The sequence below is a fragment of the Saccharopolyspora phatthalungensis genome, assembly GCF_014203395.1.
GTDB lineage: Bacteria > Actinomycetota > Actinomycetes > Mycobacteriales > Pseudonocardiaceae > Saccharopolyspora > Saccharopolyspora phatthalungensis.
This window is the reverse complement of record NZ_JACHIW010000001.1, coordinates 3,012,843-3,068,899: the sequence shown is the minus strand read 5'-3', so window position 1 is coordinate 3,068,899 and position 56,057 is coordinate 3,012,843. Positions and strand designations below refer to the sequence as shown.

General features: G+C 68.4%; 56 protein-coding genes, 1 tRNA gene and 3 pseudogenes (1 of these 60 only partly in view). 16 read left to right on the top strand and 44 right to left on the bottom strand.

Going from position 1 to position 56,057, the window contains the following annotated elements:
• Positions 1-24 precede the first annotated feature (24 nt).
• The 3 genes from BJ970_RS39450 (at position 25) to BJ970_RS14165 (ending at position 3,115) form a co-directional block, all read left to right on the top strand.
• Positions 25-1,887, top strand: a complete 1,863-nt coding sequence (locus tag BJ970_RS39450) for a M protein (RefSeq protein WP_184726697.1) — start codon at positions 25-27, stop codon at positions 1,885-1,887.
• A gap of 106 nt (positions 1,888-1,993) precedes the next feature.
• Entirely contained in the window at positions 1,994-2,815 is an 822-nt protein-coding gene (locus BJ970_RS14170) for a MerR family transcriptional regulator (RefSeq protein ID WP_184726696.1), read from the top strand.
• A 114-nt stretch (positions 2,816-2,929) separates the two neighbouring features.
• Positions 2,930-3,115, top strand: a complete 186-nt coding sequence (locus tag BJ970_RS14165; protein WP_184726695.1) for a hypothetical protein — start codon at positions 2,930-2,932, stop codon at positions 3,113-3,115.
• 203 nt (positions 3,116-3,318) lie between these two features.
• Here the strand turns inward: BJ970_RS14165 and BJ970_RS14160 are convergent, their stop codons facing one another.
• The 12 genes and pseudogenes from BJ970_RS14160 to BJ970_RS14110 form a co-directional block, all read right to left on the bottom strand.
• The gene (locus tag BJ970_RS14160; protein WP_184726694.1) at positions 3,319-4,134 is read right to left on the bottom strand and encodes an alpha/beta fold hydrolase; all 816 of its coding nucleotides are present in this window, start codon (positions 4,132-4,134) and stop codon (positions 3,319-3,321) included.
• Positions 4,135-4,292: 158 nt separating this feature from the next.
• Positions 4,293-4,391 (bottom strand): annotated as a pseudogene (locus tag BJ970_RS37810) (3-hydroxybutyrate dehydrogenase); the annotation flags it as partial.
• A 204-nt stretch (positions 4,392-4,595) separates the two neighbouring features.
• A complete protein-coding gene (locus tag BJ970_RS14155; protein WP_184726693.1) occupies positions 4,596-5,345 on the bottom strand; it encodes an alpha/beta hydrolase in 750 nt (249 codons plus the stop codon).
• Positions 5,346-5,391: 46 nt separating this feature from the next.
• Positions 5,392-5,706 (bottom strand): Rv1322 family protein, encoded by a 315-nt coding sequence (locus BJ970_RS14150; protein ID WP_376775035.1) that lies wholly within the window; start codon positions 5,704-5,706, stop codon positions 5,392-5,394.
• 22 nt (positions 5,707-5,728) lie between these two features.
• Positions 5,729-6,718, bottom strand: coding sequence for a DUF3558 domain-containing protein (locus tag BJ970_RS14145; RefSeq protein WP_184726691.1), 990 nt, complete (start codon positions 6,716-6,718; stop codon positions 5,729-5,731).
• Positions 6,719-6,773: 55 nt separating this feature from the next.
• Positions 6,774-7,451 (bottom strand): dihydroxyacetone kinase phosphoryl donor subunit DhaM, encoded by a 678-nt coding sequence (gene dhaM / locus BJ970_RS14140; protein ID WP_184726690.1) that lies wholly within the window; start codon positions 7,449-7,451, stop codon positions 6,774-6,776.
• Positions 7,448-8,086, bottom strand: coding sequence for a dihydroxyacetone kinase subunit DhaL (dhaL, locus tag BJ970_RS14135; RefSeq protein WP_184726689.1), 639 nt, complete (start codon positions 8,084-8,086; stop codon positions 7,448-7,450). Before dhaL ends, dhaM begins: the two co-directional genes overlap by 4 nt.
• 13 nt (positions 8,087-8,099) lie before the next feature.
• Positions 8,100-9,095 (bottom strand): dihydroxyacetone kinase subunit DhaK, encoded by a 996-nt coding sequence (gene dhaK / locus BJ970_RS14130; RefSeq protein ID WP_184726688.1) that lies wholly within the window; start codon positions 9,093-9,095, stop codon positions 8,100-8,102.
• A 183-nt stretch (positions 9,096-9,278) separates the two neighbouring features.
• Positions 9,279-10,793 carry an aldehyde dehydrogenase family protein gene (locus tag BJ970_RS14125; protein WP_184726687.1) on the bottom strand — a complete coding sequence of 505 codons (1,515 nt, stop codon included), beginning with the start codon at positions 10,791-10,793 and terminating at the stop codon, positions 9,279-9,281.
• A 72-nt stretch (positions 10,794-10,865) separates the two neighbouring features.
• Positions 10,866-11,840, bottom strand: coding sequence for a hypothetical protein (locus BJ970_RS14120; RefSeq protein ID WP_184726686.1), 975 nt, complete (start codon positions 11,838-11,840; stop codon positions 10,866-10,868).
• A gap of 117 nt (positions 11,841-11,957) precedes the next feature.
• The gene (locus tag BJ970_RS14115; RefSeq protein ID WP_184726685.1) at positions 11,958-12,221 is read right to left on the bottom strand and encodes a hypothetical protein; all 264 of its coding nucleotides are present in this window, start codon (positions 12,219-12,221) and stop codon (positions 11,958-11,960) included.
• A gap of 21 nt (positions 12,222-12,242) precedes the next feature.
• Entirely contained in the window at positions 12,243-13,916 is a 1,674-nt protein-coding gene (locus tag BJ970_RS14110) for a sodium:solute symporter family protein (protein ID WP_184729091.1), read from the bottom strand.
• Between the two features lie 306 nt (positions 13,917-14,222).
• Here BJ970_RS14110 and BJ970_RS14105 point away from each other — a divergent pair, with 306 nt between their 5' ends.
• Positions 14,223-14,468, top strand: a complete 246-nt coding sequence (locus BJ970_RS14105) for a hypothetical protein (RefSeq protein ID WP_184726684.1) — start codon at positions 14,223-14,225, stop codon at positions 14,466-14,468.
• A gap of 135 nt (positions 14,469-14,603) precedes the next feature.
• Here BJ970_RS14105 and nucS read toward each other — a convergent pair whose 3' ends face one another.
• A complete protein-coding gene (gene nucS / locus BJ970_RS14100; RefSeq protein WP_184726683.1) occupies positions 14,604-15,263 on the bottom strand; it encodes an endonuclease NucS in 660 nt (219 codons plus the stop codon).
• Between the two features lie 137 nt (positions 15,264-15,400).
• Between nucS and BJ970_RS14095 the strand changes: the two genes are divergently transcribed.
• Positions 15,401-16,813 carry an amino acid permease gene (locus BJ970_RS14095; protein WP_184726682.1) on the top strand — a complete coding sequence of 471 codons (1,413 nt, stop codon included), beginning with the start codon at positions 15,401-15,403 and terminating at the stop codon, positions 16,811-16,813.
• A gap of 86 nt (positions 16,814-16,899) precedes the next feature.
• Here the strand turns inward: BJ970_RS14095 and BJ970_RS14090 are convergent, their stop codons facing one another.
• Entirely contained in the window at positions 16,900-18,531 is a 1,632-nt protein-coding gene (locus tag BJ970_RS14090) for a glycoside hydrolase family 13 protein (RefSeq protein WP_184726681.1), read from the bottom strand.
• A gap of 191 nt (positions 18,532-18,722) precedes the next feature.
• On the opposite strand from BJ970_RS14090, the gene BJ970_RS14085 reads away from it, so the two are divergent.
• Positions 18,723-19,262, top strand: a complete 540-nt coding sequence (locus tag BJ970_RS14085) for an NUDIX domain-containing protein (RefSeq protein ID WP_184726680.1) — start codon at positions 18,723-18,725, stop codon at positions 19,260-19,262.
• Positions 19,263-19,283: 21 nt separating this feature from the next.
• On the opposite strand, the gene BJ970_RS14080 is transcribed toward BJ970_RS14085, so the two are convergent.
• The 6 genes from BJ970_RS14080 to murA form a co-directional block, all read right to left on the bottom strand.
• A complete protein-coding gene (locus BJ970_RS14080) occupies positions 19,284-19,601 on the bottom strand; it encodes a putative quinol monooxygenase (protein WP_221467149.1) in 318 nt (105 codons plus the stop codon).
• Between the two features lie 64 nt (positions 19,602-19,665).
• On the bottom strand, positions 19,666-20,430 hold the full coding sequence (ehuA, locus tag BJ970_RS14075) for an ectoine/hydroxyectoine ABC transporter ATP-binding protein EhuA (protein ID WP_184729090.1): 765 nt from the start codon (positions 20,428-20,430) through the stop codon (positions 19,666-19,668).
• 13 nt (positions 20,431-20,443) lie between these two features.
• Positions 20,444-21,094: an ectoine/hydroxyectoine ABC transporter permease subunit EhuD gene (gene ehuD / locus BJ970_RS14070; protein WP_184726678.1), complete on the bottom strand. Its 651-nt coding sequence runs from the start codon at positions 21,092-21,094 to the stop codon at positions 20,444-20,446.
• Positions 21,095-21,808 carry an ectoine/hydroxyectoine ABC transporter permease subunit EhuC gene (gene ehuC, locus BJ970_RS14065; protein WP_184726677.1) on the bottom strand — a complete coding sequence of 238 codons (714 nt, stop codon included), beginning with the start codon at positions 21,806-21,808 and terminating at the stop codon, positions 21,095-21,097.
• 20 nt (positions 21,809-21,828) lie between these two features.
• Positions 21,829-22,737: an ectoine/hydroxyectoine ABC transporter substrate-binding protein EhuB gene (gene ehuB / locus BJ970_RS14060; protein WP_184726676.1), complete on the bottom strand. Its 909-nt coding sequence runs from the start codon at positions 22,735-22,737 to the stop codon at positions 21,829-21,831.
• 90 nt (positions 22,738-22,827) lie between these two features.
• Complete coding sequence (gene murA, locus BJ970_RS14055; RefSeq protein ID WP_184726675.1) at positions 22,828-24,084, bottom strand: UDP-N-acetylglucosamine 1-carboxyvinyltransferase; 1,257 nt, start codon at positions 24,082-24,084, stop codon at positions 22,828-22,830.
• A gap of 368 nt (positions 24,085-24,452) precedes the next feature.
• Between murA and BJ970_RS14050 the strand changes: the two genes are divergently transcribed.
• A complete protein-coding gene (locus BJ970_RS14050) occupies positions 24,453-25,025 on the top strand; it encodes a cob(I)yrinic acid a,c-diamide adenosyltransferase (protein WP_184726674.1) in 573 nt (190 codons plus the stop codon).
• A gap of 244 nt (positions 25,026-25,269) precedes the next feature.
• Here BJ970_RS14050 and BJ970_RS14045 read toward each other — a convergent pair whose 3' ends face one another.
• Positions 25,270-25,437: a GNAT family N-acetyltransferase gene (locus BJ970_RS14045; RefSeq protein ID WP_184729406.1), complete on the bottom strand. Its 168-nt coding sequence runs from the start codon at positions 25,435-25,437 to the stop codon at positions 25,270-25,272.
• Here BJ970_RS14045 and BJ970_RS37805 point away from each other — a divergent pair.
• Both BJ970_RS37805 and BJ970_RS37800 read left to right on the top strand, forming a co-directional pair.
• A pseudogene (locus BJ970_RS37805) lies at positions 25,385-25,750 on the top strand (LysR family transcriptional regulator); the annotation flags it as partial. The gene BJ970_RS14045 and the pseudogene BJ970_RS37805 overlap by 53 nt on opposite strands.
• A 137-nt stretch (positions 25,751-25,887) precedes the next feature.
• Positions 25,888-26,133: a LysR substrate-binding domain-containing protein gene (locus BJ970_RS37800; protein WP_246470847.1), complete on the top strand. Its 246-nt coding sequence runs from the start codon at positions 25,888-25,890 to the stop codon at positions 26,131-26,133.
• Positions 26,134-26,228: 95 nt separating this feature from the next.
• Here BJ970_RS37800 and BJ970_RS14035 read toward each other — a convergent pair whose 3' ends face one another.
• The 12 genes from BJ970_RS14035 to BJ970_RS13980 all read right to left on the bottom strand — a co-directional run bounded on the left by BJ970_RS14035 (position 26,229) and on the right by BJ970_RS13980 (position 36,547).
• Positions 26,229-26,666, bottom strand: a complete 438-nt coding sequence (locus BJ970_RS14035) for a DUF2550 domain-containing protein (RefSeq protein ID WP_184726673.1) — start codon at positions 26,664-26,666, stop codon at positions 26,229-26,231.
• 12 nt (positions 26,667-26,678) lie between these two features.
• Positions 26,679-27,044, bottom strand: coding sequence for a F0F1 ATP synthase subunit epsilon (locus BJ970_RS14030; protein ID WP_184726672.1), 366 nt, complete (start codon positions 27,042-27,044; stop codon positions 26,679-26,681).
• 161 nt (positions 27,045-27,205) lie between these two features.
• The gene (gene atpD, locus BJ970_RS14025; RefSeq protein WP_184726671.1) at positions 27,206-28,639 is read right to left on the bottom strand and encodes a F0F1 ATP synthase subunit beta; all 1,434 of its coding nucleotides are present in this window, start codon (positions 28,637-28,639) and stop codon (positions 27,206-27,208) included.
• Between the two features lies 1 nt (position 28,640).
• Complete coding sequence (locus BJ970_RS14020) at positions 28,641-29,567, bottom strand: F0F1 ATP synthase subunit gamma (RefSeq protein ID WP_184726670.1); 927 nt, start codon at positions 29,565-29,567, stop codon at positions 28,641-28,643.
• Between the two features lie 10 nt (positions 29,568-29,577).
• Positions 29,578-31,227, bottom strand: a complete 1,650-nt coding sequence (atpA, locus tag BJ970_RS14015) for a F0F1 ATP synthase subunit alpha (protein WP_184726669.1) — start codon at positions 31,225-31,227, stop codon at positions 29,578-29,580.
• Positions 31,228-31,282: 55 nt separating this feature from the next.
• Positions 31,283-32,113 carry a F0F1 ATP synthase subunit delta gene (locus tag BJ970_RS14010; RefSeq protein WP_184726668.1) on the bottom strand — a complete coding sequence of 277 codons (831 nt, stop codon included), beginning with the start codon at positions 32,111-32,113 and terminating at the stop codon, positions 31,283-31,285.
• A 21-nt stretch (positions 32,114-32,134) separates the two neighbouring features.
• On the bottom strand, positions 32,135-32,698 hold the full coding sequence (locus BJ970_RS14005) for a F0F1 ATP synthase subunit B (RefSeq protein ID WP_184729089.1): 564 nt from the start codon (positions 32,696-32,698) through the stop codon (positions 32,135-32,137).
• A gap of 30 nt (positions 32,699-32,728) precedes the next feature.
• The gene (locus BJ970_RS14000; RefSeq protein ID WP_029534827.1) at positions 32,729-32,986 is read right to left on the bottom strand and encodes an ATP synthase subunit C-like protein; all 258 of its coding nucleotides are present in this window, start codon (positions 32,984-32,986) and stop codon (positions 32,729-32,731) included.
• Positions 32,987-33,044: 58 nt separating this feature from the next.
• Positions 33,045-33,824: a F0F1 ATP synthase subunit A gene (gene atpB / locus BJ970_RS13995; RefSeq protein WP_184726667.1), complete on the bottom strand. Its 780-nt coding sequence runs from the start codon at positions 33,822-33,824 to the stop codon at positions 33,045-33,047.
• Between the two features lie 272 nt (positions 33,825-34,096).
• A complete protein-coding gene (locus BJ970_RS13990) occupies positions 34,097-34,585 on the bottom strand; it encodes a Cg1360 family ATP-synthase-associated protein (protein ID WP_184726666.1) in 489 nt (162 codons plus the stop codon).
• Positions 34,582-35,751 carry an MraY family glycosyltransferase gene (locus BJ970_RS13985; RefSeq protein WP_184726665.1) on the bottom strand — a complete coding sequence of 390 codons (1,170 nt, stop codon included), beginning with the start codon at positions 35,749-35,751 and terminating at the stop codon, positions 34,582-34,584. The genes BJ970_RS13990 and BJ970_RS13985 overlap by 4 nt, the downstream gene beginning before the upstream one ends.
• Before the next feature lie 145 nt (positions 35,752-35,896).
• Complete coding sequence (locus BJ970_RS13980) at positions 35,897-36,547, bottom strand: L-threonylcarbamoyladenylate synthase (protein ID WP_184726664.1); 651 nt, start codon at positions 36,545-36,547, stop codon at positions 35,897-35,899.
• A 197-nt stretch (positions 36,548-36,744) separates the two neighbouring features.
• On the opposite strand from BJ970_RS13980, the gene BJ970_RS13975 reads away from it, so the two are divergent.
• A complete protein-coding gene (locus tag BJ970_RS13975; protein WP_184726663.1) occupies positions 36,745-37,614 on the top strand; it encodes an alpha/beta fold hydrolase in 870 nt (289 codons plus the stop codon).
• A 116-nt stretch (positions 37,615-37,730) separates the two neighbouring features.
• Here the strand turns inward: BJ970_RS13975 and prmC are convergent, their stop codons facing one another.
• The 3 genes from prmC to rpmE all read right to left on the bottom strand — a co-directional run bounded on the left by prmC (position 37,731) and on the right by rpmE (position 39,999).
• Entirely contained in the window at positions 37,731-38,603 is an 873-nt protein-coding gene (gene prmC, locus BJ970_RS13970) for a peptide chain release factor N(5)-glutamine methyltransferase (protein WP_184726662.1), read from the bottom strand.
• A 9-nt stretch (positions 38,604-38,612) separates the two neighbouring features.
• Positions 38,613-39,680: a peptide chain release factor 1 gene (prfA, locus tag BJ970_RS13965; RefSeq protein WP_184726661.1), complete on the bottom strand. Its 1,068-nt coding sequence runs from the start codon at positions 39,678-39,680 to the stop codon at positions 38,613-38,615.
• Between the two features lie 97 nt (positions 39,681-39,777).
• Positions 39,778-39,999 (bottom strand): 50S ribosomal protein L31, encoded by a 222-nt coding sequence (rpmE, locus tag BJ970_RS13960; protein ID WP_184726660.1) that lies wholly within the window; start codon positions 39,997-39,999, stop codon positions 39,778-39,780.
• 209 nt (positions 40,000-40,208) lie between these two features.
• Between rpmE and BJ970_RS13955 the strand changes: the two genes are divergently transcribed.
• Entirely contained in the window at positions 40,209-40,649 is a 441-nt protein-coding gene (locus tag BJ970_RS13955) for a hypothetical protein (protein WP_221467147.1), read from the top strand.
• A 158-nt stretch (positions 40,650-40,807) separates the two neighbouring features.
• Here BJ970_RS13955 and rho read toward each other — a convergent pair whose 3' ends face one another.
• The 6 genes from rho to argS form a co-directional block, all read right to left on the bottom strand.
• Entirely contained in the window at positions 40,808-42,667 is a 1,860-nt protein-coding gene (gene rho, locus BJ970_RS13950) for a transcription termination factor Rho (RefSeq protein ID WP_184726659.1), read from the bottom strand.
• 773 nt (positions 42,668-43,440) lie between these two features.
• Positions 43,441-44,370 carry a homoserine kinase gene (gene thrB, locus BJ970_RS13945; protein ID WP_221467146.1) on the bottom strand — a complete coding sequence of 310 codons (930 nt, stop codon included), beginning with the start codon at positions 44,368-44,370 and terminating at the stop codon, positions 43,441-43,443.
• Complete coding sequence (gene thrC, locus BJ970_RS13940; RefSeq protein WP_184729086.1) at positions 44,367-45,431, bottom strand: threonine synthase; 1,065 nt, start codon at positions 45,429-45,431, stop codon at positions 44,367-44,369. The genes thrB and thrC overlap by 4 nt, the downstream gene beginning before the upstream one ends.
• A gap of 20 nt (positions 45,432-45,451) precedes the next feature.
• Positions 45,452-46,756, bottom strand: a complete 1,305-nt coding sequence (locus BJ970_RS13935) for a homoserine dehydrogenase (RefSeq protein ID WP_184726658.1) — start codon at positions 46,754-46,756, stop codon at positions 45,452-45,454.
• The gene (gene lysA / locus BJ970_RS13930) at positions 46,757-48,175 is read right to left on the bottom strand and encodes a diaminopimelate decarboxylase (protein WP_184726657.1); all 1,419 of its coding nucleotides are present in this window, start codon (positions 48,173-48,175) and stop codon (positions 46,757-46,759) included.
• Positions 48,176-48,241: 66 nt separating this feature from the next.
• Positions 48,242-49,903: an arginine--tRNA ligase gene (gene argS / locus BJ970_RS13925; protein WP_184726656.1), complete on the bottom strand. Its 1,662-nt coding sequence runs from the start codon at positions 49,901-49,903 to the stop codon at positions 48,242-48,244.
• A gap of 212 nt (positions 49,904-50,115) precedes the next feature.
• On the opposite strand from argS, the gene BJ970_RS13920 reads away from it, so the two are divergent.
• Complete coding sequence (locus BJ970_RS13920; protein WP_184726655.1) at positions 50,116-50,901, top strand: thioredoxin-like domain-containing protein; 786 nt, start codon at positions 50,116-50,118, stop codon at positions 50,899-50,901.
• A gap of 3 nt (positions 50,902-50,904) precedes the next feature.
• Positions 50,905-51,573: a DUF305 domain-containing protein gene (locus BJ970_RS13915; RefSeq protein ID WP_184726654.1), complete on the top strand. Its 669-nt coding sequence runs from the start codon at positions 50,905-50,907 to the stop codon at positions 51,571-51,573.
• 40 nt (positions 51,574-51,613) lie between these two features.
• On the opposite strand, the gene BJ970_RS13910 is transcribed toward BJ970_RS13915, so the two are convergent.
• Positions 51,614-52,531, bottom strand: coding sequence for a cation diffusion facilitator family transporter (locus tag BJ970_RS13910; RefSeq protein ID WP_184726653.1), 918 nt, complete (start codon positions 52,529-52,531; stop codon positions 51,614-51,616).
• A 235-nt stretch (positions 52,532-52,766) separates the two neighbouring features.
• Between BJ970_RS13910 and BJ970_RS13905 the strand changes: the two genes are divergently transcribed.
• The 3 genes and pseudogenes from BJ970_RS13905 to kynU all read left to right on the top strand — a co-directional run bounded on the left by BJ970_RS13905 (position 52,767) and on the right by kynU (position 55,591).
• Positions 52,767-52,839: transfer RNA gene (locus BJ970_RS13905), tRNA-Arg, on the top strand.
• Positions 52,840-53,059: 220 nt separating this feature from the next.
• Positions 53,060-54,034, top strand: a complete 975-nt coding sequence (locus BJ970_RS13900) for a methyltransferase (protein WP_184729085.1) — start codon at positions 53,060-53,062, stop codon at positions 54,032-54,034.
• A gap of 307 nt (positions 54,035-54,341) precedes the next feature.
• Positions 54,342-55,591, top strand: a pseudogene (gene kynU, locus BJ970_RS13895) (kynureninase).
• A gap of 125 nt (positions 55,592-55,716) precedes the next feature.
• Here the strand turns inward: kynU and BJ970_RS13890 are convergent.
• A protein-coding gene (locus BJ970_RS13890; RefSeq protein WP_184726652.1) for a FadR/GntR family transcriptional regulator crosses the window boundary here: on the bottom strand, positions 55,717-56,057 show its 3' portion. 235 nt of this gene lie beyond the right edge of the window; only the last 341 of its 576 coding nucleotides appear in the window; its start codon lies beyond the right edge, outside the window; the stop codon is at positions 55,717-55,719.

The following is a 56,057-nucleotide window of genomic DNA, read 5'->3' as shown; positions in this document are numbered from 1 at the left end:
CGTCTTCCAGGTAACTTGGTTGCCATGGGCCTTGCCGACGACCGCGATTTGCTGCCACTGGGATCGGGATTCGACCTCGCTCGTAAGAACGGCTACGACCGCGCCCAGGTCGATGAGCACCTAGAGCGACTCGACGCCGACATCCGTATCCTCAGCGCGGATCGGGATGCGGCGGTCTCCCAGGCAGGTGACCTGTCCAAGCAGTTGGAGTCGGCCCGTTCCGAGATCGAGAGCCTGCGCGGTCAGGTCGAACGGCTCGCCAAGCCGCCGACCACGTTGGAAGGACTCAGCGAGCGCCTGCAGCGGATGCTGCGACTCGCCCAGGACGAGGCCAACGACATTCGGGGACGTGCCGAGAAAGACGCGGGCCAGATCCGCGCGCGCTCCGAAGCCGAGGCGACCAACCTGCGGACCCGCTACGAGCGGTTGATCTCCGAGGCCGACACCCGGCGCAGCGAGATGGAGACCGAACACCGCTCGCTGATGGACAAGGCCAGGGGCGAAGCCGAGCGGATCGGCCGCGAGGCAGAGGCGAACCGCAGGCGCGCCGACCAGGAGTCCGAGGCCCGCCGGGCCCAGGTGGAAGAGGACTTCGAGATCGCGATGGCCGCGCGCCGCAGCGAAGCCATGCGCACCCTCGCCGAGCAGGAGGCGACCAGCAAGGCCGAGGCCGAGCGTCGGGTCCGGGAGGCGACCGAAGAGGCCAACCGGCGGCTGCGGGAAGGCACCAACGAGGCGCACCGCCGCGTCCGCGAAGCCACCGACCAGGCGAACCGGCTGGTCAACGACGCGACCGCGAAAGCCGAGCAGCTCACCCGGGAATCCACTGAAGCCGCCGACAAGCGGGAACGGGAAAGCATCGCGGCAGCGCAAAAGCGCGAGCGGGAAAGCACCGAGGCCGCCGACAATCGGGAGCGGGAAAGCATCGCAGCAGCGCAGAAGCGCGAGCGCGAGAGCACCGAGGCCGCGGAACTGCGGATCCGGGAAAGCAAGGCGGAAGCCGAGCGGCTCGTCCGCGAAGCGACCCAGAAATCCGAGCAAATGGTCCGCGAAGCGACCGAAAAATCCGAGCGGCTGGTCCACGAAGCGACCGAGAAGTCCGAGCGGATGGTCCGCGAAGCGGCGGAGAAGTCCGAGCGGATGGTCCGCGAGTGCACCGAAGAGGCCACCCGCCTCATCGACGACGCCACCCGCGAGAGCAAGCGCCTGGTCGCGACGGCCCGCGAGGACGCCCAGCGCCGCCTCAGCACGACCACCGAGGAGGTGCAGCGCCGCCTCGCCAAGGCCGACGAGCACGTCCACTCGCTGACCGAACTACGCGACTCGGTGGCCAAGAAGCTCCGCGACGCCGCCGAGATGCTCGGCCAGACCACGCCCCTTCTGGAACGCCTCGACCAGGAAGACACCGAAGAGGAGAAACTTCGCGAGGCGGCGGCGGAAGCCCGCGAGCAAGTACGCAAGGACACTCAAGCCGCGCTCGCCCGGGACGGCCGAGAGGACGAGCGGGCTCCGGCGAAGCCGACGAAGTCCGCTCAGCAAGCAAAACCAGCCGCCGAGGCACCGAAGTCGGCGCAGGCCGGAGCCGCGAAGCCCGAAGCTGTGGCGAAGCCGGGCGGAGCGAGACCTGTGCAGCAGACCACGCGGGAGGCCGCGAAGGCGGAGGGCCCGAAGACCGAGCCAGCGAAGCCGAACGGGAGAAGCGGCAAGCCGTCGGGCGGCGGCGGAGAAGCCGACGACGGGCCGACGGAGCAGATCCACCGGGAAACGGTCCGCGGGCACGACGAGCCAACCCGCCGTATCCAGCTACCGGTCCCGGACAACAGCAGTGGCCAGCAGCGCTCCTACAGCGCCACCCGGATCGACGCCGCCAACAAACAGCGGCGCTGACCTGCTCTCCCGCACCGGACTTCGGTCGTCCTCCCCAACGCCGATTCGCTCTAGCCCTCCTGCAACTTGCATCTGACACGGTGTCAGGTCGTAGACCGGGAGTGTCATGTTCAGCATCGGAGACTTCGCCAGGCACGGGCGGGTGTCGGTCCGGATGTTGCGTCATTACGACGCGATCGGACTGCTCCGGCCCGCCCACGTCAACCCGTCGACCGGCCATCGGACCTATGCCGCAGCCCAGTTGGCGCGGCTCAACCGGGTCGTCGCGTTGAAGGAACTGGGCTTCAGCCTGCAGCAGGTGCAGCAGATCCTCGACGAGGAGTTCACCGCTGAACAACTGCGCGGCATGCTGCGGCTGCGGCAGGCCGAGCTCGAAACCCAGATCTCGGCCGACACGGCTCGATTGGCGCACGTCCAGGCGCGGCTCCGAATGATCGAAACCGAGGGAATCATGTCCAGCGACGAAGTGACGATCAAGTCGATCCCGGCGCTGCGGGTGGCCGAGTTGTCCGGCACCGCCAAGACGATGGATCCGCAGTCGATCGGCCCGGTGATCCGCGGTCTCTACGACCAGCTCTGCGCCGCGTTGGAGCACGCCGGGGTGACGCCGGTCGGCCCGGCCACCGCGTACTACGAGGACGGTGGCGACGGCGAAAGCGTGATCGTGCACGCCGGGTTGCCGGTCAACGTCAAGCCGAACGCCTCCCTCGACTTCGCGGTGGTGGACCTGCCCGCGGTCGAGAAGGCGGCCACGATCGTGCATCGGGGATCGATGGACGATTGCGTGCCCGCCTACCAGGCGCTGGCACGCTGGATCGAGGCCAGCGGGTATCACACGCTGGGGACCAACCGGGAGGTGACCCTCGCCTGTCCGGAAGATCCGGCCGGTATGGTCACCGAGATCCAGGAGCCGATAGCCACGGGCTGACGTTGAGCCTGGTCAGTTCGGGTGAGCGTCATAGTGGAGGACTTTCCGTGTCCCTGGGGGCGCGGAGGGTGGTAGGCATTTCCCGCCTGCACCAACGGAAAGGACCAGGTCAAAATGGCGGACCAGGAGTTCCCGAGCGGTGATGACGACAGGGCGCACGGCAAGCGCAGGACGGGCAGCTACTTCATGTTGCCCAGCGAACAGGCCGAGCAGTTCAAGCGGACCGAAGCGGAGCTGAAGAAGTCGCCGGACCGAGCCATCGACCGGGACGCGCGCCGAACCAACGGGAACAAGGACTGACCCGGCTGCCGCCGGACGGGCTCGCCTGTGCGCGCGGCCGGGCCCGTCCGGCGGAACCGAAGTTCTCCCGCTGAATTCGGTGAAATCGCGCTGGTCGTGTGCGATCGGCTGGTACTCGGCCACAACCCGAGCCGGGGCATGCCGATGGGACCGGGTCGTTTCCTCTGTGCGCACGGATTTCGACGACGGCGGTCACGCGTCGTTCAGCTGATTCGGGAAAGCCACGGGCGCACGGCTTCGACGAACATGTCCGGGTCCTCGATCGACGGCAAATGCCCGACGCCAGCCAAGGTCACGAGCTCGCCCTCGGGCAGCGCCGCTGCGAGCTCGCGCGCGTTCTCCGGCGGCGTGATGGTGTCCTCCTCACCGACGACCACGAGCGCCGGTCCGAGGTAGGACAGCAGGGTCTCGGTGCTGTCGGGGCGTCCCGCCATTGCCCGCTGCGCCCATGCGACACCAACCGCCGGCTGCGCGTCGATCAGCTCGCGGACACCGGCAACCACCTCGGGGCGTTGTTCGTGCGATGTGCGGCCGAGCAGATTCGGCAGCATGTTCTCGGCCAGCCAGTCGTTCGTGCCTTCGCGTTCTGCTCGATCAGCGACGTTGAGGCGATTGGTGCGCTGCTCGTCGTTGTCCCCGGCGGCCTTGGTGTCGACGAGCAGCAGACCCGCCACCCGCTCCGGCGCCGCGCGCAACACGGCCATCGCGACATAGCCACCCATCGAGCAGCCGCCCAGCACGACCTGCGGCAATTCCAGCTGGTCTAGCAGGTCGAGGATGTCGGCGGCCGCGAGGTCGATGCTCGGTCGTTCGGTCACCGACCGATCTCCGCTCGGCGCCCCGACGTTCCGCGCCGACAAGCCGTCCAGCGCGCTCTCGCCGAGTCCCCGCTGGTCCGGGGTGATCACCCGCAGCTGATCTTCCAGCCGGATCCGCAGCGGGTTCCACATGCGCGCGTCCACCGGGAACGCGTGCAGCAGCACCAGCGGTGTTCCGGCTCCCGATTCGATGTAGTGCACAGTCCCATCCTGCCGGAACGCCCCGTCGAACGCGCCCCAACAGGCCGGGGCGACCGGCCCCGCGGCACATCGCGCGGCGCGACACCGGCCTAGCCATGCAGGCGCAGTGCGAGCTGGATCTCCAACGTCGGGGGTCTGCCAGTTCGCGCCGAGCAATCGACATACCCGGGATTGACGCAGTTGCTCGTCACGCAGTGCTCGACACCCTCCGGGGAGACCACTTTGGACAGCCCTTCGAGCGCATGCTTCGCGGCCACACAGTGGTCTCGGCTCCGGCAGCGCCGCACCTTGCCCCGGGCAACGCGAGCATGGGAACCTTCCTGTCACCCACCCGCCGCCCGAGGTGAGCATGGGAACCTTCCTGTCACCCACCCGCCGCCCGAGGTGAGCATGGGAACCTTCCTTTCGCCCACCGCGCGTGTGGGCGGAAGGTTCGGCGGCGGCCGGCGAGGCGGGACCGATCAGGACTCGACGATGGTGACCGGTCGGTTCTCCGACGGGCCGTCCCAGGTGCGCGGCAGCGGCGTGGGCACGTCCGGCGCCACCACCCGCACGATCGCGTCCAACGCGGCCTCCGCCTTGCCGACCCAGAGGTGCTTGGTGTCCGCGAAGCCGGTCACCTCGGCCTGCGGGATCGCCGCGAACCGCCGACGCGCCTCGTCCGGGCGCAGGTAGTCGTCGAATTCCGGGATCAGCGCGTGCACCGGCTTGCCCGAATCGGCCCATGCCTTCAGGTGCTCCTCGGTGCTCCAGCGCAGCGGCGGGGAGATCAGCACCGCGCCCTCGACCAGCGGGTCCAGGCCGTGCACCAGCGTCAGATCGGTGCCGAACGACCAGCCGACCAGCCACACGTTCGGCAGGTCCTGAAACTCGGCGAATTCCAGCGCCGCGGCCACGTCGAACCGCTCGCTGCTGCCGCCGTCGAAGCTGCCCTCGCTGCGGCCCGCCTCGCTGACCGTGCCGCGCGTGTTGAACCGCAGCACCGCGATGTCGGCGAGCGCGGGCAGCCGGAACGCCGCCTTGCGGTAGATGTGCGAATCCATCATGCCGCCGTGGGTGGGCAGCGGGTGCAGGCAGATCAACGTCGCCCGCGGCGGCCGGGACTCCGGCAGCGCCAGCTCACCGATCAGTTTCAGCCCGTCGGCCGTGTGCAGGGTGATCGGCTCGCGGTGGGCCGGCAGCATGGTGTTGGCGCGGATCTCGGTGCTCATCACCTCAGATCCTGCCACGAACGAGTTGCCCGACAGGTGTGACGTGCTACGACCAGCGCCGCGTCGGCCCGCGCCGACCGCGCGCGTTCCAGCAGCCGGTGTGCCAGTGCCGACGGTCCGCGACGCCGCCGTGCTCCGCTTCCGGCCAGGCCACCACGTGCGCGATGCCCTGCCGGATCTCGTGATCGCAGCCCGGGCACCGGTAGACTTTCGTCGCCTGCGCCGCCGGAACGGTGCGCACTATCCAGTCGCCGTCTGCCCCATGCTCAACACGGGACATGCCAAAGGTCGTACCCATCGCGCGGTGGCTGATGTCCTGGGTCAGACGCTTTGGGCGTTGCGGTTGGTTACGTCGGGGCACGCCGCCAACGGTAACGGTCCGGCTACGGGCCGGACCCCGGCAGGTGCGGCCACGCCTGCCCGGCCAGGCCGCGGGCGAATTCGCACGCATCGGTTCCGGTCATGCCGGGGACCGCCACCACCAGCATCGCCACCTCGACCTGACCGGCGGCGGGATCACCGAACGGGATGTGCCCGGTTTCCGCGGAGCACAGCGGAACCCGCGGATCACCGCCGACGACGCTGAGGACGGTGCGCCGGCCGGCGATGGATTCCTCGACGGCTGCGCCGTGCAGCACCTTCGGCGGTTCGCCGGCGGTGTGCATGAACTGCACCCGCGGCGAGTCGGCCGACTGCGCACCCCACATGCACCGGTGCCCGGCTGGGTTCGACTGGGGTTTGGCCTCCTCCAGACCCGGAATCTGCCGTACCGCAGCCGAATCCAGCAGCGTGCACGGGTCCACCAGGGCAAGCGAGTTCGCCGGGTACCTCCGGTGACCGACTCGATGCTGTTCAAGCGCGCTGGCTGCCGCCTCGGCCCCGGCTTGGGCGATTGCGCACAGCCCGGCCGCCGGGTCGCCGACCAGCAGATCGGCGCTGACCTGCATCGCGACGTTGTCGGCGAACATGATCTGTCTGGTGCAGTGTCCTGGCAGCGGCGCGTTCTGCACGACCCGCAGCGGCCCACGTTGGGCGACCGGATCGCCCTGCTGGTCCGAATCGCCGGCGGCCAGTTCCCCGATCGCGAGCTGGACCAGCGAACCGTTGTTCTGCTTCACGTGCAGCAGGCAGTAATCCAGCGACACCGTGCCGGCGTTCTCGGTCGGGCCGAACCGTTGTAGCGCGGCCGGATCGGCCAACGTGCAGGGGTCCACTGTGCGCAGATCACCGAGCATCGACGGGGCCGTTCCCGCATCGCTCTGCCGCCCGCCGAGCTGGCCGGGCGGCGCGGCCCCAGGTGCGCACCCCGCCACCAACAACAGCACCCAAAGAATCAGCAGCGGCATGCCTCGGTGGCGGAGACGTGTCGACACCAACTCAGCCTAACCTCACCGACACCTCCGAGCGGCCAACGACACCGCCCGGGGATCATTCGTCGAAGTTGCGCTTGGCCAAGTCCAGGATGCGTTCGACCGCTTGGCGCGCGTCGGGCCCGTTGGCGTGCAGGACGATTCGGTCGCCTTTGCGCGCCCCCAAGCCCATGACACCGAGCACGCTGGCCGCGTCGGCTTCCTTGCCTCCCAACGAAATCGTGACATTGGCCTGCAATCCGGTCAGGCTGCGGGCCAGCAGCGCCGCCGGCCGGGCGTGCAGACCGACTTCGTTGGCCAGTTCCAACTCCTGGCTGACTTCGTCTTGCGGCTTCGGCCCGCCCGGCTCGACGAGTTCGCCGCCCTCCGCCGCGGACTCGGCGGCACGGGCGACTGCCCGCATGCCGTCGCCGCCCTGCGCCGCAACGGCCGCGGCGACCGCGCCCTCCACCAGCGGCGCATCGACGACGATCGCGGTGCTCGGATCACCGAGCGACTCCACGGCGAGTTCGGCGAGCATCTGCGCGCTGCCGAGGTCGTAGAGCACCACCGCACCGGCCCCGGTGTCGGCGTCCGACAAGGCGGCTGAGACCTTTTCGAAATCCGTGCCGATGTTGCCGTCCGGCAATCCCCCGGCGGCGACGACCCGCACTTCGGGGGCCATCTGCCGGGCGAGTTCGACGACTCCTTCGGCGAGCCGGGCGCTGTGCGAAACGATGACCAGTCCGACGTTCATGAGCGGGACCTCGCGGCTTCGGCGAATGCGGACAACAGCAGCGCGGTCGAACGAGCGCCCGGATCGATATGCCCGGCGCTGCGCTCACCGAGGTAGGAGGCGCGGCCCTTGCGGGCCACCAGCGGTTCGGTCGCCTGTACGCCCTGATGCGCGGCTTCGGCCGCGACGGCCAGCACTTTTGCCCCGCCTTCACCGGAATCCGCAGCGCTCTTGGCGGCTTCTACCGCCGGCGACAGCGCGTCGACCATCGTCTTGTCGCCGACGGCGGCGCGGCCCCGGGCGACAACGCCTTCCATCCCGGCCCGCAGCGCCTTGGCGACCACCGGGCCGTCGAGTTCGTCGGCGTCGCCGACGGCGGCCGCCGCGCGCAGGAACGCGGTACCGTACAGCGGTCCGGACGCGCCGCCGACAGTGGAGATCAGGACTGTGGCGGCCAGCTTCAAAGCCGCGCCCGGCGTCTCCGGCGCTGCGATGTCCACTTTGGATACCACGGCGCGGAAGCCGCGATCCATGTTCTCTCCGTGGTCGGCATCGCCGATCGCCCGGTCCAGCTGGATCAGCTCGTCGCGGTGCTCGGCGACGGTGGCCGCGCCCGCCCGCAGCGCGGCGATCACATCTTGTGCAGTGCAACCCATCTGGGGCTCTCCCTCACCAGTTCAGCGCCGCGGTCTGCACCGGCGCGTCCCAGAGCTCGGTGAGCTCGTCGTCCAGCTTCAACAGCGTCAGGCTCATGCCCTGCATCTCCAGGCTCGTGACGTACGGGCCGACCAGCCGGCGCTGGACGCGGATACCGCGCTCGGCGAGCAGCCGCTCGGCGATGCCGTGCGCCAGGTACAGCTCCAGCAGCGGAGTGCCGCCCATCGAGTTGGTGAACAGCAGGACGTCGTCGCCGGCCGCGAACGGCAGGTCCTCGACGATCGGATCCAGCAGCCGCTGAACGATCTCGTCCGCCGAGGTCAGCGGCACCCGTGCCCGGCCGGGCTCGCCGTGGATGCCGATGCCGATCTCCATCTCGTCCCCGGCGAGGTCGAAGCTCGGCTGCCCGACGTGCGGCACGGTCGGCGCGGTCAGCGCCATGCCCATCGACCGGACCCGGGACACCACCCGCTTGGCCAGCTCTTCGCACCTGTCCAGGTCCGCACCGCGGTCGGCGGCCGCGCCGACGATCTTCTCCACCATGACCGTGCCGCCCACGCCGCGCCGACCCGCAGTGTGCGTGGAGTCCTTCACGGCCACGTCGTCGTCGACGATCACGGTGCGCACGTCGACGCCGTCCATCCCCGCCAGCTCCGCCGCGGTCTCGAAGTTGAGCACGTCGCCGGTGTAGTTCTTGACGACCAGCAGCACACCCGCGCCGCCGTTGGTTTCGTCGATCGCCGCCTGCACCGCGTCCGGGGTGGGCGAGGTGAACACCGCGCCGGGCACCGCCGCCGAAAGCATGCCGGCCCCGACGAACCCGCCGTGCAGCGGCTCGTGCCCGGAGCCGCCGCCGGAAACCACCGCTACCTTGCCGGACACGGGCGCGTCGGAACGCACGATCACCGCGGGGTCGGTGCGGACCCGAAGCAGCTCGGGATGCGCCGCGGCCATGCCCCGCAGCGACTCGGCGACCACGTCCGACGGATCGTTGATGATCTTCTTCACCCGCTGGCCTCCTTGTCTGCCGCGTCTGCCGCACAGACGTCCGGGCGTCGACCGATGGACGGCTCCGCGATCAAACGCGCCCGCGAAGCCCCCTGCTCGCACCTCCGCGCCCGGTCGGGGGTGCGAGAGCAAGGGAACCTTCCTGTCACCCACCGCGCAAGCCCAGCGGAAACGCCGAGTGGATCAACGGCCGCGTACCAGGCGGGTCAGGCGCACCAGGCGTCGCACGGTGCCCTTGGACCGGCCGAAGCTCATCGGGTTGAGCAGCATCCGGTACCGGGTCCGGGTCACCGACTGCGGTCGGGTGAATTCGCGCAACCCGTCCGCACCGTGGATCCGGCCGAATCCGGAGTCTCCGACGCCGCCGAACGGCAACGACGGCACCCCGGCAAAGGCGTTGACGGAATTCACCGAAACCATGCCGACGCGCAGCTGCCGCGCCAGCTCCAGGCCCCTGGCCCGTGAGAACACCGCCGCGCCCAGGCCATAACGGGAGTCGTTGGCGCGGGCCACGCCCTCGTCGGCGTCGCGGACCCGCTGCACCACGATGGTCGGCCCGAAGGTTTCCTCGGTAAGGGCGGTCGACTCTTCCGGTACGTCGGTGAGCACCACGGGTTCGACGAACGGGGGGCGCACCGAATGCTCGCCGCCGACCAACGCCCGCCCGCCCCGGTGCAGCGCATCGTCGATGTGGCCGCGGATCACGTCGACCTGCGACAGCATCGTGATCGGGCCGAGGTCAGCGCCGGGCTCGCCGCCCGGCCGTAGCTTCCCGGCCCGCTCTGTGATCATCTCAAGGAGCCGGTCCGCGACGGCGTCGACCACGTAGACCCGTTCCACTCCGATGCAGGTCTGCCCGGCGTTGGACATCGCACCCCACACCGCCGCGTCCGCGGCGGCCCCCAGGTCGGCGTCGACGTCGACGATCAAGGCGTCCTTGCCGCCGCATTCCACCACCACCGGGACCAGGTTCTCCGCGCAGGCGGCCATCACCCGCTTGCCGGTGGCGGTCGAACCGGTGAAGGCGACCTTGTTCACCCCGGCCGCGCACAGCGCCGCACCCGTTTCACCGAAGCCGGTCACCAACTGGAAGACCGGGTGCTCGGGCACGGCCTCGGCAAAGCTGTCCACCAGCCACTGCCCGACGCCCGGTGTGAGCTCGCTTGGCTTGAACACCACGGCGTTGCCCGCGGCCAGCGCATAGGTGATCGAGCCCATCGGTGTGAACGCCGGGAAGTTCCACGGCCCGATGACCCCGACCACCCCGTGCGGCAGGTACTCGACGGTGGCGGCCTGGCTGGCCATCAGCACCCCGGTCGCGACTTTCCGCCGGCGCAGCACCTTTTCCGCGTTGCCGGCCGCCCAGTGCAGATGGTTGATCACCAGGACCAGTTCCAGCCGGGCGTCGTCGAGCGGCTTGCCGGTCTCCGCGCAGATCACGCCCGCCAGTTCGTCGACGCGCTTGGCCAGCAGCTTCCGCCACGCGTCGAGCCATTGCTTGCGCCCCGCGAACCCGAGCTCGGCCCACGCCGACTGGGCTTCGCGCGCCGCCGCCACCCGCCCACCGACCTCGGCCGCGTCATGCATCGGATGGCGGCCCACGACCTCGCCGGTGCGGGGGTCGATCGATTCGAACGTCGGGGACTGCTCGGTGGTCGCGTTGGACGTCTCGACGCTGCCACGGGCGGTCTGGGTCATCGCCGGCCTCCCACCTTTACGTCGGTCGTTGTCATCGTGCAGCCTACGGAATCCGGTGTCCGACCGGGTCCGTCACGCGGTCGGCAGCTTCGCCCGCACCTGCCGTGCCAGGTTGGTGGCGTTGGCGCAGGTGTCCATCGGGATGTTGTTCATGTTCATCACCTCGACGTGCACGTACTCGCTCTCGCCCGCCGCGTTGGCCTTCTTGCGGTGCTCCCACTCGATCTCGCAGGTCGGGGGGTCGTTGGTGGGCACCACGACAGCCCGCACCCCGCCGAGGTCCAGGGGCGGCAGGGCGGTGCTCTGCGGGTCGCCGACCTCGAAGCTCAGCTCCACCGAGACGCCGTTGCCCGCGAACCACTCGCACTTGTAGAGACCTTCCCCGCCCGTCGAATCCGGCGTGGCGCCCATTGACGCGTCGCGAACCGCGGCCTGGTCGAGGATCCCGCATGGGTCGAACCCGGCCAGCCCACCGGACACGCGCGGACTGACCGGGGGTTTCGTCCGAATGATTTCGACAACGTCGGCCAAGATCTGCACGGCCGGGGAGCAGACGTCCGCCTGGTCGCTGCGCAGCTGGATCTCCAGCCCGCGCGGCGCGGCGAGCAGCCTGGTCTCGGCTCCGGTGTATGCCGCTCGCGTGAAGCAGGTGTCCGAACCGTTGTCGGTGATCTCGGCGGGCAGCCCGCCGATGCGGTGCGTACTGGGTTGGCCGGTCTCGGCATCGAAGTACAGGGTGACGTCGAAATCCTTGCCGTAGCGGTCCTTCATGTAGTTCGCGCAAGTCCCGAGGCCGTTCGGGGTGAATTGCGGCGCTGGTGTGCCGTATTTGCTCAGGTCGACCGCCTGCAGCGTGGCGCACACGTCGACGCCGCGCAGCCGGTCCGGCGCGAAGGCCGGGTCGAGCAGCCCGGGCTTGTTGGTTTCGAACTTCGGCACCTCGACGGTCCGCCGGGACGACACCGACTTGGCCCCCGCCGAGGCACAACCGGACACGGCGGTGAACACGGCGAGCAGCACGGCGATCAAGGTCACGGGGCGGGGCACGTCGATCACACTATCGAGCCGATCGCCCGCCGGGGGCCGGAACCTGCGGATCCGCCGGGAAGCCGACGGCGCCCGCACCGGAGGGTGGGGGCGCCGTCACATGGGGTGTTCGCGGCTTTACGGCTCGGGGGTTGGCGTCCTGGCTTCGTCGGGCACCACGATGGGTCGCAGCCTGGCCCAGCCCACTAGCACCACCGCGAACACGATCATGCCGATGCCGGCCCAGAGGTTGATGTTCAACCCGGCGGCCTTGTCAACGGCGGATTGCGGCTGCGTCGCTCCCACGACCACGAGCACCACGCCGTAGACGGCGAACAGCAGCGCGATCACCGTTCGGATGTCGAAGGCACCCGCGGTGTGCCCCGAACCCTGACCCGTCATGGGGAGACCTCCTTGTCAGCGTCAGCCGAAGATGATGTTGAGGGCGATGATGAGGACCAGGGCGATCCCGGCCAGCAGGCCCGGACGCCGGTACCAGCCGGCGTCCTCCCCGGTGGTGGCCGCCCGCAGGCTCGCCCGCGGCGTCAGCGCGTAGACCAGCCCCACCAACTCGGTCTCGGCCTTGGGCCGCGTCGCCAGCGACACCAGCACACTGACCACGATATCGACCACGAACGCCACACCCGCGCCCACGAAACTGGCCCCCTGCCCCGGCAGGTCCAGCACCCCGGTCTCCGACATCGCGAACACCACCACCGCCGAGACCGTGCCCAGCACCAGCCCCGACCAGCCCGCATGCGCCGTCATCCGCTTCCAGAACATCCCCAGGATGAACGTCGCGAACAACGGCGCGTTGAAAAACGAGAACAACTGCTGCAGGTAATCCATCAGGTTCGAATACCCCGCCGCGATGAACGCCGTGCCCACCGCCGCCAGCGTCGACCCCACCGTCACCCAACGACCCATGTTCAAGTAATAGTGATCCGCCCGGTCACGCACCACATAGGACTGCCAGATGTCATAGGTGAACACCGTGTTGAACGACGAGAGGTTCGCCGCCATCCCCGCCATGAACGAGGCCAGCAACCCCGCCAACGCGATGCCCAGAATCCCGTTGGGCAACAGATCCCGCATCAGCAACAAGATCGCGTCGTTGTAATCCACACTGCCCGACCCCGTCTGCTTGAACGCCGCCAACTCCGGGATCAGCACCGCCGCGATCATCCCCGGGATCACCACGATGAACGGGATGAACATCTTCGGAAACGCCCCGATGATCGGCGTGCGCTGCGCCGCCGACATGCTCTTGGAGGCCATCGCCCGCTGCACCTCGACGAAATTCGTCGTCCAGTACCCGAACGAAAGCACGAACCCCAGCCCGAACACCAGCCCCACCACGCTCAGCACACTGTTGCTGAACCCGGTCAACTGAGTGCCCGGCCACGCCGAAAGCTGCTCGGCACCACCCGGACCCGCACTGACCTTGGCCACCAGGCCCTGCACCCCGCCGACCTTGACCAGCCCCACGATCGTCAACGGCAACAACGCCGCCACGATCACGAAGAACTGCAACACCTCGTTGTAAATCGCCGCCGACAACCCGCCCAGCGCCGTGTAGGACAACACGATCGCCGCCGCCAGCAACACCGACAACCACAACGGCCACCCCAGCAACGCGTTGACGATGCTGGCCAGCAAATACAGGTTCACCCCCGCGATCAGGATCTGCGCCACCGCGAAACTGATCCCGTTGACCAGATGCGCCGCCTTGCCGAAACGACGCAACATGAACTCCGGAACGCTGCGCACCTTCGAACCGTAGTAGAACGGCATCATCACCACGCCCAGAAACAGCATGGCCGGCACCGCACCGATCCAGAAGTAGTGCATCGTCGGCATCCCGTACTGGGCGCCGTTGGCCGACATACCGATGATCTCGATCGCACCCAGGTTCGCCGAGATGAACGCCAACCCCGTCACCCACGCCGGCAACGCCCGCCCCGACAGGAAAAAATCGAGACTGGTGGACACCGCACGCCGCGCCAGATACCCGATACCCAGCACAAAAACGAAATACAACGCCAACAACGCAAAATCGACAGCGTTGGCATCGAGAAGCCGACCCTGGGCTAGCACCACCGCCACCCCACCTCCAGATCCAACAAATTCGAACGACAACCACCACACGTACAACCGCAGCCGGACAGTACCGCACAGTGGGGCAGATCACACCGGGTCGATATCATTTCGTTGGATCTCGACACTAAATCGATCAGGCGGTTGCCGCTGACTGAAGCGTCCCGCCGGGTGCCCGGGCAGCGCGCGACACCTCCCACAGCGCAGCAGGGCCATGTGAGTGATATGTGGAAAACCGCTCCCCCGCAACGGAATGTGACCGGTAGCGTCACCGTTGGCAAACGCGGCAGCGACTGGGGAGATGCTGTGAACGCCCGGATCGACCTGGCGATCATCGCCGGACTCTCGGAAAACCCGAACGACCGGACCATCGACGACCAGACGACGAGCGACACCGAATCCGCTCACAGCCGACCGGACCGGTTCCCTCGGCACCTCGCCCGACTGCTGGCTCAGGCCCCGTGGGCCGCTGTGCGGGCGCGGAGTTCCGGCCGACTGCGGCCGTGCGGCTGCCACGGCAAACCCGACCACAGCCGACGCGGATTCCGTTAAACGCCAACGCCTTTCAGCAGGTTGTCCACCGACGGCCTGATCGACTGCAATGTGATCAAAACAACCTGACAGATAGGAGCGGACACCTCGCCACCCCAGGGCCGACCCGGCCCCCCGGTGACGGGACGGCGTCAGTCAGAAGAGCCGGTACTCGTCCGGCTCGATGCCGCGCAGCGTGTCGTAGTCCAAGACCACGCAGCGGATGCCGCGATCCTCGGCCAGCGTACGCGCCTGCGGTTTGATCTGCTGCGCCGCGAACACCCCGGTGACCGGCGCCAGCAGCGGATCCCGGTTAAGCAGCTCCAGATAGCGGGTCAGCTGCTCGACACCGTCGATCTCGCCGCGCCGCTTGATCTCGACCGCGACGCTGGCGCCCGCGGAATCCCGGCACATCAGGTCCACCGGTCCGATCGCGGTCGGGTACTCGCGCCGCACCAGCGACCAACCGTCACCGAGGGTCGTGACGTGCTCGGCGAGCAACTCCTGAAGGTGGGCCTCCACACCGTCCTTGACCAGGCCCGGCTCGACGCCCAGCTCATGCTTGGAGTCGTGCAGCACCTCTTCGATGGTGATCACCAGCTTCTCGCCGGCCTTGTTCTGCACCGTCCACACGCCGGGGTCCTCGATCAGCCAGCACGGCGGGCTCATCCAGTTCAACGGCTTGTAGGCGCGGTCGTCGGAATGCACCGACACCGAACCGTCGGCCTTGACCAGCAGCAGTCGCTGCGCCATGGGCAGGTGCGCGGTGAGCCGGCCGACGTAGTCCACCTGGCAACGGGCAATGACAAGTCGCACCCGCCACAGAGTACGGACGTCGATCGAGAAGTCGAGCACCCCCGGGGCACACCGCCCATGATCACCGGTTCGGAAAGGCTGTACCTCGATATACGCACCAAGCGGTATACGCACTGAGCAAGATAACGTTACTCCTCGTGTCCTTTGCCCGAGCGCTGCTCCGCGTCAAGCCCGCCGAGCAACTCGCCGACGATGGCTCGCACACCCGGCTGCGCCGAACCTTGGGGCTGGTGCCACTGGTGGCGCTGTCGGTCGGCGCGACCCTCGGCACCGGGATCTTCGTGGTGCTCGCGAAAGCCGCGCCCGCCGCTGGCCCCGCCGTGGTCGTCTCGTTCGTGCTGGCCGGGGTCGCCGCGCTCTGCTCGGCGTTGTCCTACGCCGAGCTAGCGGGCAGCGTGCCGGTGTCCGGATCCGCCTACTCCTACGCCTACGCCACGCTCGGCGAACTGGTCGCCTGGATCTGCGGCTGGTGCCTGCTGCTGGAGTATGGGGTGTCGGTCGCTGCGGTCGCGGTCGGCTGGGGCGGCTACCTGAACGAGTTCCTGCAGGGCACCGTCGGCGTCACCATCCCGGATGCCTTCGCCGCGCCGCCGGGCGACGGCGGTGTGTTCAACTTCCCGGCCGCACTGATCGTGCTGCTCGCCGTGGGCGTGCTGCTGCTGGGCGTGCGGGAAAGCGCGCGAGCCACCACGATCACCACGCTGATCAAGATCGCGGTGCTGGTGTTCTTCTTCGCCGTGGCGATCACGGCCTTCCGCCCCGAGAACATGACCCCGTTCGCTCCGGCCGGATTCACGGGCATCTCGATGGGCGCCTCGGCGGTCTTCTTCTCCTTCATCGGCTTTGACGCCGCCTCCACGGCCGGCGAGGAAGCGCGCAACCCGTCCCGTGACCTGCCCCGCGCGATCATCCTGTCGCTGGCGATCGTCACCGCCATCTATGTGCTGGTCGCCTTCGCCGCGGTCGGCGCGGTCGGTGCCGGGGTTCTCGGCGGGTCCGATGCCTCGCTGGCGACTGCGCTGCGCATCGTGACCGGCCAGGGCTGGTCCTCGGTGGTGCTCGCATTCGGCGCGGTGGTCGCCATTTCCTCGGTGGTGCTGACCGTCCTGTACGGGCAGACCCGGATTCTGGTGTCGATGTCCCGCGACGGACTGATGCCGGGAATGCTGTCCAAGGTGAACCGGCGGGCGGTGCCGGCTCACAACACCGTGGTGGTCGGCACCGTGGTCGCGACGCTCGCGGCGGTGGTTCCGCTCAACCAGCTCGCCGAAGCGACCAGCATCGGCACCCTGGTCGCGTTCGGTCTGGTCAACATCGGTGTCCTGGTGCTGCGCCGCACCCGGCCCGAGCTACCGCGCAGCTTCCGCACCCCGCTGATGCCAGTGGTGCCACTGCTCGGCCTCGCCCTATGCGGGTACCTGATCTTCGGCCTCGACGCGATCACCTGGCTCACCTTCGCGATCTGGACCGCGGTCGGCCTCGTCGTGTACTTCGGCTACGGCCGCCGCCGGTCCAAGCTCAACCACCCGCTCACCGCGTCGTCCAAGTAGAAGTAAGGGAACTTTCCTGTCATCCGGAAGCCGTCCCCCCGTCTCCGGCGCGCCGCGAAGTGACAGGAAAGTTCCCATGCTGTTAATCAGGAGTGGCGTAGCCAGGCTGTGGCGTCGGCGGGGAGAAAGCCCGCTTCGGGTGGGGCGCTCGACAGGACGAGCTCGCCGGGCGGGAGCGGGATGGCTGTGGCACCGGTATTGACCAAGATCAGGATGTTGCCCGCGCGCCGGAAAGCCAGCACGTCTCCGATGTTGTGCCGGTCGTCCCAGCTGAACGTTTCGTCGTCGCTGAACGACCGGCGCAGTCGCAGCGCGGCGCGGTAGAGCGCCAGCATCGAATCCGGGTCGCCCCGCTGAGCCTGCACCGAATAGGTGCCCCAGCCGGCGGGTTGCGGCAACCACGAACGCGCGCTGCTGAACCCGAAAGACACCCCGTCGCGGGTCCATGGCAGCGGCACCCGGCAGCCGTCGCGGCCCTTTTCCTTGTGCTGGGAACGCACCCACTTCGGGTCGCGCAGGACCTCTGCCGGCAGATCCGCGACCTCCGGGAGCCCGAGTTCCTCGCCCTGGTAAAGGTATGCGGAGCCGGGCAACGCCAACACGAACAAGATCGCCGCGCGCGCCCGCCGGGTGCCCAGTGCGAGGTCCGTCGGCGGGTCGGTGCCGTTGGAGGCCAACCAGACCCGCAGGTCGACATCCCCGGGCAACCCCAACGCCGACACCTGCCGCACCACGTCGTGGTTGTCCAGCGCCCAGGTCGCCGTGGCGCCCACCGAGCACGCGGCGGCGATCGACTCCGTCACGATCCGCCGGTACTCCGCGGCCTGCCAACGCACCCGCAGGAATTCGAAGTTGAACGCCTGCTGCAGTTCGCCGGGCCGGATGTACTGGATTCGCCGATCGCCGCGCACCCACGCCTCGGCGACCCCGACCAGCGGCGGATCGAACTCGTGAAACACCCTGTTCCACTCGCGATACACGTCGTGCACCCCGGGCCGGTCCAGGAAGGGGTGGTCGGGATTGGCCGCGAAGTCGTCCAGCCCGCTGCTGCCCTCCCCGCCGACCACCTCGCGCAGCGGCTCGCGCAGGTCCTTGACCAAGGCCGCGGCCACGTCCACCCGGAAGCCGTCGACGCCACGGCGGCCCCAGAACCGCAGGATGTCCAGGAACTCGGCGCGCACATCGGGGTTTTCCCAGTTCAGGTCCGGCTGCTCCGGGGCGAACAGGTGGAGGTACCACTGGCCGTCCGCCACCCTGCTCCAGGCACGACCGCCGAAGCGGGACTCCCAATTGCTCGGCGGGCTCCCCCCGTTCGGCCCCTTGCCGTCGCGGAAGACATAGCGGTCACGCGCTGGGGAGCCGGGCCCGGCGGACAGGGCCTGCCGGAACCATTGGTGCCGGTTCGAGGTGTGGTTCGGGACGATGTCCATCAGCACCCGGATCCCGCGCTCGTGCGCGGCGGCCACCATCCGGTCGAAGTCCCGAAGCGAGCCCAAGGCAGGGTCGATGTCTCGGTGGTCGGTGATGTCGTAGCCGCCGTCGCACCACGGGGACGGGTAGCAGGGCGTCAACCAGATCGCGTCCACGCCCAGCCACGCCAAGTAGTCCAACTTGGATGTCAGCCCCGCGAGGTCCCCGACACCGTCGGCGTTCGAGTCGGCGAAGCTGCGGGGGTAGATCTGGTAGGTGACCGCATTTCGCCACCAGTGGTGTGGCATTCGGGCCCCTCCGCGAATGGTGATTGGTGTGCGCCTTCGAGGTTCCCAGTCCGTGTTGATTTACGCGCTTTCGGCGGTCACCGGCATTTAGTCCGCACCCAAGCAGAGCCTCAGGCGATCGCGCGCATATGCGAACACACCACGGTCTGACCGGGTGACGCGCCGTGCCCGCCGTCCGGCACGATGGCCGCATGCGACAGACGAGCAGCCGTGAGGTGTACGCCAACCCGTGGATGACCGTTCGCGAGGACGGCGTGGTCCGGGCCGACGGTTCCGAGGGGATCTACGGCGTGGTCGACAAGCCGGACTATGCGCTGGTGATCCCGCTCGACGGCGACCGGCTCCACCTCGTGGAGCAGTTCCGCTACCCGCTGGACACGCGACGTTGGGAGTTTCCGCAGGGCACCGCGCCGGACAGGGCCGACGTCGGGGCCACCGAACTGGCCGCGCGGGAGCTGCGCGAGGAAACCGGCCTGCGGGCCGCGAATCTCGTCGAGATCGGCGTTCTGGACGTCGCCGCGGGCATGTCCAGCCAGCGCGGGCGGGTGTTCCTGGCCACCGGACTCACCCAGGGCGAACACGATCGCGAACCGGAGGAGCAGGACATGCGCGCCGCGTGGTTCTCCCGGACCGAGTTCGAGAAAATGATCTGCGCGTCGGAGATCACCGATGCCCAGTCGATCGCCGCCTACGCCCTGCTTCTCCTGCACGAACGCCGGAACTCGGCCTGAACCGCCGCCGGGCTCCCCCGATCACAGCCCCACGCCGCCCAGCGTGGTCAGGTCGACGCGCTCCGGGGGCTTCGCCAGCATGCCCAGCACGCTTTCGATGCTCACGTCCCCGGCGAAATTCGCGGCCGCCGCAAGCGCGGCGTCGGCGCTGGCCTCGTCCGCCCACGCCTCGACCACCCGCACCGTGTCCGGGTCGCCGGAATCCTGACTGATGATGTAGAGCTCGCACCCCGGCACCTCCCGGAGGCCCTCAGCGACCTGCAGCATCGCGGCCGCGAGGTCGCCGCCCCTGCCGGGTTTCGCGGTGAAGGCCATCAAGCGACCGACCTTCGTGGTCATCGGCATCCTCCCGGCGGTTTCGAACCCTTCGGGGACCCTAGCCGCCGACGCCGACAGCCACCGGTCAAGCCTCCTCCAGCACCGAACGCAGGAACTTCCGCGTCCGCTCCTGCTCCGGCTTCTCGAACAACTCGGCGGGCGGCTTGTCCTCGATGATCTTGCCCCGGTCGAACATCAGCACCCGGTGCGAGACGTCGCGGGCGAACTTCATCGCGTGCGTCACGCACAGCATCGTGATGTCGCTGGTGCGCGCCAGGTCTCGCAGCACATCGAGCACCTCGGCTGCCAGTTCCGGGTCCAGGGCCGAGGTGATCTCGTCGAGCAGCAGCACATCCGGGCTCATTGCGAGCGCTCGGGCGATCGCCACGCGCTGCTGCTGGCCGCCGGACAGCTGCGTCGGATAGGCGTCGATCTTGTCCGCCAGTCCCACCATCTCCAGCAGCTCCCGCGCTCGCCGCTCGGCGTCCTCTGTGGACTGTCCGAGCACGTGGACCGGTGCTTCGGTGACGTTGCGCAGCACCCGCATGTTCGGGAACAGGTTGAACTGCTGAAACACCATCCCGATCCGCTTGCGCACCCTTCGCAGGTGCTTCTCGTCGGCGGGCACCAGGCGTTCGCCGCGCCGCACGTGGGTCAAGCACTCCTCGCCGACGTGGATGGTGCCGCCGTCGGCCCGCTCCAGGGTCATCAACAGGCGCAGGATCGTCGTCTTGCCCGATCCGCTGGGCCCGATCAGGGTGACCCGCTCGCCCGGCCGGACCGAGAAGTCCAGTTCGTCCAGGACCACGTTGTCGCCGAACCGCTTGACCACGCGGTCGAACCGGATCATGTCGTGGCCCGCTTCAGATCCCAACACGGCGTTCCAACCTCCGCACCAGCAGCGACGACGGATAGCTGAGCAGCAGGAAGCAGATACCGGCCAGGGTCAGCGGCTCGACGTACCGGTAGGCCTCCGACCCGGCCTCCTGCGCCGCTCCTACCAAGTCGAGTACCCCGATCGCCAGCAGCAGCGGCGTTTCCTTGAACATCGAGATCGTGTAGTTGCCCAGCGCGGGCAGCACCCGCGGGATCGCCTGCGGCAGGATCACGCCCGTCCACACCCGGTGGACGGGCAAGCTCAGCGCCGTCGCGGCTTCCCACTGGCCGCGTGGTACTCCCTCGATCCCTGCGCGGTAGACCTCCGAGGTATAGCAGGCGTAGTGCACGCCGAGCCCGATCACGCCCGTGGTCAGCGACGAGAACCGCACGCCGATATCCGGCAGCACGTTGAACAGGAAGTACAGCTGCACCAGCAGCGGCGTGCTCCGAACGAACTCGACGAACACCCAGACCGCCCCGCTGACCAGCCGGATCCGGGACCGGCGCAGCAGGGCCAGCACCAGGCCCAGCGCGAAGGCCACGATCGAACCGAGCACCGTGGCTTCGAAGGTCACTACTAGGCCGCGGAGGATGTCCGGGATGATCCGCCCGGTGAACTCCCAGTCCCAAATCAACTAGATCGCCCCGCCCTCGACCCGGCCGAGCACCTTGGCCGGCTCGACGGGTTTGCGGCCGACCGCCGCTGCCGCACGCCGTTCCAGCACCCGCATCACCGCCGTGATCAACACCGACAACACCAGGTACAGCGCCAGCATCAGCAGGTAGATCAGCGCGATCTGGCCGGTGAAGTTCGGTTCGAGGACGTCCCGGCCCTGGTAGGTGATCTCGTGCACGAAGATCAGCGACAGCAGCGCGCTGCTCTTCAGCAACTGGATGAACAGGTTGTTGAACGGCGGGATCATCTCCACCACCGCCTGCGGCAAAATCACCCGCCACATTCGCTGCACTGGGCTGAAGCTCAGCGCGACCGCGCATTCGTGCTGTTCCTTCGGTACCGCCTGCACCGCGCCGCGCACGATCTCGCCGCCGTAAGCACCGTGGTTCAGGCCGAGCACGAGGATGCCCGCCCACAGCGGCAGCAACTCGAAGCCGACCAGCAGCGGCAGCGCGAAGAAGATCCAGAACAGCTGGACCACTTCCGACGTGCCGCGCCAGACCTCGACGTAGACGCGAGCGATCAACCGTGCCCACCGCCACGGCGACAGCATGCCGAACCCGGCCGCGAACGACAGCACGATGCACAGCGCGATGCCGCCCAACGTCGCGATCACCGTCGCCGGCACACCCTGTAGCAGGACCGAGAGGAAGTGCGAGAAGTTCTCGAACATGTCGCCTCCCGCCGCCGGCATCAGCTACCGGCGCACAGCGCCTCCGTGGTCACCCCGGCCGGCGGCAGATTGTCCCGGGTGAAACCGAACGGCTCGGTGATGCGGAGCCATTCGCCGCTGTCGTGCAGCTTCTTCAACTCCGCGTTGAACGCTTCGCGCAGCGAGGTGTCCGGCGTGCGGAACACGAACGCACCCGCCTGCACCTCGGGCTTACCGTTGATCACAGGCGTGAACCCCTTGGTCACCTCGACCTGCGCGCCCGGGCTCTTCTTCACCAGGTCGTTGAGCGAGATGTTGGTCAACGCCGCGCAATAGACGCGCTTGTCGGTAACCGCTCGCAGCAGCGCGTTCTGCGTGTCGAAGACCTGCACCTGCGAGGCCGGCACCCCCAGCCGCAGGGCGTAGTCCTTCTCCACCGCCCCGCTGAGAACCGCGAGGTTGAGCTTCTTCTGCGCCACATCCTGGAACGTGGCAACCCCCTCGGGGTTGCCGGAGGGGACGAGGAACGCCGTGGCCGCAATGTAGTCCGGGATCGAGAACGCCGCGTTCTTGCAGCGCTCGGGGGTGATGAACATGCCCGCCGCGACCACGCTGAACTTGCCCGCGTTCAGCGCGGGGATCAGCTGGTTGAAGTCGACCTGCGAGGCCAGCAGGTTGCTGACACCCAGGTTCCGGAACACCGCGCGGGCAACTTCTGGCGCCTCGCCGGTGACCTTCCCGGACTGGTCGGTGAACCCGTAGGGCGCCTCACCCGCTATGCCCGCCTGGATGGTGCCGGAGCTGCGGGCCGCTTCGAGCGGATCACCGCCCGCACCGCCTCCGCCGGTGCGGGCGCAGCCGGCCAGAGCGCCGCCGCCCAGCACGAGCGCGCCCGCCGCGGCACCGGAGCCCTTCAGGAAATCCCTGCGTGTCCACCCTCTGCTCGCCATGACCATCGCCCCTTCAATGCGGGAGCAGGGTCCGTGCCCATAGTCAGGGGCGATCGTGTGATTTGCACCGCGAGAAGAGGGTGAAGTCGGTCAGTCGGTCACGCGTTCGATTTCCGCGCCGAGGCCGCGCAGGTTCTCCACGAAGTTCGGGTAGCCGCGATCGATGTGGAACACATCCCACACCTCGGTCGAACCGTCCGCGCACAGGCCGGCCAGCACCAGGCCCACCCCGGCCCGGATGTCGGTCGCCCACACCGGGGCGCTGGAGAGCCGGTTGAGGCCCCGCACCACCGCATGGTGCCCGTCGGTGCGGGCGTCGGCCCCCATCCGCACCAATTCCTCGATGAACCTGAACCTGGACTCGAACAGGTTCTCGGTGATCATCGAGGTGCCTTCGGCGACCGCCGACAACGCCAGCGCCATCGGCTGCAGGTCGGTCGGGAACCCCGGGTAGGGCAACGTCACGAAGTCCACCGCGTGCGGACGGCCGCCCATCACCACCCGGAAACTCTCCTCGCCGGTGGTCACCTCGGCGCCCGCGCTGCGCAGCTTCTCCAGCACCAGGTTCACGTGCCGCGGGTCGACCCCGCGCACCGTGATGTCACCGCGGGTCGCCGCCGCGGCGAAGGCCCAGGTCGCGCCGACGATCCGGTCCCCGATGACACGGTGCTCGACCGCCTTCAGCGAGGTCACGCCGTGCACCGTCAACGTCGAGGTACCGGAGCCCTCGATCTTGGCGCCCATCTGCTGCAGCATCACGCAGAGATCGACGATCTCCGGCTCCCGAGCCGCGTTGTCGATCACGGTGGTGCCCTCGGCGAGCACCGCTGCCATCAGGATGTTCTCCGTCGCGCCGACGCTGGGGAAATCCAGCCAGATCTGGGCGCCGCGCAGGTTCTCGGCCTCCGCCACCACCGCGCCGTGCTCGATGTGGCTGCTCGCGCCGAGCTGCCGCAGACCGTTCTGGTGCATGTCCAGCGGGCGGGAGCCGATCGCATCGCCACCAGGCAGCGTCACCACGGCGCGGCGGCACCGGGCAACCAGCGGCCCCAGCACGCACACCGACGCACGCAGCTTGCCCATCGATGGCGAGATCGCCTCGTGACTGATCGACGCGGGAGTCGTGATGTGCACGGTGCCGCCGTCGATCGACACCTCGCAGCCGAGGCTGCGCAGCACATCGGCCATCAGCGGAACGTCGAGGATCTCCGGGCAGTTGACGATCGTCGTCGTGCCCTCCGCCAGCAGTGCCGCCGCCATCAGCTTCAGCACGCTGTTCTTCGCCCCGACAACGTCGACTTCGCCGACGAGCCGCGCTCCACCGTGTACCCGGAAGTGCTCACTCACGAGCATCGAGGTTACGGCCCGGCCCTAACCGCCACCGGAGCGGGTTGCGACCACGCGAGCATGGGAACTTTCCTGTCACCCACCCCGCCCGAGCGCGAGCATGGGAACCTTCCTGTCACCCACCCCCGCCCAAGCACAAGCATGGGAACCTTCCTGCCACCCACCCCCGCCCAAGCACAAGCATGGGAACCTTCCTGCCACCCACCCCCGCCCAAGCACAAGCATGGGAACCTTCCTGCCACCCACCCCCGCCCAAGCACAAGCATGGGAACCTTCCTGCCACCCACCCCCGCCCAAGCACAAGCATGGGAACCTTCCTGTCACTACTTGCTGGTCGTGCACCGGCGAGATCCGCCTAGGCTGTCGGCATGGCAGTCCACCTCACGAAGATCTACACGCGGGCCGGTGATACGGGCACGACCCGGCTGTCGGACAACTCCAAGGTGCACAAGACCGATCCGCGGCTGATCGCCTACGCCGATGTGGACGAGACGAACTCGGTGCTCGGCGTGGCGCTGGCGACCGCGAAGCTCACGGACGACGTGGTCGAGGTGCTGCGGGCCGTGCAGAATGACCTGTTCGACGTCGGCGCGGACCTGTCCACACCGGTGGTCGAGAACCCGAAGTACCCGCCGCTGCGCGTCACCCAGGCCTACATCGACCGCCTCGAGGGCTGGTGCGACGAGTTCAACGAGCGGTTGGGGAAGCTGGACTCCTTCATCCTTCCCGGCGGCACCGTCGGCGGCGCGCTACTGCACCAAGCGCGGTGCGTGGCCAGGCGAGCCGAGCGGTCCGCATGGGCGCTGCAGGAGGCCGACGGCGAGCGCACGTCGCCGCTGCCCGCCAAGTACCTGAACCGCCTCTCGGACCTGCTCTTCATCCTCGCCAGGGTGGCGAATCCGGACGGCGACGTGCTCTGGAAGCCCGGCGGTAACGCATAACGAGCTCCACGAAGCACCTGCTCAGCCTGGCTCATCCCGGTACAGCCCGGACGACGTGTTGAGCGCGCCTCGGGCTGGCGACATCAGGTCTCCAGCACGAGGCGTCTGACGCGAGACCAGCGGCCTTCTCAGCGTCACGGCTTCATCGCCGCAGCGCGACGACTTCCTGCTGGAGTGCGTCGATCAACTTCGTAGCGTCCGCGTGGTCGTAGCCGACGTCTCGCGCGCCCCGCCAGCCCACCGGTCAACGCAGGGCTTTTTCGTACCAGTGCTTGGCGTATTGGTTGTCGTTGTAGGCGGGAATCTCGCGGTATCCGGCCGAGGCGGAGAGCGCGCGGGCTTCGTGGAGTTCGGCGGCGGTGTCCAGCCGAATCCGAGAGCAACCTTCGCGCCTGCTCGTGCTGCTGGCCATCCGGGAGCAGGGCAGCGTCACGCGCGCCGCCGAGCAGCTGCGCCGAACTCCCCCGGCGGTGTCGCAACAACTGGCTCGGCTGGAGAAGGCGGTAGGTGCCCAACTGGTCGAGCGGTACGCGCACGGCGTTCGCCTGACCCCGCTGGGCACCCGACTGGCCGAACAGGCCGAACGCATCGCCGCCGCGCTGAGCGACGCAACCGACGAAGCCGCTCGATTCCGCGACGAACACCGCAACCGGCTGCGCGTCGGCGCCTTCCCCACAGCCGGACTGGCGCTGCTGCCGGAGACGCTGGCCGCACTGCGCCACCGGCACCCGGGGGCCGCATTGTCCGTTGTGGATCTCGGCCCCGCCGAAGGCATCGACCGGATCGCCGGGCCTGCGCGCCGCGCAGCCTGCCGAACCGGCGCCAGCTGGAGGCTGCCGCTCGTGCCGAGGGCTTCACCCCGATGGTGGCCTTCGAGTTCGAGTCCTACGCCGTCGCCGAAGCGGTGGTCTCGGCCGGGGTTGCGGTGTCGTTCATCCCCCGCCTCGCCCTCGGCGACGCCCCGGGCACCGTGCACTGCCCGCTAGCGTCCGGGCTGCACCGCCGCATCCACGCCGCAGTGCCCACCAGCACCCAGCACGCCCCGCTGACTGACGTCTTCCGCCGACTGCTGCACGACATCTGCGCAGACCTCGACCGCCGGGCGTGAGCATGGGAACTTTCCTGTCATTCAAGTGACAGGAAAGTTCCCATGCTGTCAACGCATGAAAAAAGCGGGGCCCGGTAGGGACACCGCTGGTTGGTTCAGGATGCCCAGGGCACCGACCGGCCCGGGGGGGCTGATTCGAGCCAGGACAGGAAGCCCGTCAGGGCATCGGTGCTCATCGCCAGCTCCAGTTCCGGACCGGTCAGGTCGAGCACCGTCGATCCGGTCGGCATCGCGTAGGCCTCGGCCACCGACGGCTCGCGGCGCTGTGCGATCTCCACATCCCGCCGGTTGATCACCCAGTTCGGGCCCGACCGCAGACTCAACACCCGGTACCAGGCAAACTCCTCGCCACGGTAATGCGCGACACCCAGGTGCCAGCCGCGCCCCCCGCCGTCCTTGCGGACCCGCAACGCCACGTCAATGCCCCCGGCGCGCAGTTCCCGCAGCCGCCGCCACGCGAGCGCCCCAACGACCAGCGCAGCACCCAGCAGCAGCCCGAAGGCCACCGCGAGCAACAGGACCGGGGAACCCATGCGAGGCCCGGATCAGGCCGAGTGGCCGGCTGCTCGCAATCGGCTCAAGGCTCGTGCTCGGGCCTGTTCGTCTGCGCTCTTGACGTCCTCGCGGGCCTGCGCCACGTCGATCTCGTGGGCGAGCTCCGCGCTTTCCGCCAACACACTCACCCCGTCCGAGGTGACCGACAGGAAACCACCGTGCACCGCGGCGGTCACGGTCTCCTTCTCGGTGGTGGTGATGCGCACCACGCCACCCTCGATCAGCTCACCGAGCAGCGGCTCGTGCCCCGGCAGGATGCCGATCTCTCCCTCGGTGGTCTGCGCGACCACGGCGGTCGCATCCCCGGACCACAGGCGGCGCTCGACGGCGACCAGTTGGACGGACATGTTGGCCACGCGCGTCTCCTTTGTCGGGTGTGTGCCCGCAGTCTAGCCGGTGCCACCAGGGCGATCGTGACTGGCCGGGCTGGAAGTGCTTTGCCGCAACGGGGGTCGAGGTCCGCTCGGACCCCGACCCCCGTTCCCGGTCTGCCGACCCCGTCAGCGGGGTCCGCGGCTCACTTCTCCGTGAGCTTCTTGTACGCCTGCTCAAGGTCGTCGAGACCACCGATGGACAGGAACGCCTGCTCCGGGTAGTGGTCGAAGTCGCCCTTGCAGAGCTTGTCGAACGCCTCGATGGTCTCCTTCAACGGCACGAAGGAGCCCTCCTGGCCGGTGAACTGCTTGGCCACGAAGAAGTTCTGCGACAGGTAGCGCTCGATGCGCCGCGCCCGCTGCACCGTCACCTTGTCCTCTTCGGACAGTTCGTCCATACCGAGGATGGCGATGATGTCCTGCAGTTCCTTGTATTTCTGCAGGATCCGCTTGACCTCCTGCGCCACCCGGTAGTGCTCCTCGCCGACGATCGCCGGGTCGAGGATGGTGGAGCTGGACGACAGCGGGTCCACCGCCGGGTAGATGCCCTTCTGCGAGATCGGCCGGGAAAGCTCGGTCGTCGCGTCCAGGTGGGCGAAGGTCGTCGCCGGGGCGGGGTCGGTGTAGTCGTCCGCGGGGACGTAGATCGCCTGCATCGAGGTGATCGAACGACCCTGCGTCGAGGTGATCCGCTCCTGCAGCTCACCCATCTCGTCGGCCAGCGTCGGCTGGTAGCCCACCGCGGACGGCATCCGGCCCAGCAGGGTCGACACCTCCTGGCCCGCCTGGGTGAACCGGAAGATGTTGTCGATGAACAGCAGCACGTCCTGGTTCTGCACGTCGCGGAAGTACTCCGCCATCGTCAGCGCGGACAGCGCGACCCGCATACGGGTGCCCGGCGGCTCGTCCATCTGCCCGAAGACCAGCGCGGTGTCGGCGAGCACGCCGGACTCCGCCATCTCCACCCAGAGGTCGTTGCCCTCACGGGTGCGCTCACCGACACCGGCGAACACCGAGGTGCCACCGAAGTTCTTGGCGACCCGGCGGATCATCTCCTGGATGAGCACCGTCTTGCCGACACCGGCACCACCGAACAGACCGATCTTGCCACCCTGCACGTATGGGGTGAGCAGGTCGATCACCTTGATGCCGGTCTCCAGCATCTCGGTCTTGCCCTCAAGCTTGTCGAAGGCCGGCGCCTTGCGGTGGATCGTCCAGCGCTCGGCGTCCGAGCCGTAGCCCGGCTCGTCGAGGCAGTGGCCCAGGGCGTTGAACACGTGGCCCTTGACCACGTCACCGACCGGCACCGAGATGCCCGCACCCGAGTCGGTCACGGCCACGCCGCGCACCAGACCCTGGGTCGGCTGCATCGAGATCGTCCGCACGACGCTGTCACCCAGGTGCTGGGCGACCTCCAGCGTCAGCGTCTTGGCCATACCCTCCGCGGTGATGTCCGCGGTGAGCGCGTTGTAGAGGTCCGGCACCTGGTTTCGCGGAAACTCGACGTCCACGACCGGGCCGAGAACCCGGACGACGCGGCCAGTGCCCGTAGCAGTGCTAGTGGCAGTAGCAGTCATGTCACTCACTTCCTGCTGACGAGAGCGCCTCGACACCACCGACGATCTCGCTGATTTCTTGGGTGATCTGGGCCTGGCGAGCCTGGTTGGCCTCACGGCTGAGAGTGCGGATCAACTCGTCCGCATTGTCCGTCGCCGACTTCATCGCTGTCCGGCGGGCCGCGTGCTCCGACGCCGCCGCATCCAGCAAACCGGCGAACAGGCGGGTCTTGATGTACTTCGGCAGCAGAGCCCGCAGCAGGGTCTCCGCGTCCGGTTCGAACTCGAACGTCGCCCGGAGGGTCTTCGTAGGCTCTTCGGCGTACTCGACCTCCAGCGGCGCGATCCGCCTGACTGTCGGCTTCTGGGTGAGCATGGAGACGAACTCGGTGTGCACCAAGTGCAGCTCATCCACACCTAGAGTACCGTCCACCCCCCCGTCGTCGAGGTAGTCGTCGGCACCGGCCAGGAAGGCCCTGACCAGCGTCTCCCCCACCTCGGCGGCGTCGGTGTAGTTGGGCCGGTCGGTGAAACCGGTCCAGCTCGCCTCGACCTTCCGCTGCCGGAAACGGTAGTACGCCTCGCCCTTGCGGCCGATGACGTACAGCACCGGGGTCTTGCCCTGCTCCCGCAGCAGCGACTGAAGCTCCTCGGCCGCCTTGATCACGTTGGCGTTGTAACCACCGCAGAAACCCCGGTCACTGGTCACTACCAGCACCGCGGCGCGCTTCGGGTTCGAGCGCTCGGTCAGCAGCGGGTGGTCCAGCGTGCTCACGTCGGCCAGCGCGGTCAGGACGTTGGTGATCTCTTCCGCGTACGGACGGGAAGCCTCGACCCTGGCCTGCGCCTTCATGATGCGCGAGGTAGCGATCAGCTCCTGCGCCTTGGTGATCTTCCGGGTCGACTTGACCGACCGGATGCGGTTTCGCAGTTCCCGAAGTTGAGCCATGGCTATCCGGTCACTTCTTCGGGGCGGGGCGGTTGACCTTGACGGTCTCCTGGCCCAACTCGTCGGCCGCCAGTGCCTCGGCTTCCGGCTGCTCGCCCGGGGCGACGGAGGAACCGTTGGACGCGGTGAACTGGTTCTTGAAGTCCTCCACCGCCTCCACGATGAACTTGACACCGTCGTCGGAGAGCTGCTTGGTCTCGGCGATGTCCTTCAGCACCGACTCGTGGGTGCGCCGCAGGTGCCCCAGGAACTCGGACTCGAAGCGGCGGACGTCGCCGACCGGCACCGAGTCGAGGTGGCCCTGGGTGCCCAGGAACAGCGAGACGACCTCTTCCTCGACGGGCAGCGGCTCGCCCTGGCCCTGCTTGAGGATCTCCATCAGGCGGGTACCGCGCTCCAGCTGCGCTTTCGACGCGGCGTCCAGGTCGGAGGCGAACGCGGAGAACGCCTCCAGCTCGCGGAACTGCGCCAGGTCGATCTTCAGCGAGCCGGTGACCTTCCGCATCGCCTTGATCTGCGCGGAACCACCGACACGCGACACCGAGATACCGACGTCGATGGCCGGGCGCTGACCCGAGTTGAACAGGTCGGACTGCAGGAAGCACTGCCCGTCGGTGATCGAGATGACGTTGGTCGGAATGTATGCCGACACGTCGTTGGCCTTGGTCTCGATGATCGGCAGACCCGTCATCGAGCCGGCGCCCATCTCGTCGGAGAGCTTCGCGCAGCGCTCCAGCAGGCGCGAGTGCAGGTAGAAGACGTCACCCGGGTACGCCTCGCGACCCGGCGGGCGCCGCAGCAGCAGCGAGATCGCCCGGTAGGCCTCGGCCTGCTTGGTCAGGTCATCGAAGACGATCAGGACATGCTTGCCCTGGTACATCCAGTGCTGGCCGATGGCCGAACCGGCGTACGGGGCCAGCCACTTCAGACCAGGCGAGTCGGAGGCCGGCGCGGCGACGATGGTGGTGTACTCCATCGCTCCGGCCTGCTCCAGGGACCGCTTCACGCCGGCGATCGTGGAGCCCTTCTGGCCGATCGCCACGTAGACGCAGCGGACCTGCTTCTGCGGGTCGCCGCTGTCCCAGTTGCTCTTCTGGTTGATGATCGTGTCGACCGCGACCGTGGTCTTGCCGGTCTTGCGGTCGCCGATGATCAACTGGCGCTGACCGCGGCCGATCGGGGTCATCGAGTCGATGGCCTTGATGCCGGTCTGCAGGGGCTCGCTCACGCCTTGGCGCTGCACGACGGTCGCGGCCTGCAGTTCCAGCGCACGCTGGTCCTCGGCGGCGATGTCGCCGAGCCCGTCGATCGGCTCGCCCAGCGGGTTGACCACGCGGCCGAGGAAGCCGTCGCCGACCGGGACCGACAGGACCCGGCCGGTCCGCTTGACCTCCTGGCCTTCCTCGATCTTCTCGAATTCACCCAGGATGACCGCACCGATCTCCTGAGCTTCCAGGTTCATCGCGACACCGTAGATGCCGCCGGGGAACTCCAGCAGTTCCTCGGTCATGACCGAAGGCAGACCCTCGACATGGGCGATGCCGTCACCGGTATCGGTGACGACCCCGACCTCCTCGCGGCTGACCTCCGGGGAGTAGCTGGAGACGTACTTCTCGATCGCACTGCGGATCTCGTCCGACGAGATCGTCAGCTCCGCCATGTCTCGTTCCTGCCCTCGGTTCGTTCTTGGAAGGGAGTTGGTGTTCGACGCCTCGTCAGTCGGCGAGGTCGCGTCGAAGGGACTGCAGGCGTCCCGTGATGCTGCCGTCGATGACCTCGTCGCCGACCCGGATCAGCAGTCCGCCCTCGATCCCCGGATCGACCTCGAGGTGCAGGGCGATCGGCCGCGAGTAGATCCGCTGCAGGGTGCGCGACAACCGCTGCTGCTGCTCATCGCTGAGCGGAATCGCGGACCGGACGTGGGCCACCGAGCGCTCGCGGCGCTTCGCCGACAGCTCGGCCAGCTCTTCCAGCCCCTCGCTGACCCGCCGTCCGCGCGGCCGGGCCACCAGCTGGCGGATCAGCTCCAGGGTCACCGGCTCGACCTTGCCCGCGACGAGCTGGTCGACGACCGCGTGCTTGCCCGTCACGTCCCCCGTCGGGTCCGAGAGCAACCGCTCCAGGTCCACCTGGGAGCCGATGATGCGGCCCAACCGGAACAGCTCGTCTTCGACGGCGTCGAGTCGGCCGGCCCGCTCTGCCTGCACCAGCAGCGCGGTGCGGGCCAAGCGCTCCAGCCCGTCGACCAGGTCCGTCGGGGTGGACCAGCGGACCTGTACGGCCTCGACGACCACCGGCAGCGCCCGCGCTCCGAGCTTGTCCGCCAGCAGCCCGCGGGCCAGGTCCGCCCTGGACCGCGGGTCGATGGAGGCGTCGGCGAGCGCCCGCCGCAGCGTGGACTCACGGCCCAGCAGGGCGGCCACGCCGAACAGCTCGTCGGCGAGCCCGGTGATCTCCGCGGCCTGGGCCCCATCGGTGGCCTGCAGCAGCTGCAGCTCGGTGGCTGCCAGTGCCTCGCGGCTCGCGGCGTTCACGAGGGTGCTCAACTCTCAGCGCCTTTCACTCGGTTAGGCCTTGGCCGATTCGGACGACGCCGGGGCCGAGGCGGCCTCCAGTTCGTCGAGGAACCGGTCGACGGTGCCCCGCCGGCGGGCCTCGTCCTCCAGGGACTCGCCGACCACCCGGCCGGCCAGTTCGACCGCCTGGCGGCCGAGCTCGGACCGTAGTTCGGCGACGATCTGCGCCCGCTGGTGCGCCAACTGGGCCTGGCCCTGGTTGACGATCCGTTCGGACTCGGTCTGCGCCTGGGTGCGCATCTCTTCCAGGATCTGCTGGCCTTCGGCGCGGGCGTCATCGCGGATCCGGGCAGCTTCCGCGCGGGCCTCGGCCAGTTGCGACTTGTACTGCTCCAGGGTCCGCTGTGCCTCGGCCTGCGCGGCCTCGGCCTTGGCGATACCGCCCTCGATCCGCTCGCTGCGCTCCGCGTAGACCTTCTCGAAGCGCGGGATCGCGTACTTCCAGAGCACGAACAGCAGCAGCACGAACGCGACCAGTCCGACAACGATCTCCGAGGGATCCGGAACGATCGGGTTGTGCTGGCCTTCCGCCGCCAACAGCATCTGCGTCTTCACCACAACGTCTCCCAACGCGTTGAGCCGTTATCAGGCAGCGGACGCGATGAAGTAGACAACCAGACCGATCAGCGCCAGCACCTCGACCAGAACGAAGGAGATCCAGGCGATGCCCTGCAGCTGGCCCTGGGCCTCGGGCTGGCGAGCGGTGCCGTTGATGACCGCGGCCCAGATCAGGCCGACGCCGATACCCGGGCCGACAGCGCCCAGGCCGTAGCCGATCGCGGCCAGACCGGGGTTGATGCTGCCCGCGGCTTCGGCGGCCTGCGCAAGAACGATGTTGCTCACTTTCACTACCTTTCACTCGGTCCGCTTCCGCGCGGATCGGAGGTCTTGGTCTTTCTCGTCAGTGCTCGGCGGCCAGCGCCGCGCCGATGAAGTTCGCGGTCAACAGCGCGAAGATGTAGGCCTGCAGCACCTGGATCAAGGCTTCGACGAACGTCAAGGCAATGGCGAAGGCGATCGAGACGATCGAAATCGGTTTGTACACCGCACTCGCCTCAACGAGCAGGTACTCCCCGCCCAAGGTGAACACCAGCAGGATCAGGTGTCCGGCGAACATCGCGGCGAAGACTCGGACCGCAAGGGCGGCCGGCTGCGCGATGAACTTCTGCAAAAACTCGATCGGGGAGAGCAGGACGTAGATCGGCTTGGGCACCCCGGGTGGGAACATGACGTGCTTGAAGTAGCCCAGGAAGCCGTGCCGCGCGAAGCCGACCCCGTGGAAAACGACGTAGACCACGGCGGCCAACGCGATCGGGAAACCGATCCGGGACATCGTGGGGAACTGGACGATCGGGATGATGCCGAAAATGTTGTTCACGAGAATGAAGGTGAACAACGTGAAGATTAGCGGCACGAACGGACGGAAGTCCTTGGCACCGATCTGTTCCCGGGCGATCTTGTTGCGGCTGAACTCGTAGACGAACTCCGCCACGAACTGCCCCTTGCCCGGAATCAACTTCAGGTTCCGGGTGGCGATCACGAAGTAGGCGCCCACGATGATCGCCGACAGCACGACGAGGAGCATCGGCTTGGTGACTCCGCCGAAGATCGGCGGAAGGACAAAGCTATCGGCACCCGGCGGTTGGAACGTTCCGCCCTCGGCCAGCATCAGCGCGCCCAACTGGGCTCCTTCCGGTTCTCCCGGTGAACATCACTCTGCCGGGGGAATCGTCACGTTTTGCACTTAACGTACCCGATACGCGATCTGGCACGCGGAGGGGCCCTCCCCACCGCGTGGGATCGCAGGACCTCCGTGGAGTTCTTCGACCCGCGCTGTGCAGGGAAGGCTTCTGCAACGGCACGATATCAGCGGGTAAGTAGCCACCCGACATGCTGGTCCACTACCGGCCATCCGGTCCAATGGCCGAGCGCGGGAAACCTCGTCGGAACGGTTCAGTTCCCCGGCACGACGGTGGGAATCTTGGTGCGCTTGAAGGCCACTACCTCGGCGCCCGCCCACACCATCACGGTAGCGAGCATGGTGAACGCCAACGACTCCCGGTGGATCATGTCGATGCCGCCGAGCAACGTCATCACCACCAGCAGCACGATCATCTTGCCGATGTAGCCGCCGAGCGCGGCGACCATCACGAAGTGCGGGCTCATGCCGCCGGTGAACCGCATCAGCCAGATCGTCAGCAGCGACGACGCGAACGCCACGACGCCGCCGACCAGCGCACCGATCAGACCGGGCACGCCGACCAGGACGGTCGCCACGATCGCCCCGATGGCCACCGTCGCCACCCCCGGCCACACCGCGGTGCGCAGCATCGCCGCGGCGAGCTTGCGCACGATCTCGGCGTGCGGGTTCACCGGCTCTGCGTGCTCGCCAGCGCTCCCAGTGCTCTCGGCGGGGGTCGGCGTGTCGGTCGCTTCGCTCATCGGGACTCTCGATCGGCTCGGGCTCTCATACGCGGAATCACCGAGATGATAGCCGCCAGCAGCACCCCAAGGCCGACGACCCATGCCACCACAACGGCGTTGAACAGCGTCAACGACACGGCGCCGAAGGCGATGACGGCCGCCCACAGGTAGATCAGCAGCACCGCGCGGCGCTGCGAATGCCCGATCTCCAGCAGCCGGTGGTGCAGGTGCATCTTGTCGGCGTGGAACGGACTCTTGCCCGCCCGGGTGCGGCGCACCACGGCCATGATGAGGTCCAGCAGCGGCACGAACAGCACCGCCGCGACCACCAGCAGCGGTGACAGCAGGGCGATGGTGTCGGTCGGGTTCGGGCCGGTGTAGTCCATCCGGCCGGACGCGGACGTGCTGGCGGTGGCCAGCATCAGGCCGATCAGCATCGACCCGGAGTCGCCCATGAAGATCTTCGCGGGCTGAAAGTTGTGCGGCAGAAAGCCCAGACAGGCCCCGGCGATCGCGGCCGCGATCAGCGCCGGCGGGTAGGCGGTCACGTCGCCGTTCTGCCGGTCCAGCACGCCGAGGCAGAACACGAAGGTGGCGGTGGCCGAGACGAGGCCGATGCCGGAAGCCAGCCCGTCCAGCCCGTCCACGAAGTTCATCGCGTTGATCATCGCGACGACCAGCAGCACGGTCAGCAACTGGCCCTGGTTGCTGCCCAGCACCATGAGCTGCCCCACATGGCCCTCGGTGCCGCCCCACGGCACCCAGAACACGAACCACTGGACGCCGAAGAGCACCAGGATCCCGGCGGCGGTGACCTGCCCGGCCAGCTTCGTCAGCGAATCCAGTTCGAAGCGGTCGTCCAGCGCGCCGACGAGCACGATCAGCCCACCGGCGATGATCACCGCCAGGGTGTCGTTGGAGTAGGAAAAACCGCGCGACAGCGCCGGCAGGTTGGCGGCCAGGAACATCGCCGCGAGCACTCCGCCGTACATCGCGACGCCACCCATCCGCGGCATCGGCGTGACGTGCACGTCGCGCACCCGGGGGTAGGCGACCGCACCGACCCGGATCGCCAACAGCCTGACCAGTCCGGTCAGCAGGAAAGTCGCCGCGGCGGCGGTGAGCAGGACCAGCAGGTATTCACGGGCGGGAAGGCCGGCCGGGGCCCAAGGTGCGTTGTCCATACCGGCGGCTCACCCGCGCGGTGCCGAGGCCCGCGGGAATTCGATATCCAGCCCCCAGAACGGATTGATCAAGCCCGGCGCTCCTCATCGCTGTCCACGTTGCGGATCCGAGCACTAACGCTATCGGCCCGCGCCCGGACGGGTTTCACCGGTCCGCTTCGAGCTCCACGCCGAGCACCTCCGACAGGTCACCGAGGCTCACCGCGCCCTCCCGCAGCACCCGTGGCGTGCTCTGGGTGAGGTCGACGATGGTGGAGGCGACCGGTTCGCCGGACGGGCCTCCGTCGAGGTAGACCGTCACCGATTCGCCGAGCTGCTCGCGTGCCTGGGCGGCGTTGGTGGCCGGTGGCTGACCAGTACGGTTGGCGCTGGACACGGCCATCGGGCCGACCTCGCGCAGCAGGTCCAGGGCCACCGGGTGCAGCGGCATCCGCAAGTTCACCGTGCCCCGGGTATCGCCGAGATCCCAGGAAAGCGATGGTGCCTGCGGCAGCACCAGCGACAGCCCGCCGGGCCAGAACGCTTCGATCAGCGCGCGCGCCTGCTGCGGGACCGACATCACCAGCCCATCCACAGTGGACCAGGAGCCGACCAGCACGGGCACCGGCATGTCCGGGCCGCGCCCCTTGGCCGCCAGCAGAGCGTGGACCGCGTTCGAGTCGAAGGCGTCCGCGCCGATGCCGTAAACCGTGTCGGTGGGCAGCACGACGAGCCCACCCGCGCGAACCGCGTTGGCCGCGGCGGCCAGGCCCGCCTCGCGGCTGTCCGGAATGGTGCAGTCATAAACGGTGCTCACACCCCGAATCCTGGCACGCCCGGGGCCGGCGCCGTCCGAGTGGTGCGGTCGCTGGTGGTCCTGGAATATTCGTCACGAGTAACGCCCGAGCGCTCGACCGAGATCCGTTGAATGTGTTCGCATCGGGCAACGTCGGCGCCGCTCGCACGTCTGCCGGAAGCGGGCACGAGTCCCGGACGAACAGGAGGAGAGAGAGCATGACCGCCCCACCGCAGGGTGTCGAGGTCGACCAGATCGAGTTCCCGGCTGGCAAGATCCGCTTCTACCGCGCGGGTTCCAGCGGCCCGGCGATCGTCTTGCTGCACGGTGGCGGCCCGGACAACGCGCTGCTGAGCTGGCGCCGCACGATCGGGGTGCTGGCGGCCGACCATCGGGTGTTCGCACCGGATCTTCCCGGCCAGGGCGGCAGCATGCCGTGGCGCGGCAGCGCGAACCAGCGCACCTTCGAAGAGATGCTGCGCTGGCTGCTGGACGCTTGGCGGGTGCCTGAGGTGATCTTGGTCGGGTTGTCGATGGGCGGCAGCATCGCGGCCGGTTTCACGCTGCGCCATCCGCAACGCGTGCGCGGACTCGTGCTTGTGGACAGCACGGGCCTGCAACACAAGGTGCCGCACCACTTCTTGACCTACGCGCTGCTGCGGTCCCGGTTCGCCGGTCCGCTTGCGGCGAAGTTGTTGCGCCTCAACCGTTCCCTCGCGCGGCAGATGCTCACCCGGGGTTTCTTTACCGGTGGGCAGCCCGTGCCGGACCTGGAGTCCATTGTCGACGAGATCGTCTCCGAAGCCGGCGCGCGGGGCTCGGTGTTCGCCGACTGGCACGCCGACGCCATCGACCGGCGGGCGATGCGCATCAACCACCTGCCGCACCTGGGCCGGATCCAGTGCCCCGTCATGGTGATCCACGGCGAGCGGGACGCGATCGTGCCGGTCTCGGCCGCCCGCGACGCCGCCGGCGCGATCCCGGGCTCGTCGCTGCGGGTGATCTCCGAAACCGGCCACTGGCCGAACCGGGAGAAGCCCAACGAGTTCAATGCCCTGCTGCGGGAGTTCGTCAACACCAACAACTGATCCCGGGCCCGGTGGGCGAAGCATGGGAACCTTCCTGTCACCCCACCACCACGAGCAAGCACGCCAGGCGGTGGGCGAAGCATGGGAACCTTCCTGTCACCCCACCACCACTGCCGTCACCGTGAGCAGGCGCGGCGGGCGGTGGCGAAGCGGGGGCGACCTGCGAGGTCGGTGTGCTCCTGGACGTCGTCGAGTACACGGCGGGCACGCAGAAGGGCGGGCACCGAACCGCCGTGGGTGTCGTCGTGCTCGATGGCCACCCCGCCGCCCGGGCGAAGCAGCCGAGCCGCGCAGCCGACGACGCGGCGGACCACGTCGAGACCGTCATGGCCGCCGAACACGGCCTCGTGCGGGTCGTGGTTGCGGACCTCCGGCGGCACCGGGGTGCCCTCCGGCACGTACGGCGGGTTGCAGAGGACCAGGTCGACCAGGCCCTCCAGCTCCATGAACAGCGTCGGATCGGTGACGTCCCCCGCGTAAAGCCGGATCGGGGTGTCACCGGCCTGCGCCTGCCGGTCGGCGTTCCGGCGGGCCCAGGCGAGCGCGGCCGGATCCTTCTCGACCGCATGCACATTGGCGTCCGGGCGGGCGTTAGCCATCGCCAAGGCAAGCGCCCCGGACCCTGTGCAGAGGTCCACCACGGTCGGCCGGTCCACGCCTTCCAGCGTCGCCAAGCCCCACGCGAGCAGCAGCTCTGTCTCCGGGCGAGGCACGAACACTCCCGGCCCGACACTCAGCGTGACGTTTCCTAGCGCCGCAGTGCCGGTGAGATGCTGCAACGGCACGCGCGCAGCGCGCCGACGCACTAGGTCGTGCAGCGCCTGGACGACCGGCGGATCGACCAGCGGCACCATCATCAGCTTGGTGCGTTCGACCCCGAGCAGATGCGCGGCGAGCAACTCGGCATCGGTGCGGGGGCTTGCCACACCCGCTGCGGAGAGCATGCGTTCCGCCTCGAGAATGGCCAGGCGCAAGGGCTGTCGACTCACGTCGTCAGCTTAAAGTGCCAGTCGCTCTTTCCGGTCAGCGGCGAGCAGCGCGGCCAGCACCGCGTCGAGGTCGCCGTCGAGGACCTGGTCCAGGTTGTAGGCCTTGTAGTTGACCCGATGATCGGAAATTCGGTTCTCCGGGAAGTTGTAGGTGCGGATCCGCTCGGAACGGTCCACTGTGCGCACTTGGCTACGCCGCGCCTCCGAAGCCTCCCGCTCGGCCTCCTCCTCGGCGACGGCCTGCAAACGCGCCTTGAGCACCTGGATGGCGCGCTGCTTGTTCTGCAGCTGCGACTTCTCGTTCTGGCAGGACACCACGATTCCGGTCGGCAGGTGGGTGACCCGCACCGCCGAGTCGGTGGTGTTCACGCTCTGCCCGCCCGGCCCGGAAGACCGGTACACGTCGATGCGCAGATCTTTCTCATCGACCTCGACCTCGATCTCCTCCGGCTCGGGGTAGACCAGCACGCCGGCGGCCGAGGTGTGCACCCGGCCCTGCGACTCCGTGACCGGCACCCGCTGCACGCGGTGCACGCCGCCTTCGAACTTCAGCCGCGACCAGACCCCGTCGGGGCTGGTGTCGCCGCTCTTGGCCTTGATCGCAACCGTGGCGTCCTTGTAGCCGCCGAGATCGGATTCGGTCTTGTCCAGCACCTCGGCCCGCCAGCCTTGGCGCTCCGCGAACCGCAGGTACATGCGCAGCAGGTCGCCGGCGAACAGCGCGGACTCTTCGCCGCCCTCGCCGGACTTGACCTCCAGCAGCACGTCGGATCCGTCATGCGGGTCGCGGGGCAGCAGCAGTTCGGTGAGCTTCGCCTCCAGCGGCGAGATCGACTCGGCTAGCCGGTCGGCCTCCTCGGCGAAGGCGGCGTCCTCGGCGGCGAATTCGCGGGCGGTGTCGAGATCGGATCGGGCCTGGTCCAGTTCCCGCGCGGTGCGTACGATCGGCGTCAGTTCGGCGTAGCGGCGGCCAAGCTTGCGGGCGTTCGCCTGGTCGGCGTGCACGCCGGGATCAGCCAGTCGCTGCTCCAGTTCCGCGTACTCGGCGAGCAACCCTTCGAGCTTCGATGTCTCCACTGGCGACCCTCTTCACTTGCTGCGGACGTTCGGACACCAAACGCAACAACGGCGCCCGTCCCGCGCTGCTCGCGTGGAACGGGCGCCGTCGGCGCAGCTACTTACGCGTCTTGTCGCGCTTGCCGTAGCGGGCCTCGAAGCGGGCCACGCGGCCACCGGTGTCCAGGATCTTCTGCTTACCCGTGTAGAACGGGTGGCACTTGGAACAGACCTCAGCGGTGATCTGGCCGGTGGTGCGGGTGCTGCGGGTGGTGAAGCTGTTGCCGCAACCGCAGGTCACCTGCGTCACCACGTACTCGGGGTGAATGCCAACCTTCAACGGCTTGTCCTCTCTACTTGGCCGCCGGGTCCACGCGGTGACTGCCGCGCGGTGAACCGGTGCCGGATCAACCCTGCATTCTGCCAGACCAGGGCTCGTGACCTGCAACGCAGGGGGTCGGTCCGGTATTCCGGAGGGGCCGTTCGTCGCGCCCGCGCAACCGCCTAACGCAGCAAACGCACCGTCTGCCGAGCCGCCGGGAACCGAGGATGCACGCGCGGCGATACACCGTTCATCCTCAACGCGTGCTGCTGTGTTCGATCCTGGGAAAGCTCACGGTGCGGTCGTGGATTTCCCTCCCCCTGCTCTTCCTCGGCAGCTCCGTCGGCATCGCTGCTCTCCTCGACCAGTTGCTCGTGCGGAGCCCTCACCCCGATCGGGACGTGGATCTCTCGGCCCCGCTGCTGTTCGGGTTCGCCGCCGGGCTGGCCCTGCTCAGCGCCGGTCACGTCCGCTGGAGCTTCCGCTGGCAACGCATCCTGCGGTTCAGCTACCCGCTGCTGATGGTGGCCTGCGCCCTGGCCGTGGACGGACTGCAGCTACCCGTCTTCGCGGCCCTCACCGTCGGCCCGGTCGCCGTCGCGCTGCTGACCGTGCTGCTGGTCCGCGCCTACCACGACCGCGACGCCCCGGAGTGCTGCCAGGCCTGACCCACCCTCCCCCGGTGTGAGCATGGGAACTTTCCTGTCACCAAAATGACAGGAAGGTTCCCATGCTCACGTCACGCCCCTGGAAAAGCGGCAGGGCCCGCACCGGGGTCGGTGCGGGCCCTGCCGTCGGGTGGGACTGAGCTGCCGGTCGGAACCGGTCAGTCGTCGTCCTTGCCCGGGGTGGTCTTGGCGACCTGCATCAGGAACTCGATGTTGGTACGCGACTTGCGCAGCCGGTCCTGCAGGAGCTCCAGCGCCTGCTGCGCGTCGAGCGCGGCGAGCACCCGGCGCAGCTTGTGGGTGACGGCCAGCTCGTCGGGCGAGAGCAGGATCTCGTCCTTCCGGGTGCTGGAGGAGTCCACGTCGACCGCCGGGAACAGCCGCTTGTCCGCGAGCTTGCGGTCCAGCTTCAGCTCCGCGTTACCGGTGCCCTTGAACTCCTCGAAGATGACCGTGTCCATCGTGGAACCGGTCTCCACCAGCGCCGTGGCGAAGATGGTCAGCGAGCCGCCGTTCTCGATGTTGCGGGCCGCGCCGAGGAACCGCTTCGGCGGGTACAGCGCGGTCGAGTCCACACCACCGGACAGAATTCGCCCGGACGCCGGGGCCGCCAGGTTGTAGGCGCGACCCAGCCGGGTGATCGAGTCCAGCAGGACGACCACGTCGTGGCCCATCTCGACGAGCCGCTTGGCCCGCTCGATGGACAGCTCCGCGACCGTGGTGTGGTCCGACGGCGGCCGGTCGAAGGTGGAGGCGATGACCTCACCCTTGACCGAGCGCTGCATGTCGGTGACCTCTTCCGGACGCTCGTCGGCGAGGACGACCATCAGGTGGCATTCCGGGTTGTTCGTGGTGATCGCGTTGGCGATCGCCTGCAGCACCATCGTCTTGCCGGCCTTCGGCGGCGAGACGATCAGCGCGCGCTGGCCCTTGCCGACGGGCATCACCAGGTCGATGATCCGGCCGGTCAGGTTGTGCGGCTCGGTCTCGAGGCGCAGTCGCTCGTTCGGGTAGAGCGGGGTCAGCTTGTGGAACTCGGGGCGGCTCTTCGCCGCGTCCGGGTCCAGGCCGTTGATGGAGTCCACCCGCACCAGCGGGTTGAACTTCTGCCGCTGCTGCTCGCCCTCCCGCGGCTGCCGGATGACGCCCTTGATCGCGTCGCCGCGACGCAGGCCGTACTTGCGGACCAGCGACAGCGACACGTAGACGTCGTTCGGGCCGGCCAGGTAGCCGGAGGTGCGCACGAAGGCGTAGTTCTCCAGCACGTCCAGGATTCCGGCCACCGGCAGCAGTACGTCGTCCTCGCGGACCTCCGGCTCGCCGCCCTCGCCGCGGCCGCGGTTGCGGCGGCGATCGCGGAACCGGCGGCCACGACCCCGACGACCGCCCTCGTCGTCATCGTCCTGGCGGTTGTCCCGGTCCTGCCGATTCTCCCGGTTGTCCCGCTCCGGGCGGTTGTCCCGCTCCTGCCGGTTGTCCCGCTCCTGCCGGTTGTCGCGGTTGTCCGGCTTGCGCTCGGTACCGCGCTGCTCCTCGGCACCACTCGATTCGGTGCCCGCGCCAGCACGCCCGGACGAACGACGCCTGCGGTTGCCGCGCCGGGTTTCGTCCTCACCGCCGGCCTCGGCGGCCTGCGGCCGACGGGTGCGACCGCGGGTGGGGGCCCCGTTGGAGCTGAGCTCGGCGGCGGTCTCGCGCGGGGCGCCCTCGGCCTCGTCCAGCGCCGGCTGGTGGGCCTTGGCGGCCGATGCTTCCTCGGCGCGGGCCGGGCTCTTCCTGGCCGTGCGGGTACGCGGCGCCGTGGTGCCTCCCTGCTTCTCCTTGATGGCCGCGATCAGGTCGCCCTTGCGCAGACCACCAGTCTCGATCCCCAGTTCCCCCGCGAGTTGGCGCAGTTCGGCAAGAACCATGCCGGAGAGCCCACCGCGTCGCCGCGGGGTGCCGTTGGCCTCGGATTCCTGCTGGCCAGCCGAAGAGGCGTTCCTCGCCTCGCTGCTCAACAGTTCGGTGTTGCTCACGAATGTCCTTCCTGACCGGACCGCGCCTCCTACGCGGCCCAGCGGATTGCCCGCCCGCTCTGGAGTGCGGGCGGCCGGTGTGTGCTACCAGCCCTTTTGCCGGTCGGATCAGCTCCGCGCACGCGGCGCGACCGATTTCGGCGATGGCTCGGGGAACCAGCAGCACCGGGCGGTGGGAGGTACCCGGCTCGCGTGTCCCGTGTGCGACGCATCTACTCCGATCCACACGTGCCGATGCACGCCCTGCTGCCGCCTCATTCCAGGAATCCCCGACTCAACTTGCGCCCCGGCGGTGAACCGGGGAGCTCCGGGTCCTCGAGCCGGTGCCATGGTCACCTTGAGGGCCACACCGTGGAACTTAAGGCCCCCACCCCGACATCGGCAACGGATGTGCACCGCCGATCGCCCCGAAGCGAACTCAATTGAGTTGACAACTCCTGCCTCGGTCACCGCGATCGCCGAACCTCCCTAAGTTGATCTTCACCCGTGGCGGGTGGAGTCAATTCACGGCGGGAGATGCGCCCCGGAAAACGATGTTCCGGACACGGCACCGGCGCCCTGGGCGCGGTGACTGATTGACCTTGAGGGTAGACGCCCCATAGTTCGGGTGCAACAACCCCCTGGGCGTGTGGGACGCCCGGTTAGATCACGCCGTCGGCAACTCCCCGGCGAAAGCCGCTGGTCCCCGACGACACTTCCTTTGTACCACCCCGGCGCAAGGCGCCGGTTCCGGGGCCGTGAACAGGGCCTTCCGGCCCGGATTCACGGCCCCGTCAGTCCTGCGGCTCGACCCGCACACCGTCCTGATCGACTGGAAGAAGCAGCGCGTCGAAGCCGTTCGGCGCAATTTCGGCCGGAAGCGCCCCGCCGGGCGGGAACGCCAGTACTGTCGGGCCCGCACCGGACACTGCAGCGGCGATGCCGGCCGCGCGCAACTGGCGGACCAGCGCGATAGTCTCCGGCCAAGCCGACTCACGGTAGTCCTGGTGCAGCCGGTCGTCGGTGGCGGCCAGCAGCAACGTTGGATCACTGGTGATGGCATGCACCGCCAGCGCCGCGCGGCTGGCCGCGAACGCGGCATCGGCATGCGGAACCCGTTCGGGGAGCAGGCCGCGGGTGGTGTGCGTCGACGACTCGGCTTGGGGGACAAGGACGATTGGTGACACGTCTGGATGCGGTTGCATCCGGACCGCATGGAAGCGCCCGGATTCCTGCCAAGCGACGACAAATCCGCCGAACAGGCTCGCCGCCGCGTTGTCCGCATGCCCTTCGCGGACCGCCGCCAACTGCAACGCGCGTTCGGCGATTTCCTTGTCCCGCAAGTCGAACCCGGCGAGCCCGAAGGCGGCGGCGACCCCGGCGACGATGGCCGCCGCCGAGGAGCCCAGCCCGCGGGACTGCGGAATCGCGTTCTGGCAGTGCAACCGCAGCGCCGGGGCCGGAAAACCCAGTTCGGCCAACGCCTTGTGGATGACTCGCACCACCAGGTGACGCCCGTCGGTGGGCAACGCGTCGGCGCCCTGCCCCTCGACCGCCACGCTCGCCGAACCCGCCACACCGTCGACGACCCGCACGGAAACCGTGTCGTACAAGGACAACGCCATGCCGAGCGTGTCGAACCCGGAGCCGAGGTTCGCGGTGGAGGCGGGCACTGTCACCCGGACAGCCGAAACCGGCAGCCCGGTCACACCCCGTCCGGTCATGCCAGTTCCAGTGCGGTGGCGACCGCCCCGGGGTCCACCGGCAACGGCTCGACCTCGACCATGCCGGACAGCGCGGTGTCCGGGTCCTTCAGGCCGTGGCCGGTCACCGTGCACACCACGACCGAGCCCGGCGGGATCCGGCCGTCGGCGGCGGTGGCCAGCAGTCCGGCGACGCTGGACGCCGAGGCAGGCTCGACGAAGACGCCTTCCCGCGCGGCCAGCGTCCGGTACGCGGCGAGGATCTGCTCGTCGGTCACCGCTTCGAACAGGCCGCCGGACTCGTCCTTGGCGCGCACCGCGCCCGCCCACGACGCCGGGCTGCCGACCCGGATGGCGGTCGCGATGGTCTCCGGCCGCGCGACGGGCTGACCGTGCACCAGTGGCGCGGCACCGGATGCCTGGAAGCCGAACATGCGCGGTGTCTGCTCCACGACGCCGTCCCGGGCGTACTCGGTGTAGCCCTTCCAGTACGCGGTGATGTTTCCCGCGTTGCCGACCGGCAGGCAGTGCACGTCGGGTGCCCGGCCGAGCACGTCGCAGATCTCGAACGAGGCGGTCTTCTGCCCCTCCAGCCGGACCGGGTTGACCGAGTTGACCAGGGTCACCGGGTGTTCGGCAGCGGTCTTGCGGGCCAGTTCCAGGCAGTCGTCGAAGTTGCCCTGAACCTGAAGGATCTTCGCGCCGTGCACCACGGCCTGGGCGAGCTTGCCGAGCGCGATCTTGCCCTGCGGCACCAGCACCGCCGAGGTCAGCCCGGCGCGTGCGGCGTAGGCCGCGGCCGAGGCGGAGGTGTTGCCGGTGGAGGCGCAGATGACCGCCTTGCTGCCCTCCGCCAACGCGTGCGTGATGGCCACGGTCATGCCGCGGTCCTTGAACGAGCCGGTGGGGTTGGCGCCCTCCACCTTCAGGTAGACGGTGCTTCCGGTGAGCTCGGAGAGGTGGTGGGCGGGCACCAGCGGGGTGTTGCCCTCCTGCAGGGTCACGATGCGCGCCCCCTCCGGTACCGCGACCCGGTCCCGGTAGGCCTCGATCAGGCCGGGCCATCCGGCGCCGATCCGCACCGGCACACCCTGGATGTTCGTCACGACGATTCACCTTCCACGCGCATCACGCTGACCACCTCGCGCACCACCGGTAGCTGCGCGATCTTGTCCACTGTGGACCTTAATGCCGCGTCGGAGGCGGTGTGGGTGACCACCACGAGGCTGGCCTCCGCGCCCCGACCCTGCTGACGCACCACCGAAATGCTCACATCGTTCTCGTTGAACGTGGCCGCGACCTGCGACAGCACGCCCGGTTTGTCGGCCACGTCGAGGCTGATGTGGTAACGAGTCGGGGTCTTGCCCATCGGGCGCATCGGCAACTGCGCGTGCGCCGACTCGCGGGGTCCCTTGCCCGCCACGACCAGGTTACGAGCCACCGCGACGAGGTCGCCGAGGACCGCGCTGGCGGTCGGCGCACCCCCGGCACCCCGCCCGTAGAACATCAGCTGCCCGGCCGCCTCGGCCTCCACGAACACCGCGTTGAAAGCGTCGCCGACGCCGGCCAGCGGGTGGCTGCGCGGGATCATCGCAGGGTGCACGCGGGCGGACACCGACTCGGTGCCGTCCTCGTCGACCACCCGCTCGCAGATCGCCAGCAGCTTCACCGTGCGGTCCAGGGTGCGCGCGGCGGCGATGTCGCCGGGCGTCACCGCGGAGATGCCCTCCCGGTGCACGTCGCTGGCGGTGACGCGGGTGTGGAAGGCCAGCGAGGCCAGGATGGCTGCCTTCGCGGCGGCGTCGAAGCCGTCCACGTCGGCGGTCGGGTCGGCCTCGGCGTAGCCGAGCCGCCCGGCCTCGTCCAGCGTCTCGGAGTAGCCGGCGCCGGTGGAATCCATCGCGGACAGGATGTAGTTCGTGGTGCCGTTGACGATGCCCATGACCCGGTTGATCCGGTCTCCGGCCAGCGACTCCCGCAATGGGCGCAGCAGCGGGATCGCCCCCGCCACGGCCGCCTCGAAGTAGATGTCGGCGCCGGCGGCATCGGCCGCCGCGTACAGCTCGGAACCGTGCTCGGCCAGCAGCGCCTTGTTCGCGGTCACCACCGACTTGCCAGACTTCAGCGCGGTCAGCAGCAGCGAGCGGGCCGGTTCGATACCGCCGATCAGCTCCACGATGACGTCGACATTGCCCTCCACCAACGCGTGCGCGTCGGTGGTGAGCAGGTGTTCGGGCACCTCGGGGTGCTTATGCGGGCGGCGCACCGCCACCCCGGTCACCAGCATCGGCGCGCCGGTGCGCGCGGCGAATTCCTCCGGTTGGTCCTGCAACAGTCGCAGCACCTCGGTACCGACGGTGCCGCACCCCAACAGCGCGACCCTGATCGGTTCACGGTCCTGGATCACTCACACCTCCAGCCGGAGCAGATCATCCTCGGTCTCCCTGCGCAGCAGCAACCGCGCCTGACCATTGCGAACCGCCACCACGGGCGGCTTGGGCAGGCGGTTGTAGTTGCTGGCCATCACGTAGCAGTACGCGCCGGTGGCGGCCACCGCGAGCAGGTCTCCCGGTGCAATGTCCTCCGGGAGCCAGCAATCCCGCACCACTACGTCACCGGATTCACAGTGTTTGCCCACTATGCGGGACAGCACGGCGGGCGCTTCGGCGCCGCGGGAGACCAGCCGGCAGTCGTAGACGGCGTCGTAGAGCGAGGTGCGAATGTTGTCGCTCATGCCGCCGTCCACGCTGACGTACCTGCGCTCCACGTCGCTGCCCAGCGCCACGTCCTTGACGGTGCCGACCTCGTAGACGGTCACCATGCCCGGACCGACGATCGCGCGGCCGGGTTCGACGGCGATCTTGGGCACCGGGATGCCCGCGTTCTCCGCCTCCTTGCCGACGATCTCGTGCAGCCGGACGGCCAGCTGCGAAGGCGGCAGCGGGTCGTCCTCGGCGGTGTATGCAATGCCCAGCCCACCACCGAGGTCCACAGTGGACACACTGGCCAGCGCGTCGGCGCCGTGCTCCTCGCGCAGCTCGGCCAGCAGCCGGACCACCCGGTGCGCGGCGAGCTCGAAGCCGTCCACGTCGAAGATCTGCGAGCCGATATGGCTGTGCAGGCCGACCAGCACCAGCGAATCGGCCTTGAGCACCCGGTGCACCGCCTCGGCGGCCTGCCCGTTCGCCAACGAGAAACCGAACTTCTGGTCCTCGTGCGCGGTCGCGATGAACTCGTGGGTGTGCGCTTCCACGCCGACGGTGATGCGCACCAGCACCTGCTGCCAGATGCCGCGTTCGGTGGCGATGTGGTCGAGCCGGGCGATCTCGTGGAAGGAATCGAGCACTACGGAGCCGACCCCGGCCTCAACCGCGGCGGTCAGCTCGGCGACGGACTTGTTGTTGCCGTGAAAGGTGATCCGCTCCGGCGGGAAGCCGGCCCGCAACGCCACGGCGAGCTCGCCGCCGCTGCAGACGTCCAGGCTCAGGCCCTCTTCGGCGACCCACTTGGCGATTTCGGTGCACAGGAACGCCTTCGAGGCGTAGTGCACCGCGGCCGGGTCGCCGAAGGCTTCGGCATAGTCGCGGCAGCGCGACCGGAAGTCGTCCTCGTCGAGGACGAACAGCGGCGTGTCGAACTGCTCGACGATCTCTCGGACGTCGATCCCGGCGAACCGGACGACGCCGTCGGAGCCGCGCTCACTGTTGCGTGGCCACACATGCGAGTGCAACAGGTCGAGCTCTTCGGTGGTGGCCGGAACGAGTCCTGCGGTGTTGCCGGGCGGCACGACATCGGCGTGCCGCGGCCCGGCGGGATGGGCGCGCATCTACAACTCCTTCGCGCAGCCTGCCGCTGGACAGGCCATTGTTGCGGTCATCTGCTCGCGGGCGCCCTACATCTTGTCCGGAGCGCTGACGCCGAGCAGTCCCAGGCCGTTGGCGAGAACCTGGCGGGTCGCCTCGCACAACTGCAGCCGGGCGATGGTCAACGGGCTCGCCTGGTCGTCACCGGGCTGCAGCACGCGGCACGCGTCGTAGAACTTGTGGTACGCGGCGGCCACGTCCTCCAGGTAGCGGGCCACCCGGTGCGGTTCCCGCAGCTGGGCAGCCGATCGCACCACGCGCGGGAACTCGCCGAGGGTGCGGATCAGGTCGCCCTCACGTTCGTGGGTGAGCAGCGACAGGTCGGCATTCTCCACCGCGCCCCGCTCGATCCCCAGCGAGGCCGCGTTGCGCTGCAACGAGGCCAGCCGAGCGTGCGCATATTGCACGTAGAAGACCGGGTTCTCGTTGGTGCGTTTGCTGATCAGGTCCAGGTCGATGTCCACCGCGGAGTCCGCGGAGGACCGGATCAACGAATAGCGGGCGGCGTCCACGCCCACCGCGTCAACGAGATCCTCCATCGTGACGATGGTGCCCGCGCGCTTGCTCATCCGCACCGGCTTGCCCTCGCGAACGAGGTTCACCATCTGTCCGATGAGGACCTCGACCACCGCCGGGTCGTCGCCCAGGGCCGCGGCAGCGGCCTTCAGCCGGGCGATGTAGCCGTGGTGGTCGGCACCCAGCATGTAGATGCACAGGTCGAAGCCGCGGCTGCGCTTGTCCCGCAGGTAGGCGACGTCACCGGCGATGTAGGCGGGGGCCCCGTCGCTCTTGATCAGCACCCGGTCCTTGTCGTCGCCGTACTCCGTGGAGCGCAGCCACCAGGCACCGTCGGCGAAGTACAGGTGGCCGGACTTCTTCAGCTCCTCCACGCACTCGGCGACCGCGCCGGAGGTGTGCAGCGAGTCCTCGTGGAAGAACACGTCGAAGTCGGTGCCGAACTCGTGCAGGCTCTGCTTGATCTCGTCGAACATCAACCCGACGCCGATGCGGCGGAACGTCTCGTGCTGTTCGTCGGCGGGCAGTTGCAGGGCGTTCGGCTCGGCCTTGAGCACCGCGGCCGCGATGTCGGCGATGTAGTCGCCGCCGTAGCCGTCCTCCGGGGCCGGTTCGCCCTTCGCGGCGGCGATCAGGGACCGGACGAACCGGTCGATCTGCGCGCCCGCGTCATTGAAGTAGTACTCGCGGGTCACCTCGGCGCCCTGCGCGGCCAGCACCCGGCCGAGCGCGTCGCCGACCGCCGCCCACCGGGTGCCGCCCAGGTGGATGGGGCCGGTCGGGTTGGCTGAGACGAACTCCAGGTTGACCTTCAGCGCCGGGTACAACTCGCCGCGCCCGTAGTCGGCGGACCGGTTCAGCACCTCGCGCACGATCTGGCCCTGCGCGTCGGCGGCCAGCCGCAGGTTGAGGAATCCCGGCCCGGCAACGTCGACGGAATCGACGGCTTCCTGGCCGGTCAGTGCCTCGGCCAGCCAGCCCGCGAGATCGCGGGGGGAAACGCCGATCTTCTTGGCCACCTGCATCGCGACGTTGGTCGCGTAATCACCGTGCTCCGGGTTCCGGGGTCGCTCGACCGTCACCACCTCGGGTAGCACGGAGGCATCCAGGTCCCTCGCGGAGAGCACCTCGACGGCGGTGTTGCGAACCAGTTCTGCGAGCGCGGCGGGGGTCACCCTATGCAGTCTAAGGAAGCGTCACCGCTGCTCAGCCAACGGGTTGGACAGGCATTCGCCCGATAGGCCACTCCGCGTGATCAGTTCGTCACGCAGATGTGAGAACGTGGTGTCGAGCATTCGACGACTGGCCACCCGACGCGCCCGCAATCTCTACACTGGCGGGCCGGGTCCCCCCGGTGATTCTTGGCGAGACGAGGTTTGCGAACAGCATGGCGAGCAGGAAGAACAAAGCCGTACGCGGCACCGTGGTGCGTCAGCGGTCGATCCCCTGGATGCTGATCTCCGGCGTCACCGTCGTAGCGGTATTCGCGGCCGTTATCTTCGGGTATGTGTTCACCCGGTGGTCGGCGCAGGAATCCGTCCGGCAAGCCCAGGCCGAAGCGGAGAAGGCCAGTGCGGCGTTCAAGCCGTCGCCCCAGAACCCGGACCCGTCCAAGACGATCCCCGGCATCACGGTCGCCCAATACGCCGCACAGCAGCACGTGACGTCCAAGCAACGCGTCGCCTACGACCACATGCCACCCTTCGGCGGCCCGCACGATGGTGTCTGGGCCGACTGCACCGGCGTGGTCTACCCGGAGCCGGTGCGCACCGAGAACATGGTCCACTCGCTGGAACACGGCGCGGTGTGGATCGCCTACAACCCGAACCGGGTCGACGAGGCGGGCCTGGATCGGCTCAAGGCCCGCGTCGCGGGCAAGCCCTACACGATGATGTCGCCGTTCCCGGGAATGGACAGCCCGATCTCGCTGCAGTCCTGGGGCCACCAGCTCAAGGTCGACAACGCAAACGACCAGCGCATCGATCAGTTCATCACTGCTCTGCGGGTGAACAACAACGGCGTCTACCCGGAGATCGGCGGCTCCTGCCAGGCCTACCCCGGCGCGTTCGACACGAACAACCCGCCGAAGTTCGACCCGACCCCGCCCGGCCCGGACGCGGTCACCATGGACGGCCGCGGCGCCACTGCGGCCAGCGGTGCGATGGGCCAGTGACCGATGCCAGGTGAGACCAGGCGGCCGCTAGCAGCCCGCATCTTCGTGGCCCTCGCGTCGGCGGTCGCCCTGCTGCTGCTCGGTGCGGCGCTCGGTCTGCTGATCCGGGTGCCGTCCTTCGACAGCGCCGAACCGCAGCCGACGGCGGTGGACATCGGGTTCGCGCAGGACATGTCCATGCACCACCAACAGGCGGTGACCATGGCGACGCTCGCGCGCGAGCGCGCCGCCGACGTCGCGGTGCGCCAGTTGGCGTTCGACATCGAAACCAACCAGCGCGACCAAATCGGCCGGATGCAGGGCTGGCTCAGCCTGTGGGGCCAGCCCGCGCAGGCGACTGGACCGGTCATGACGTGGATGACCGCAGACGGCGGCCACGACCACCGGCCCTCCGCAACCGGTGCGCCTTCGGGTGCCCCGATGCCCGGCATGGCCAGCAGCGCGGAGATGTCCCGGCTGCAGTCACTGCGCGGCCCAGAGTTCGACGTCTACTTCCTGCAGCTGATGCTGCGCCACCACGAGGGCGGTGCCCCGATGGCCGAGTACGGGGCAACGCACGCGGCCGTCCCAGCGGTCCACCAGCTGGCGCAAAACATGCTCGCCTCGCAGCGCAACGAGGCCGATCTCATGCGCACCATGCTCACCGAACGAAGAGCCCAACCGCTGCGCTGATGCGAGCATGGGAACCTTCCTGTCACCGGGCGCTCGGGAATCACCAGGTCAGGGCCTGGCAGCGCTTAGCGCACTCGACGGGTTCGACCTGCAGGGTCGCGTGGTCGATGTGGTAGCGCTCGGCCAGCACCCGCTGCGCCGCGACCAGCACGCCGCCGTGGTCGGCGTCGGCGCCGGTGGTCAGGTGGGCTGAGGCGACCTCCATGCCCGAGGTGAGGGTCCACACGTGCAGGTCGTGCACTTCGGTGACCGACGGGAGCGCGGCGAGATCGGCCCGCAGCTTCAGCACGTCCACGCCCTCGGGTGCCTGCTGGACGAGGATCCGCAGTGCCTGGCGGGCCAGCTTCCAGGTACGCGGCAGCACGAAGAGCCCGACGGCGACGGCGACGATCGGGTCGGCAAGATACCAACCGAAGGCCCAGGTCACCGCGCCGCCAATCAGCACACCGACGGAACCGATGGTGTCGGCGAGCACCTCCAGGTAGGCGCCGCGCACGTTCAGGCTCTCGTTGGCACCCCGCCGCAGCAGCGCGAACACCACGAGGTTGGCGGCGAGCCCGGCGGCGGCCGTCAACATCATCGGCACGCCGGCGACCTCCGGCGGCTCCCGGAACCGAGCGATGGACTCGTAGAGGATGTAACCGGCGACGCCGAACAACAGCACGGCGTTGGCGAGCGCGGCCAACACCTCCATGCGGTAGAGCCCGAAAGTCCGCTTGTCCTCGGCCGGTCGCCGGGCAGCCGTGATCGCGGCCAGCGCCATGCCGACGCCGAGTACGTCGGTGAGCATGTGCCCGGCGTCGGATAGCAGCGAAAGCGAGGACGTCAGAAACCCGACGACAGCCTCCAGGACGAAGAACGCGAGCAAGATCGCGAACGACGCGGCCAACCGCCGCACGTAGCGACCGGATGCACTGACCGCATCGGCGGCGGAGCCGTGCCCGTGCCCCTGACCCATAGACGTCCTCCTAATGCCTCTCAGTTACATAGTGAAGTATGCATGCATGCACATGTCAACCCGAACGACACCCGGACGGGCGTGAGCATGGGAACTTTCCTGTCACCTTTGACAGGAAAGTTCCCATGCTCCGCCTCGCCTGTGCAGGTGTGGCAACCGCGGGAAGCGGTTATCCCGACCCCCGTCGAAGCGGTCCCGTCGGGTGCGCTAAGCTAACGATCGTCCGCAGCGACAAGCCCTCGTAGCTCAGCGGATAGAGCACTGCCCTCCGGAGGCAGGTGTCACAGGTTCGAGTCCTGTCGAGGGCGCACAGCAGTGACTAGCAAAACCACTCTCCTCCTGCATCAGACAGGTAAGGCGGGTGGTTTTTTGTTCTGCCTGACTATTTCCAGCGAGCGACGGGGGCCGCTGAAGTGTTGACCGACTGCAATCACTGATACCTGCATTGATCACTCGGCACCAAGGGGCAGATGCTTGAGCGAGTACACAGATTCGTCGTTGCGGTCGTTGGCAGATCTGGTGACCCCAATGTCTCTACGGGTGGCCGCAACGCTCGGCCTGGCCGACCGCGCGGGTCAGACCGGAGCGACCGCAGAAAGCCTCGCCCGGCAAACCGGCGCCTCCGCGTCTGTGCTGCGCCGGCTGCTCGACCATCTGGTCACCGTCGGGGTGTTCGATCGCGATGTCGAGACCGGCCGCTACCGAGTCACGGACTTCGGCCGAGGGTTGCGCGATGATGATCCCGGCGGACTCCGCGCCGACCTTGATATCACTGGGTGGCTAGGACGTGCTGAGCTCGCCTTTGTTGAGCTGCTGCACACCGTCAGGACTGGTGAGCTCGGCTACTCGCGTCGCTATGGGCGCGGCTTCTGGGCAGACCTCGCAGCCACGCCGCAGTTGCGCAAGTCGTTCGACGCCAAGATGAACAGGCGGTTCGAGGTTCAGGCGACACAGATTGCGCAGCGATTCGACTGGGGTCGCTTCAGCCATATCGTTGACGTAGGTGGCGGCGACGGCACTTTGCTCGACCGGATACTACGTACTCACCCAAAAGTACGAGGCAGTGTGCTGGATGTGCCAACCACCGCTGCAGCTGCCACGGAGAGATTCGCCGAGGCTGGATGGGGCGAGCGCGCCGACGCGGTGGCAGGCAGCTTCTTCGAGCCGCTGCCTGGAGGCGCAGACGCCTACGTGCTTTCCGACATTTTGCATGACTGGGACGACGACAACGCCAGAGCGATTCTGACCGAATGCACGCGGGCCGCCGCCGCACACGGCCTGGTTCTCGTGATCGAGGTGCTCCGGGAAGGGTTGCCCGGGCAGGGGTTCAACACTGCTATCGACCTGTCCATGGTCGTGTTCTTTGGGGGACGTGAGCGGACCATCGAAGAAATCACCGCGCTTGCGGGGGACTGCGGCTTGGAGCTCCGGGACACCAGGCGGGTGGCCGACGAGCGCACGCTGCTGGAGTTCGGCATCGCCGAACCACGGGAAAAGACCTGATCCTCCAACCGAAACAGCGCTCGACACATCGACGGGACACTTCTGCCAACGGGACCGAGAAGTAGCCGGTGCTGGAGCCCCTGAGTCCCACCGAGTTACGAGAACCCGGACCGGCATTCGGCGGCGGGCGAGACCGGCTAGGAGCGGTCGCAATCGATGTCAGGTACCAGTCTGCGGCCGGTCTGCGTCTGAAGACCGCCAGCCAGGTCACCAGCTTCAAGCGGGCGGCGGATCCACCGAGGTGGCGGCCCTCAAAACGGCCCTGGATCTCACGTTCTTCCCGGAAATACCGTCTATTCGCCGAAATATGTTGAATATGGAGGAGATTCTCGTGACCATCACCTTCGAAGATGCCCGCGCGCTCGACGAGCAGGACCCGCTCGCGGACTTCCGGAAGCGCTTCATCTCCCCGGCCGACGACGGCATCGTCGCCTACTTGGACGGCAATTCGCTAGGTCGGCCGCCGAAGGCGACGCTGGCGCGGCTCGACTCGCTGGTACGCGAGGACTGGGGCACTGGGCTGATCCGGTCGTGGTCCGCAGGCTGGATGGAGCTACCGGCACATATCGGCGATCGGCTCGGCGAGGCCGCCCTTGGCGCCGCAGCAGGCCAAGTGATTATCGCCGACTCCACCAGCGTCTGCCTCTACAAGCTGCTCCTGGCCGCCGTGGCCCTGCGCCCCGACCGCACCGAGATCATCACCGACCGGCACAATTTTCCCACCGACGGCTACGTCGTGCAGGGCATCGCCGGCGAACTTGGCCTGACGGTGCGGTGGATCGACAGCGCACCGGACGCCGGGGTGACGGCCGAGCAGCTAGCGACCGAGCTCAGTGAGCGGACCGCGGTGGTCGCCCTCTCGCACGTCGCCTACCTCTCGGCCTACATCGCCGACATGCCCGCCCTCACCGCGCTCGCCCACGAACACGGCGCGCTGGTGGTGTGGGACCTGTGCCACAGCGCGGGTTGCGTCCCCATCCAACTGGACGCTGCGGGCGTAGATTTCGCGGTCGGATGCACCTACAAATTCCTCAACACCGGCCCCGGCGCGCCCGCTTTCCTGTACGTGCGCGAGAAGCATCAAGACACATTCCGCCAACCAATTTGGGGTTGGATGGGTGGTGCGTATCCGTTCGACATGGAGCACGCGTACGCCCCGGCCCCAGGGGTGCGCCTGGCCCTGTCCTGGACCCCGCCGATCATCAGCATGGTCGGTGCCGAAGAGGGCGTGGCGCTTGTCGCTGAGGCGGGTATCGGCAGCATCCGGGCAAAAGCCGTGGCGCTCACCGAAATGGTCACCTCGCTCGCCGAGCATTGGCTTGTGCCGCAAGGAATGCGCATCGCCTCGCCGCGAGACCCTGAGCAACGCGGCGCGCACGTGACCATGCTCGTGCGGACGGCACCGAGTTGTCTCGGCGGCTGATCGAGGTGGGGGTCATCATCGACTTCCGGCCGCCGGACGGTATCCGGGTCGGCCTGTCGCCGCTGACCACAGGTTTTGCCGGAACCTGGCGCGCCATGGACGTGATCCGCACCCTCGCCGCCGGAAGCCGGTGACCAGGCGGTTTGGGCAGGTGTATCAGTTCGGCCCCGTGCGGTGCCCTGATGTGCGCGGTAGCGCCGCGAGATCGACAGCCCGCAGCACGTCGTGCTCCTCGATAGCAGGCAGTATGTTTCGGTGTTCAGCCCGCACGGCCTTCGCGGTCGCACGCCAATCGGCCAACCGCTCGTAGGCATCGATCATCTGCGGTGAATGGCCTGCGCAGCGAGCTCATCAAATAGGAGTCCAGCGAATTGCCGGTGAATTCCGCAATTCGCACTTGGAATTCGGTGTCCAGCCGGTTGAAGTCCCGGGCAGTCAGCTCCAGCCCGTCCATCTGGTCCAGGATGCCCCGCAGTGCCTCGTAGTCCTCGGCCGTTGCATAGCGCGCCGCGTCTGCGACCCACTCTTCCAACATCAGCCGGGTGCGGAGCACATCGGTGTCGCTGAAATGCCCAAGCGCCAACTGCATCTTCAGCAGGA

Excerpts from the sequence above, each read along its gene's own strand:
- dhaL (WP_184726689.1), bottom strand. The coding sequence starts at position 8,086 with ATGGGTTGCACTGCACAAGATGTGATCGCCGCGCTGCGGGCGGGCGCG.
- BJ970_RS13920 (WP_184726655.1), top strand. The coding sequence starts at position 50,116 with ATGGCGAGCAGGAAGAACAAAGCCGTACGCGGCACCGTGGTGCGTCAG.
- BJ970_RS14155 (WP_184726693.1), bottom strand. The coding sequence starts at position 5,345 with ATGAGCACCGAGATCCGCGCCAACACCATGCTGCCGGCCCACCGCGAG.
- BJ970_RS37800 (WP_246470847.1), top strand. The coding sequence starts at position 25,888 with ATGGTGGCCTTCGAGTTCGAGTCCTACGCCGTCGCCGAAGCGGTGGTC.
- BJ970_RS14165 (WP_184726695.1), top strand. The coding sequence starts at position 2,930 with ATGGCGGACCAGGAGTTCCCGAGCGGTGATGACGACAGGGCGCACGGC.
- BJ970_RS13975 (WP_184726663.1), top strand. The coding sequence starts at position 36,745 with ATGACCGCCCCACCGCAGGGTGTCGAGGTCGACCAGATCGAGTTCCCG.
- BJ970_RS14050 (WP_184726674.1), top strand. The coding sequence starts at position 24,453 with ATGGCAGTCCACCTCACGAAGATCTACACGCGGGCCGGTGATACGGGC.
- BJ970_RS13900 (WP_184729085.1), top strand. The coding sequence starts at position 53,060 with ATGTCTCTACGGGTGGCCGCAACGCTCGGCCTGGCCGACCGCGCGGGT.
- BJ970_RS14090 (WP_184726681.1), bottom strand. The coding sequence starts at position 18,531 with ATGCCACACCACTGGTGGCGAAATGCGGTCACCTACCAGATCTACCCC.
- BJ970_RS14080 (WP_221467149.1), bottom strand. The coding sequence starts at position 19,601 with ATGACCACGAAGGTCGGTCGCTTGATGGCCTTCACCGCGAAACCCGGC.
- ehuC (WP_184726677.1), bottom strand. The coding sequence starts at position 21,808 with ATGTTCGAGAACTTCTCGCACTTCCTCTCGGTCCTGCTACAGGGTGTG.
- BJ970_RS13990 (WP_184726666.1), bottom strand. The coding sequence starts at position 34,585 with ATGAGCGAAGCGACCGACACGCCGACCCCCGCCGAGAGCACTGGGAGC.
- dhaM (WP_184726690.1), bottom strand. The coding sequence starts at position 7,451 with ATGAACGTCGGACTGGTCATCGTTTCGCACAGCGCCCGGCTCGCCGAA.
- BJ970_RS13910 (WP_184726653.1), bottom strand. The coding sequence starts at position 52,531 with ATGGGTCAGGGGCACGGGCACGGCTCCGCCGCCGATGCGGTCAGTGCA.
- BJ970_RS14170 (WP_184726696.1), top strand. The coding sequence starts at position 1,994 with ATGTTCAGCATCGGAGACTTCGCCAGGCACGGGCGGGTGTCGGTCCGG.
- BJ970_RS13915 (WP_184726654.1), top strand. The coding sequence starts at position 50,905 with ATGCCAGGTGAGACCAGGCGGCCGCTAGCAGCCCGCATCTTCGTGGCC.
- BJ970_RS13955 (WP_221467147.1), top strand. The coding sequence starts at position 40,209 with ATGCACGCGCGGCGATACACCGTTCATCCTCAACGCGTGCTGCTGTGT.
- BJ970_RS14035 (WP_184726673.1), bottom strand. The coding sequence starts at position 26,666 with ATGGGTTCCCCGGTCCTGTTGCTCGCGGTGGCCTTCGGGCTGCTGCTG.
- BJ970_RS14085 (WP_184726680.1), top strand. The coding sequence starts at position 18,723 with ATGCGACAGACGAGCAGCCGTGAGGTGTACGCCAACCCGTGGATGACC.
- atpD (WP_184726671.1), bottom strand. The coding sequence starts at position 28,639 with ATGACTGCTACTGCCACTAGCACTGCTACGGGCACTGGCCGCGTCGTC.
- BJ970_RS39450 (WP_184726697.1), top strand. The coding sequence starts at position 25 with ATGGGCCTTGCCGACGACCGCGATTTGCTGCCACTGGGATCGGGATTC.
- BJ970_RS13985 (WP_184726665.1), bottom strand. The coding sequence starts at position 35,751 with ATGGACAACGCACCTTGGGCCCCGGCCGGCCTTCCCGCCCGTGAATAC.
- ehuA (WP_184729090.1), bottom strand. The coding sequence starts at position 20,430 with ATGATCCGGTTCGACCGCGTGGTCAAGCGGTTCGGCGACAACGTGGTC.
- lysA (WP_184726657.1), bottom strand. The coding sequence starts at position 48,175 with ATGCGCGCCCATCCCGCCGGGCCGCGGCACGCCGATGTCGTGCCGCCC.
- BJ970_RS14045 (WP_184729406.1), bottom strand. The coding sequence starts at position 25,437 with ATGGCCAGCAGCACGAGCAGGCGCGAAGGTTGCTCTCGGATTCGGCTG.
- thrB (WP_221467146.1), bottom strand. The coding sequence starts at position 44,370 with ATGACCGGACGGGGTGTGACCGGGCTGCCGGTTTCGGCTGTCCGGGTG.
- BJ970_RS14125 (WP_184726687.1), bottom strand. The coding sequence starts at position 10,793 with ATGACCCAGACCGCCCGTGGCAGCGTCGAGACGTCCAACGCGACCACC.
- atpA (WP_184726669.1), bottom strand. The coding sequence starts at position 31,227 with ATGGCGGAGCTGACGATCTCGTCGGACGAGATCCGCAGTGCGATCGAG.
- ehuB (WP_184726676.1), bottom strand. The coding sequence starts at position 22,737 with ATGGCGAGCAGAGGGTGGACACGCAGGGATTTCCTGAAGGGCTCCGGT.
- BJ970_RS14115 (WP_184726685.1), bottom strand. The coding sequence starts at position 12,221 with ATGACGGGTCAGGGTTCGGGGCACACCGCGGGTGCCTTCGACATCCGA.
- BJ970_RS14020 (WP_184726670.1), bottom strand. The coding sequence starts at position 29,567 with ATGGCTCAACTTCGGGAACTGCGAAACCGCATCCGGTCGGTCAAGTCG.